This window comes from Caulobacter vibrioides OR37, assembly GCF_000372645.1.
GTDB lineage: Bacteria > Pseudomonadota > Alphaproteobacteria > Caulobacterales > Caulobacteraceae > Caulobacter > Caulobacter vibrioides_E.
In genome coordinates this window covers 163613-220636 of the sequence record NZ_APMP01000003.1, presented here as the reverse complement: position 1 = coordinate 220636, position 57024 = coordinate 163613, and the positions used below count along the sequence as shown (strand labels likewise).

Here is a 57024-nt window from a genome sequence, read left to right as displayed (position 1 = left end):
GCGTCGGGGGGCAGGCGCAGGGGCTCGACGATCGGGGCGGCGAACTGTTCGGCGCGAGCGTTCCGGGCGACGGCGAGCGCGTGGTCATAGGTCCGCCGCCAGCCGTCGCCGTCTCCGGCGCGCGGCGTCCGCCCACGCGGACGAACGCGCCGGGCCGCGCGCCAGGCGCCGGCCAGCGGCGACCGCAGCGGTCCCAGAAACCCTTTCAGCGCCTCGAACGCCGGGCCGAGCCGGCCGCGCGGATCGGCGTCGAGCTTGCCCGCGCCGGATACGGCGAAATGCTCCAGGACCAGCTGCCCCGCCTCGCCGTCGAGCGCCAGCCGCAGGCCGCGCAGGCGTCGGCCCCTGGCGGGCAGCACCGTGAACAGGTCTTCGCCGCCCGCCTTCAGGCGCGCGCGCGAGTCCTCGCCATAGCCGCCGCCCCAGTCGGCTTCGACCAGGACGTCCGGCGACTTGCCCTCCGGCGCCGCCAGGCGCAGCTCGATCCGCAAGGTCCTGATCTCGGCCAGGGCGCGCAGCGTCGCGCGGTCCGGGGTCCAGGCGAGAAGCGCGCGGGGCCCCTGCTGGATGAGGACCGGGGCGGCGTCATCCGACGCCCTCCAGACCGCGCCGCTCAGCGGGCGCAGGTCGAGCCGGTCCCGGCTCATGCCGCCGCGGCCGCTCGATAGGCCACCCAGTCCTCGGTCGAGCCCAGGAACGCGATGCGTCCGCCGCTCAGTTCGCAGACCCGGTTGCAGACCCGCTGGACCAGGTCCTCGTCGTGGGTGGCCAGGACGACGATCTTGGCCTCCTCGACCATCCTTTGCATCCGCTCGCCCGCCTTCTGCACGAAGGCCGCGTCGCCGGCGCTGAGCCATTCGTCCAGCACCAGGATGTCGGCGTCGAACTCGGTGGCCACGGCGAACATGAGTCGCGCCTGCATCCCGGCCGAATAGGTGCGCACCGGCAGGTGCAGGAAGTCGCCCAGGCCCGAGAAATCGGCGATGGCGTCGATGCGGCTGTCGATCACCTTGCGCGACAGGCGACGCATCATGCCCAGCTTGTGAATGTTGCGCAGGCCCGTGGCCTCCGGGTCCATGCCCGCGCCGATCGCGATCATCGAGGTGATGTCGCCGTCGATCGACAGCTCGCCGCGGGTCGGATGATAGATGCCGGCGATCACCTTCAGCAGGGTGGTCTTGCCCGAGCCGTTATGGCCGACCAGGGCGATGCGGTCGCCCTCGTTGATCTCGAGATTGATCTCCGACAGCGCCCTGACGGCGGCCACGTCGCCGGCGGCCTTGTACATGCGCCCGCCGACCGCGAGGTTGAACACGGCGCTGCGCAGGGACTGCGAGCGCAGGCTGTAGACATAATAGTCGAGGTCGACGTTCGTCAGCTTGATCTGGTGCGTCATCGCCGCCTCTTACAGCCAGAAGACCACGCGCTTGCGGAACAGGGCCAGCAGCGCGATGGCGATCAGGGCGAAAGCGCCCACGGTTCCCAGCGACCAAAGCCAGTCGATCGCGGCGGGAGCGTGGCCGGTCAGGGGCGCGCGCAGCAGCTCCACCTGGTGCGCCAGGGGGCTGTAGTCGACCACCCAGCGGTACTTCGGGCTCATCTGGGCGCGCGTCCAGAACACCGGGGTCACGTAGAACAGCAGCTGCACCACGTAGCTCATCATGTAGGCGACATCGCGGAACCGGGTCGACGGGATGGCGATGATGAAGCCCAGGAAGCAGACGCTGAGCAGCACCAGGGCGACGGCGGGCAGCAAGGTCCAGTGTGGCGCGGCGAACCGGCCCAGAACCAGCATCATGGCCCAGAAGGCGATCAGCTGGGTCAGGAAGTTGGTCGCCGCCTTCTGGGCGTGCAGAAACACATAGAAGGTCAGCGGCAGGCGTTGGCTCTGCATCAGGCCCGCGTTGTACAGAAAGATCGCCTGGGCCTCGGCGATGGTGGTCCCCACCAGGGACCAGGCCAGCAGGCCGGCCACCACCTGCGGATAGCTCTCGCGCAGGTTCACGCCCATCAGGCCGCCGACGATGAAGGCCAGCGCGAAGGCGACGACCAGCAGATTGCAGGCCATCCAGAAGGGACCCAGGATCGAGCGCTGGAAGCGCGAGGCCGTCTGGTCCAGGCCGAGCCGCCACCAGAGGGGCGCGAGACGGATGGCGTCTCCCACGTCCTTGAACGCGGCCATCAGGGGACTCGACATGCAACCCTTCCTCGGCGCCTCGCGGCGATCGACAAGGGGCCTGCTTATAGAGCGCCGCGCCGCCCGACAACGTTTTGGAGGTCGGTCGAGCCTTGGTTTCTCAACAAGCGCGGGAAGTGTTGCGTAAAAACTTTAGTTGGCGCGGCGCTTCGCCCGGCGCTGTGAGACGCGCCCGCCTCGGCGGACGGGCGCGTCACGGGGCTAGAAGTCGGCGGAGATCGTGAACTGTATCGTCCTCGGCGGCGCCGGGCGGAACGATGCCGGCGTGTTCACCGTGGTGTTGATGGTCCCCAGATAGTCCTTGTCGAAGATGTTATCGATGTTGACCCGGGCCTTGATCTGGCTGAACGGGCCGGCCGCGAAGCCATCGCCGATGTCCACATAGGCGTTGACGATGGTGTAGCCGTCGACCTTCTCGCTGTTGACGAAGTTGGTGAAGCGGCTCTCCAGGTGGCGGGCCGAGACATTGAACAGCAGACCGTCGAACGGCTCGACCGTCACGCCGGTGGTGAACACCCAGTCGGGGAAGTCGGGCACCTTCTTGCCGGCGATGGACAGGGTGACGGGGCTGGCCGTGGTGCTGGCCCGATAGTTCAGGACGTCATCCTGGAACTTGGCGCTGTTGTACGAGACGTTGGCGTTCAGATAGGCCTTGCCGGCGAAGATCTCCGGCTTCCACTGGCCGCTGAGCTCGACGCCCTTGGCCTTCACCGCCCCGACGTTCTGGTAATAGGTCTCGGTGATCCCGCCGCCGCCGGGCACCGGCGCCGCGAAGGCCTGCAGCCGGTTCTTGAACTGCGTCTGATAGGCCACGATCGAGGCGTTGAACGTCTTGTGGTTGGCGCGATAGCCCAGCTCCCAGTTGGTCGAGGTCTCGGGCGCCGGAGCCGCCACGGTCGGGCTGGCCGCCGAGAAGATATCGTCCGCGCCGCGCGGCAGGGCCATGTTCTCGGAGTAGGAAGCGAACACCTGGTCGCGGCCGGTCAGGCTGTAGACCGCGCCGACCTGCGGCAGGAAGCTGTCCTTCCACTTGGCCTTCAAGGTCGGCTGGCGGCTGTTGATGTAGTCGTTCGGATTGCGATAGCCGGATATCTTGTAGTCGATGTCGGTGGCCTTGAAGCCGACCTCGACCTTCAGCTTGGCTTCCAGCAGGGTCAGGGTGTCCTTCAGGAAGAACTGCTGGGTCTGGCGCACGGACTTGTAGTCTCGTTGGGCGTGGACCCGCTCGCTGAACAGGGGCGCGCCGTCGGGATTGCCGTCCTGCACGTTGTAGCGGTTCTGCGTGCGGTGATAGTCGTCGTCCTCCAGCCAGAGGCCGGTTTCGATCTTGTTGAAGCCAACATGCCAGGCCAGCTTGGCGGTGACGCCCTTGCGCAGGCCGTCGATGCCGGAGAGCCCGTACTGAATGCCTCTGGGCGCGACGATCCCCGCGACGATGCCCTTCTCGGCCGTGTAGCTGGCCAGCGAGGTCGAATAGGCCTCGGGCGAGACGCCATAGCCGCCCTTGTCCTCGTAATAGGCGGTGGTGGTCAGGTCCAGGTCGTCGACGATCGGCGTGTTCAGCGTCAGGCCGTACAGGTGGTCCTTCCGGCTGTTGACCGCGAACTTGTAGTACTGGGCGTAGTTGGCGTTCGAATAGACCGGGCCGCCGGCCACCGCCGGCAGGTTGGTGGCGCTCAGGGGCGTGCCCGCCGCGCCCGGCGTGGGAACGATGCCCAGATAGGCGAAATACCGTCCCGAGCGCCCGAACACGTCGCCGGCCGTCCCGTTGTACTGGGCCAGGGTGATCGACGGGCTGTCGTAGTCGTAATAGTCGTTGTGGACGGTCTGGAAAGTGATGTCGCCGCCCTTGGGCAGGGCGTACTTCAGCTTGCCCTCGTAGTGCTTGCGATCGATCGTGCCCGGGCCGCGCCACAGGTCGCCCTTGATCCACGAGCCGCTGACATAGCCCGAGAAACCGCCGTGCTCGCCCAGTTCCAGGCGCAGGAACCCGCGGCGCAGGTGGTCGCTGCCCAGGGTGCCGCTGAACGCGCCGCCGGCCGTCTTGGCGGGGGCCTGGGTGAAGTAGTCGACGATCGGGCCCAGCGAAGCGTAGCTGGGCAGGGCGACATCGCCGGCCCCCGCCGAGGCGGTGACCCGCATCAGGTTCTCGTTGTCGACATAGCGATAGATCGGGCTGCCGCCGAACTGGTCGCTTCGGCCCATCGGAATATTGTCCAGCAGGAAGCCGATCTGCTGGAAGTTGAAGGCCCGCACCGAGACCGAGTTGCCGAACTCGTACATGCCCAGGGCGTCGTTGGCCTGGACGTTAAAGCCCGGCAGGGACTCCAGCATCTTCAGGCCAGTGATCCCCGCCGGCGCCGAGAGCAGGGCCTCGCGGGTGATCGAGACGGTGGCGGTCGCGTGGTCGGTGCCGATGGCCACGCTGGCTTCCGACAGTCGCTTGCCGGTGACGACCAAGGTGTCGAGCTCGGCGGTCTTGTCGGCCTGCTGGGCCAGGGCCGAGGTCGCGCTTCCCAGCAGGGTCGCGGTGAGCAGAAGCGCGCGAAGACGCGAGGTCGCGAGCGAGCGAGTTCGAATGGTCATGCATACCCCCAATCAATCACTGATAGGGGGAGCGTCGCCGTGGAGGCGGTTCAGGTAAATTTAGATTTTCTCAGGACTGTAACATATATTTCAGATTGATCATTTCGATGGCGTCAATGCCTAATAATTGCAAATATGAATTATTAGTTCGCGAAATGTATTTGAGTATTCCGGCGCTTGGTGGCGCGGATTGATTTGGGCGTTGCTGGGGCCCCGGAGGCTCGCTCGCTCGTCCGTCTGGGTCAGCCTGACAAACGGCCGCGCCGCCAATTTCGAGATCCCCAGGAGCCGAGGTTCGCCCCGTCCTGGCAAGGCGTCGCGGGCGCGCGCGGCCTCAATGAAGGTCGATGGCCCGCCGGATGGGCACGCACCTACCCCGCGAGCGCGCGAAATCATCAGCGGAGGAGGGGGCGGCCGCCGACCGCCGCCTCAAGCGGCGAACCTAATGTCAAGAAATATCAAGCTATGAGTGTGTGGGATTGTCTCGGCGCCTTTGGATTGTGATAGTGAGTGCGCTCGCGCCTGCCTGGCGGGCGCGTGGACGCGGAGGAGCCGTTGACGACGATCGAGATCGCGGCCAGCGCGTGGCCCGCCGCCGCCGAACCGCCGCCGGCCCAGCCCATGCTGATCGGCATCTCGGGTAAGCGCGATCTCCGGGGCGCGGAGGCGGCGGTGCGCGCCGCGCTGGACGCCGTGTTCGAGATGATCGACGGGCTCTGGCCCCTTGCGGCCCCAAGGCTGCTCAGCGCCCTGGCGGCGGGGGCCGACACCGTCGCGGCCGAGGCCGCCCTGGCGCGGGGCTGGCCGGTTCTGGCGCCTTTGCCCTTTCCGCTCGCGGTCTATGAGCAAGACTTCGCCGCCGCGCCTGACGACCTGGCGCGATTGCGCGGCCTGTTGGCGCATCCGAACGTCTCGGCCTTTCCGCTGGCCGCGCTTAAACGCCCTGGCGATCGGGCTTTCGAGGGCGTCGAGCGCTGCCTTCACTACGAACAGGTCGGCCTGTTCATCGCCGAGCGGGCGACGCTGATGGTCGGCGTCATCGGCCCCGAGGAAGTCCCCGATCGCATCGGCGGGGCGGCGCGGATCCTGGACTTTCCCCTGACCGGCGATGACCCGATCGCCCGGGAAACGCGCGCCCGCAGCGTCGAACTGCTGCCCGGGCGGGCGCCGCCGGCGCCGCGTCCGGTCTGGCGCGTGCTGCTGGAGCCCGAGCGCGCGGCGCGCGGCGAGCCGCTGCGCCTGACGGCTCAGAAGACCGCCGGGGCGCCCTCGACGCCGCTGAAGCCGGGCCCGGATCTCGATGCCAGCCCGCCGTCGAAGGCGGGGCGGGCCTCGGAAATCCTCGAGGCCCTGGTCCTTCGGGTCGAAGCCGCCCGAACGCGCCAAGCCTAATCTCTAACGCGGCTTCTTGCTCGAGGCCTTGGCTTCTTCGGGGGACAGCTTGCGGATGTCGCTGACCTGATAGCGTTGCACGCCCATGGGGCCCGGAACGATCACGACGGCGTCCAGTCCCGAGCAGATCCAGGAGCCGCCGCGCGATTCCAGCCCGATCCGCTGGGTCCAGTCGATGTCGGGCGAGGGCGAGAACAGCTTCAGCTGATAGACGTCACGCACGCCGACCGTGACATTGACCGTATCGCTGTCGATAGCCTGGAAGCCGTCGACATCGGCGTTGCGAAAGCACGAGCGTTTGGCCGCGTCCGCCGCGTGGGCGGTGGAAGACATCGCGAGGGCGGCCAGCAGGGCCGGTAAGAGAAAACGCATCATTTCCTGCTCCAACGACGCCCCCGCGACATCCTCGCGCCGAACCCGCTGTTCGCCAAGGGCGTCCGATGACAGGGATTTGGACCCTGCGTCAAAACGTCACACTTTCGCCACCTTGGCTGGTTGGCGCCCGCCGATGTGATCCGAGGTAGCGCGCGTTCCCGAGCGCCGTCGGCGCGAGATCAATCTTGGCCATTTCCGCCGCGCCATTGAACCCTTAGGTCGATCCAGGCGGCCGCCGCGGGGTGGTGATGGCGAGATAGCCCGCTCGTCGTCCGACCCAGGGCGGGATGCTGGCGCGTCGTCGACGTGGCCTCGCTGGCGCCTGAAGCGCGCCGCCTTACCCCCGCGATTAAGGGATTATTCACGGCGTCGCCGCCTAATGGATTTACTCAGTTGTTTGGCCGCCGGAAGAAATATTCGTGTGACAAATTGACCGAGTATCTTCGGCGTCTCACGCCGAGATGAAACATAGTTCGGTGAATTTGGAGCGCGATATGGCGACTTCTCGCGAAGTTGACTTCCGTGTTGAGCTGTGCGGCGATTTGTCGCTCCCCTCTATCGGAGAGGCGCACGACAAGATCTTGGCCGCGTTCGATCAGGATCTACCGATTGTGATCGATCTGGAGCGCGTCGAAGACGCCGACCTGACCCTCGTCCAACTGGTGGAAGCGGCGCGCAAGTCGGCCGATCGCCGGGGGCGTTCCCTTTCCCTCTCCGCGCCGGCCTCGGGCCCGACGCGCGCCGTGCTCGAGCGCGGCGGTTTCCTCGGCGCGCCCGACCGCGCCGCCTTCTGGCTCCAAGACACGGTGACCCCATGAGCGCCTCGATTTTGACGGTGGATGACTCGGCCAGTCTGCGACAGGCCATCAAGATCGCCCTGACGGGCGAAGGCTACGCCGTGAGCGAGGCTCCGGACGGCCAGGCCGGCGTCAGCGCCGCCGACGCGGGCGACTTCCAGCTGATCATCACCGATCTGAACATGCCGGTGATGGACGGTCTGACCATGATCCGCACCCTGCGCGGCAAGCCCAAGCACGCCGGCGTGCCGATCATCTTCCTGACCACCGAGTCCGACGCCGACATCAAGGCCCAGGCCAAGGCGGCGGGCGCGACGGGCTGGCTGACCAAGCCCTTCAACCCCGACCAGCTGATCACCGTCGTCAAGAAGGTTCTCGCCAAATGAGCGGGCAAGACCCCGTCGCCATCTTCAGGATCGAGGCGCGCGACCTGCTGGAGCAGGTCGAGCTGGATCTCCTGACCTTGGCCGAGCGGCAGGACGATCGCGAGACGATCGACGCCGTCTTCCGCAGCCTGCACACGCTGAAGGGCTCGGGCGCGATGTTCGGCTTCGACGCCCTGGCCGCCTTCACGCACCACTGCGAGACCGCCTTTGACCGCGTGCGCAAGGGCGAGGTCGCCGCTTCGCCGGCGCTGATCTCGGCCGTGCTGGCCGCGCGCGACCACATGCGCGCCCTGGCCGAGGGCGAGCCCACCGAGCCGGGCGTCGAGGAAGCCCTGCTGGACGATCTGCGCCGCGCCGTCGACGGCGCCGGCGCCGCGCCCGTTTCCACCCCGCCCAGCGCCAAGACCTGGCGCGTGCGCTTCTCGCTGCCGCCCGAGACCTTCGTCAACGGCGGCCGCCCGTTGCCGCTGCTCGACGAGCTGCGGGACCTGGGTCCCTGCGAGGTCACCGCCGTCACCGACGGCGTGCCGGCCGTCGAGGATCTGAACCCCACCGACTGCCGCCTGGCCTGGGACGTGGTCGTCACCACCGAACAGCCGCGCTCGGCGATCGAGGATGTCTTCATCTTCGTCATCGACGACATGACCCTGGACATCACTGAGGTGGTCGACGAACCGGCGGCCCAGGCGGTCGCCGAGGTCGTTCCGGACGCCAAGGTCGCGGCGATCGAGCCGCCCAAGGCCGCCAACAGCGACGCGCCGCCCGCCGAGGGCCGCCCGCGCGTCGCCGAGATGCTCCGCGTTCCGGCCGAGCGCCTCGACGAGCTGATGGACCGCGTCGGCGAACTGGTCATCGCCCAGTCGCGCCTGAAGCAGGTCGCCGCCTCCAGCAGCGACCAGAACCTGATGACCGTCTCCGAGCAGATCGAGCAACTGGCTTCCGAGCTGCGCGAGATCATGATGGTCGTGCGCATGGTGCCGGTCGGCCAGCTGTTCGGCCGCTTCCGCCGACTGATCCACGACCTGGCCATCGAGACCGGCAAGACGATCAACTTCGCCACCGACGGCGAGACCACCGAACTGGACAAGACGATCATCGAGCGTCTGGCCGATCCGCTGGTCCACCTGATCCGCAACGCCGCCGACCACGGGCTGGAGACGCCCGAGCAGCGCAAGGCCTCTGGCAAGCCCGAGACCGGCCATATTCTGCTGGCCGCCCGCCAGTCCGGCGCCGAGGTGGTGATCACCATCACCGACGACGGCCGCGGCGTCGATCGCGCCCGGGTTCGCGCCAAGGCCGAGGAGAACGGCCTGATCCAGCCCGGCCAGGTCCTGACGGACAACGAGCTGCTGCAGCTGATCTTCGCGCCGGGCTTCTCGACGGCCACCGCCGTGACCAACCTGTCCGGCCGCGGCGTCGGTATGGACGTGGTCAAGAAGACCATCGAGGGCCTGCGCGGCGCGATCGAGATCACCAGCACGCCCGGCCAAGGTTCGGTCGTTTCGCTGCGTATCCCGCTGACCCTCGCGATCATCGACGGCCTGCTCGTGCGGGTCGGCGCCAGCCGCTACGTCATCCCACTGTCCTCGGTCGAGGAGTGCGTCGAACTGCCTGTCGAGCAGGACCTGCGCTCGGCCGGCCGCAGCTTGGTCACCCTGCGCGACCAGCTGGTGCCCTTCATCCGGCTACGGCAGATGTTCAATACCGGCCAAGAGCCCGACCCGCACCAGAAGATCGTCGTGGTCTCCACGGGCCAGGAGCGCGTGGGCTTGGTCGTCGACCAGATCCTCGGCGACCATCAGACCGTCATCAAGCCGCTGTCGCCGTTCCATGCCGCCGTGGGCGCCTTCTCGGGCGCGACCATCCTGGGCGATGGCGGCGTGGCGCTGATCCTCGACATCGGCTGCCTGGTGGCGGCGGGCCAACGCCCCGACGCGCAACTGCGCGCCGCCGGCTGACGGAGACAGACATGATCGCCGACAACGCCAATGACCCCATCGAGGCCCTGACCTTCGACCTGCACGGCGAGACCTTCGCCCTGGAGGCTGGTCTGGTGCGCGAGGTGCTCGACCTGCTGCCCGAGACGGCCGTGCCCGGCGCGCCGCCGTTCGTCGGCGCCGTGATCAACTTCCGCGGTCGGGTCATCCCGCTGGTCGATCTGCGGGTGGCCTTCGAACTGGACGCCCCGCCGCCCACCATCGACAGCCGCATCGTCGTCATCGAGCACCCGCTGGACGGCGAGCCGACCCTGATCGGCCTGCGCGCCGACAAGGTGCACGAGGTTACCGCCATCGACCGCGCCGTCACCGAGGACGCGCCCCGCGTCGGCCTCAAGTGGCGCGCCGATTTCATCCGCTTTCTAGCCCGCCGGAACGGGGACGTCATCGTCATCCCCGATCTGGAGCAGATCTTCGCCGCGCGCGGCCAGACGGCCGTCGTCACACCTCTTCACCCTTCGCAATCCTGAGTCGGGGGACTCCCAAATGCGCTTCACGATCAAAGCCAAGCTGATAGCGACCTTCGCCGTGCTCATCGCGATGATGGGCCTCGTGGTGTTCATGGGCGTCTCGCGCATGAGCCAGCTCAACAGCGCAATCTCGGACGTCATTTCTGGTCCCGCCGCGCGTCTTTCCGGCGCGCAGGAGGTCGATGGCCATATCGGTCGGTTGCTGCGTTTCGAAAAGAACATGGCGCTGACTGATGATCAGGAGCTGAAGCGGAAGTTCGACGCGCAGTCGGTCGAGATGATCGCCAAGCTCGATCCGCTAATCCAGCAGCGTGTCGCCTCGGCCAGCACGCAGGGCAAGCCGATGTGGGACCGCGTGGCGCAGGCCTGGGGCGAGTACAAGGCCGTCAACGCCGAGGTCCGCGCTCTGGCGCTGGCCAATCGCAACGCGGAAGCGGGCGCGATGTCGATCAACAAGTCGCGCGCCATCGCCAACGGTCTGACCGAGGACGTCAACAAGATCGTCGACCTGAACAAGGCCGCGATGGCCCAGGCCGACAAGGACACCGACACGCTTTATGCGGCCGCCCGCACGACGTTGCTGATCACCGCTGTCGCCGCCCTGCTGGTCGCCGTCGCCGGCGCCTTCTGGATCTCGATGATCATCACCCAGGGCTTCAAGCAGATCACCGAGGCGCTGGACGCCGTGGCGATCGGCGATCTGAGCAAGGAAGTGACCGTCAAGGCCGACGACGAGATCAAGGACCTGGTCGCCACGGTCAATCGCATGACCGCCAACCTGCGAGACACCGCGGCCCTGGCCGACCAGGTGGCCGACGGCGACCTGACGGTCCAGCCGCAGCCGCTGTCGGACAAGGACACCCTGGGCCTGGCCCTGGAGCGCATGGTCGAGCGCCTGCGCGGCGTCGTCGCCGACGCCATCACCGCCTCGAACAACGTCTCGGCCGGCAGCCAGGAACTGTCGGCGGCCTCCGAGCAGATCAGCCAGGGCGCGACCGAGCAGGCCGCCTCGGCCGAAGAGGCTTCGGCCTCGATGGAAGAGATGGCCGCCAACATCAAGCAGAACGCCGACAACGCCGCCCAGACCGAGAAGATCGCCCGCCAGTCGTCGGCCGACGCCGAGGTCTCGGGCCAGGCGGTCTCGCAAGCGGTCGAAGCGATGCGGACCATCGCCGAGAAGATCACCATCGTTCAGGAGATCGCGCGTCAGACCGACCTGCTGGCCCTGAACGCGGCCGTCGAGGCCGCCCGGGCCGGCGAGCACGGCCGCGGCTTCGCGGTCGTCGCCTCCGAGGTGCGCAAGCTGGCCGAACGCAGCCAGACCGCCGCCGCCGAGATCAGCTCGGTCTCGTCCGACACGGTCAAGGCCGCCCAGTCGGCCGGCGAGATGCTGACCTCGCTGGTGCCCAACATCCGCAAGACCGCCGAGCTGGTCGCCGAGATCAGCGCCGCCTGCCGCGAACAGGATGTCGGCGCCAGCCAGATCAACGAAGCCCTGCAGCAGCTGGACAAGGTGACCCAGCAGAACGCCGACGCGTCCGACAAGATGTCGGCGACCTCGGAAGAACTGGCCGCCCAGGCCGAGGAGCTGCAGGCCTCGATCGCCTACTTCCGGATCGAGGACGGCGGTTCGAGCCGCAGGGCCGCGCCGGTCCGCCCGGCCGCGCGCAAGCCGGCCAAGGCCCCGGTCGCCAAGGCGAGCGGCGGCAAGGCCCCGGCCGCGCGCAAGCCCGCCGCCAACGCGGTGCAGCAGCAACAGAGCCGAGCCCGCGGCTTCGCGCTCGACCTGGCCAGCGGTGGTCCGGACGAGGACGACCGCGACTTCCGGGAGTATGCCTGAGATGTCTCGCCCGGCTTCCGAACAGCAGTTCGTAACCCTGAGCCTGGGCGATGAGGTCTTCGCCATTCCGGTGGCCTACGTCCGCGAAATCCTCGAATTCCGCGCGCCGTTCGCCATCCCGGAAGGCCCGGCCTTCATGCTGGGACTGACCGATGTGCGGGGCCAGGGTGTTCCCACCCTGGACCTGCGGCGAAAGCTGGGTCTGGCGCCGGTGGCGCCGGGCCCCAGCACCCGGATCCTGGTCCTGGACGTGCCGCTGGGCGATCGGGTTCTGTCGCTGGGCCTGGTGGCCGATCGGGTGATCGAGGTGATCACCGTGTCGACCGACCAGGTCGAGCCGGCCCCCGACATCGGCGTGCCCTGGCGTTCCGACTACATCCAGGGCGTCGTTCGCCGCGAGGCGAGCGGAAACTCAGGCTTCGTCGTCCTGTTCGAAATGACCCGCCTGCTCACCGCCCAGGATGCTGAAACGATCCGTCAAGCGGCTTGAGGCTAACTATCCACCTTGTCGCCAGAATGGCGATCGGAGTCCCGACTTGTCGAACCTCGCCGTCCAGACCGCGCCGGAGTCCGGAACCTCGACCGAGGCCCTGAGCCTCCGCAACTTCAATCGGTTGGGGCAGTTTATCCACGACTACAGCGGCATCCGGATGCCGCCCAGCAAACGCACGATGCTGGAAGGCCGCCTGCGCCGGTGCATGCGCGAAAGCGGCCACGTCTCGATCAACGACTACTGCGCCTATCTCTTCGACGGCGGCGGCCTGGATCGCGAGCGGGTGCGCCTGCTCGACGCGGTCACGACCAACAAGACCGACTTCTTTCGCGAGCCTCAGCACTTCGAATTCCTCACCGAGGTCGGGTTGCCCGCCATCGCCAAGCGTCGCGGCGGCAAGGTCAAGATCTGGAGCGCGGCCTGCTCGATCGGCGCCGAGGCCTACACCACGGCCATGGTGATCGAGGAGTTCGGCCGCCAGTCCAAGCGCCTGGACTACTCGATCCTGGGCACCGACCTTTCCACCCAGGTGCTCAGCCAGGCGGTGGCCGGCCGCTATTCCGAACAGATGATCGCGCCGGTGCCGCGCGACCTGCGGGCCCGCTACCTGATGAGGTCGCGCGATCCCAAGCGCGGCGAGGTCCGCATTGTCCCGGCGCTGCGCGCCCGGCTGTCGGTGGCCCGCATGAACCTGATGGACGAGCAGTATCCCGTCGACAACGACTTCGACGTGATCTTTCTGCGCAACGTCCTGATCTATTTCGACAAGCCGACCCAGGCCAAGGTGCTCAAGAACCTCTGCGAGCACCTCGCGCCGGGCGGCTATCTGATCCTGGGGCATTCGGAGTCGATCGTCGGCGTCGATCTGCCCGTGCGGCCCGCCGCCCATACGGTGTTCCAACGGCCATGAATCCCAAGATCCGCGTTCTGATCGTCGACGACTCCGCGGTGGTTCGCCAGACCCTGACCGCGGTTCTGGAGAGCGATCCCGAGATCGAGGTGATGGGCTCGGCCTCCGACCCCTTCGTCGCCGCCAAGCGCATCGCCGAGGAAGTGCCCGACGTCATCACCCTGGACGTCGAGATGCCCCGCATGGACGGCGTCACCTTCCTGCGCCGCCTGATGGCTCAGCATCCGGTGCCGGTGGTGATGTGCTCGTCCCTGGTCGAGGGCGGCTCCGAGACCCTGCATCAGGCCCTCGAGGCCGGGGCGGTCGACGTGATCCTCAAGCCGCGTGTCGGCGTGGCCGAGCACCTGGCCGAGGCGCGCATCCTGATCTGCGACACGGTCAAGGCCGCGGCCAAGGCCAAGCGCCTCGGCCGCTTCGACCGGACGCCGCGCGCCGCGATGATGACGGCGCAGCGCCGGGCCGGGCCCGAGAAGAAGCTGACCGCCGACGCCATGCTGCCGCCGCCGACCAGCCGGGCCATGGCCAAGACGACCGAGATGATCGTCTGCATCGGCGCCTCCACCGGCGGCACCGAGGCCCTGCGCGAGGTGCTGGAGGTTCTGCCGGCCGCCGCGCCGGGCATCGTCGTCGTGCAGCACATGCCCGAGCGCTTCACCACGTCGTTCGCCAAGCGGTTGGACAGCCTCTGCGCCATGGAGGTCAAGGAGGCCCAGGACGGCGACGCCGTGCTGCGCGGCCGCGTCCTGATCGCGCCCGGCAACTTCCACACCATGATCGAGCGCAGCGGGGCCCGCTATCACGTCTCGGTCAAGGAAGGGCCGCTGGTCTCGCGCCATCGTCCGTCCGTGGACGTTCTTTTCCGCTCGGCCGCGCGCAATGTCGGCCCCAACGCCGTGGGCGTGATCATGACCGGCATGGGCGACGACGGCGCGCGCGGTCTGGAGGAGATGAAGAGCGCGGGGGCCTTCACCGTCGCGCAGGACGAGGCGACCTCCGTCGTCTTCGGGATGCCCAAGGAAGCGATCGCCCGGGGCTGCGTCGATCGCGTGCTGCCGCTGCAGCGCATCGCGGCCGAGATCCTAAGGGCCACGGAGCGGTAGATGGGGCGGGGCTGCTCGGACATCGACGGCTCGGGCGGCGCTTCGTCGTTTCGCCAATGGGTGCTGACCCTGGACGGACGGGTCGAGGTCATGAACGCGGCCGCGCGCGTCTACGCCGAGCGACTGGGTCCCCGCGACGCCCTTCACCCGCTGATCGAGATCTGGCCCGAGGCCAGCCGCTTTTCGCTGGAACGCGCCCTCCGCACGGCCGCCGCCGGTCAGATCGCCAGTTTCCGCACGTTCGACGCCGGCGAGGGCGGTTCGCGCACCTATTGGGAGACGCTGGTGTCCCCCGTGCCCGACGCGAACGGCGACCCCGTCTCCCTGATGGCCGTGTCGCGGGACGTCACCGAAGAGGTCGAGGGCGCGGCGCTGCTGGAGGCCGTGGTGCAGTCCCTGCCGTCGCCCCTGATCGTCCACGCCAGCGATACGGGCCGTTACGTCCTGTGGAATCGCGCCGCCGAGGCGGCTTTCGGCGTCGAGGCCGAGTTGGCGATCGGACAGGACCGCCGGGTCCTGTTCGGCGACACCATGGGCGCGTTCCTCGATCAGACCGAACCTTCCACCCTGAAGATTGGCGAGACGCGGACCATCCCGGGCGTGCGCGCCTCCGAGGCCCGGGGCGGCGGGATCTACGACTTCAAGGTGCTGGCGACCTTCGACGACATGGGCGCCCGCCACGTCATCAGCCTGGGCGAGGACGTTCGGGAGCATCGCCGGCAGGCCGAGGCCCTGGGCGCGGCGCTGCGCGAGGCCAAGAACGCGAGCGAGGCCAAGAGCATCTTCCTCGCCAATATGAGCCACGAGGTCCGCACGCCCCTGAACGGGATCGTCGCGTCGGCCCATATGCTGGCGCGGGGCGATCTGCCGTCTGGCGCGCGTGAGCTGGTCGACATCATCCGCGACTCCAGCGCTCAGCTGGAACGGCTGCTGGGCGACGTCCTGGACCTGACCAATATCGAGGCGGGACGGGTCGCCATCGACGAAAAGCCGTTCCATCTGGGCGAGCTTCTGCGCGGGGTCGAGGAGTCCTCGCGCCTGACGCTGGGCGACGCGCCGGTGACGTTCTCGATGACCGTCTCGCCGGACCTGGCGACGAGCGTGGTCGGCGACAGCGCGCGTCTTCGGCAGGTGCTGGTCAACCTGATCAGCAACGCCACCAAGTTCACCGAGCGAGGCTCGGTTTCGGTGTCGGCCTGCCGCGACGTCGGCGGCTGGGCGCGGTTCACCGTCTCGGACACCGGCATCGGCTTCGATCCCGCGGACAAGGAGCGGATCTTCGAGCGCTTCCAGCAGGCGGACGTGTCGATCACCCGCCGGTTCGGCGGCTCGGGCCTGGGGCTGTCGATCGCACGCGAGCTCGTCGCCCTGATGGGCGGATTCCTGGATTGCGAGAGTCAGCCGGGCGAAGGCGCGCGGTTCTGGTTCTGCCTGCCGCTGCCGGCTCACGAGGCGAGCGCGCTCGAAACGACTGAGGCCGACGCGCTGGAAGGCGAGCGGGCGGTCCGCATCCTGCTGGCCGACGATCATCCGACCAACCGCCGCGTGGTCGAGCTGATGCTGGCCGACGCCGCCGAGCTGGTCTGTGTCGAGAACGGCCGCGAGGCGGTTCGCGCCTTCAGCGACGCCCCCGTCGACGTCGTGCTGATGGACGTTCAGATGCCGGTGATGGATGGCCTTTCGGCGGTTCGAGAGATCCGCCGCCTGGAACGGGAGCGCGGCGACGCCCGCGCGCCGATCATCATGCTGACCGCCAACGCCGGCGAGGAGCACGCCGCCGCCAGTCGCGCGGTCGGCGCCGACCTGCACCTCGAAAAGCCGATCACGGCGACAATCCTGTTCACGGCGCTCAACCAGGTGCTGACCCACGCTCAGCGAGGCGAAACCGGCCATGGCTAATCCGCAGAGAACCATCCTCGCCGCTGACGGCGCCGAGCGGTCCGAGGGCCTGATCGTCGCCCAGCGCCTGGGCGCGACGGCCAAGGCCATCGAGGGCCAGTTCCTGAAGACCGGCGATGTGCTGGCCGGCGCGGTCGATGGCGTCGGCGAGCTGATCAACGCGCTGGACAAGCTGGCCAAGGCCATGGACCAGTCGATGGTCGACGCCACGACCCGCGACCTTGGCGTCGCCGCCGCCGGTCTGCGCGTCCTGCCCGAAGGCCTGGCGGGCCGTTCGGTGGCGCTGGAGCGCCTGGAAACGCTGAGCCGCGAGCTGTCGGCGCATATCGGCGACATGCACCAGAATCTGGCCTATCTGCGGGTGGTGTCGCTGTACATCAAGATCGCGGCCGGCGGGGTCGAGGGCGATAACGGCGACTTCGCTCTGTTCGCCCAGGAGATCGCCGATTGCCTGGTGGTGGGCCGCGATCACCTGGAGTCGTTCGACGCCGACCTGCGCCTTCTGGACCATGATCTGCGCTCGGCCCTGATCTACGAAGCCAATCTTCGGACCCACTGCGCCGAACTGGCCGCCGACGCGCCGGACGCCATCGAGGCGAACGCGCGCCAGCTGGCGACCCAGCGCGTGCGGGTGGCCGGGGTGGCCGCCGATGTCGCGGCCCTGGCCCGCGAGGTCCGCAAGAAGGTGGGCGGCGTGCTGGTCGCCCTGCAGATTGGCGACATCACCCGCCAGCGCGCCGAGCACGTTCAGTTCGGCCTGGAGCTTCTGGAGGGGCTCGAGGGCGACCTCGTGGGCGAGCGTCGCGAGCGGGTCCGCGCCGCGATGCTGGCCCTGCTGCGCGCCCAGCTGTCGGCGACCATCGACGACTTCCGCGGCGAGATGGCCCAGATCGAGCGCAACATGGTCGGCATCGCCGCCGACACGCGCGAGATCATGAAACTGCAGGACCTGGCCTATGGCCGTGTCGGCCGCGACGAGGGCGGCGACTTCCTGGCCCGCATCGAGGCCCATGTCGGCAAGGCCCTGACCCTGGTCGAGGAGATGGCGGCCGCCGACCAGGCGGCGCTGGAGGTCGGCCAGTCGGTGGTCGCGGCGGCCGCGCGGCTGTCCGAGCGCATCGACGGCATTCTCCGGATGCAGGCCAATGTCCACCAGATGGCTTTGAACGCCACCCTGCGCTGCGCGCGCATCGGCGAGGCCGGCAAGCCGATCACCGTCATCGCCGTCGAGCTTCGCGGCCACGCCGCCAAGCTTGAGGAGTCGGCCGACCGCACCCTGGCCGGGGTCGAGAGCCTGATGAGCGGCGCGGCCCAGGTCGGCGGCGAGGGCGCGACCGGGACGGCCGCGATCTCGGACGTGTTGCAGACCGCCCTGTCGCGGATCCGCCAGGCGGGCGGCGCGGCCGACGCCGACATCGTCGACCTGGCCCGGCAGGGCGGGGCGGTGGTCGAGGCGATGAACCAGGCCTCGGCCCGCATGGACTGCCGGCGCGAGATCGGCCAGGCCCTGGACGAGGCCGCCGCGGCCCTGGACGCCCTGCCGTCGGCGCCGTTCGATCCGTCCATGGAGGCGGACGAAGCGCTGCGGGCTTGTCTCAAGGTCCTCTACGCTCGCTACAGCATGGCCCAGGAACGCGACGTGCACCGTGCGGTGCTCGGCGACCTGGACGCGGAGCCTGACACGCCCGCCGAGGTTCAGGCGCCCGCCGCCGAACCGGATCTCGACGACGTCCTTTTCTGAGAGCGCGGTCCGCGCGTCAGTCCTTCTAGTTCAAGTGATTCCATTTGAAGCGGACAGACTCTAGCGCTCCGTTTCGGCGATCCACTTGAAGGCCAGGATGCCCGCGCAGGCCACGACACCGACCAGGGCGGTGGTCGCCAGGGCGTGCTGGGCGCACCAAGGCACGCGAGTCGTCAGGGCGCGGACGATCACCACATAGGCGGCCGCCACCAGGATCCATGAGGTCGATTTTCCCCCCATCGGGAACGGCGGCGGCGGAGGCTGACGGTCAATCGGCATGGGCTTTGGCGGTCCGCAGGATGAGCAGGCCCAGCAGGGCCGAGATCAGCGAGCCGGCCAGGACGCCGATCTTGGTCTCTTCGATCAGCCGCGCGTCGCTGAAGGCCAGGGCGCCGATGAAAAGGCTCATGGTGAAGCCGACGCCGCACAGCACCGCGACGCCATAGAGCTGGACCAGGCTGGCGCCGCGCGGCGGGCGCGCCAGGCCCGACTTGATCAGCGCCAGGGAGACGCCGAACACGCCGCACTGCTTGCCGAGGAACAGGCCCAGGGCCACGCCCAGCGGCGCGGGGTCCAGCAGGGCCGAAAAGCCGACAGCGGCGAAGGACAGGCCAGCGTTGGCGAAGCCGAACAGGGGCGTGATGACGAAGGCCACCGGCTTGTGCAGGGCGTGTTCCAGCCGCTCCAGCGGCGGGTGTTCGCCGCCGCGCTGCGGAATGGTCAGGGCCAGGGCGACGCCGGCCAGGGTGGCGTGGATTCCGGACTTCAGCACCAGGAACCACAAGACCACGCCCAGGAGCAGGTAGGGCCAGAGCCGGGCCACCTTGAAGCGGTTCAGGGCGATCAAGGCCAGCAGCACGGCGCCGGCTCCGGCCAGATAGGCCAGATGCAGCTGGGCGGTGTAGAAGAGGGCGATGATCACGATGGCCGCCAGGTCGTCCATGATGGCGATGGCGGTCAGGAACACCTTCAGCGAGGCGGGGACGCGCGAGCCCAGCAAGGCCAGGACGCCCAGCGCGAAGGCGATGTCGGTGGCCGAGGGGATCGCCCATCCGCCCAGGCTGTCCGGCCGGCCCCGGTTGAGGGCCAGATAGATCAGGGCGGGCAGGGCCACGCCGCCGAGGGCCGCCGCGCCGGGCAGCAACACGGCGGACGGACGCGACAGCTGGCCGTCCAGGACCTCGCGCTTGATCTCCAGGCCCACCAGCAGGAAGAACAGCGCCATCAGGCCGTCGTTGATCCAGTGCAGGACGGTCTCTCGCAGGTGCACGGGCCCCAGTACGAAGCCAAGGTGTGTGTCCAGCGTCCGGAAATAGGCCGGCGCCAGCGGTGAGTTCGCGATCGCCAGGGCCAGGGCGGCGGCGGCCATCAGGACGTAGCCGCCCGAGGCCTCCTGCCTCAGGAACCCGACCAGGGCGCGCCGCGCGCGTCGGCTGACCGCTCGCAAGGCCATGTCAGGACTCTCGCCCGCCGAATCCACGTCGCGCCGTCATGCTGTCCCTCGCTTGCTCATGGGTGGGCTCCAGTTCGGACGGCTCCGACAAGGGCGGCGTCGCCCGCTATTCGAGACGCGCCAGACGCGGCGCCGGGGCCTTCGGCCATTCCGGTCGGATCTTGGGACTTGTTTAGCCCGGTTCGCGGGAGGGCGGCAATCAAAGTCGTCCTCCGGCGAGTCTCTTCGGGTGCTGCCATGTATTTGCGGATCAAGATCAGGAGTGGCGCGACCTATTGTCGCTAGATTGAAGTATAGTCAGGTCGTTTGGAGATATCGGATATTGATCTGGCTATGCCGGACCAAAATCTGAAAGACATGGACGCCTTAAGGTCGAGTGAGGCCTTTTTCCGTCTTCTGGCCGAGCGCGCCGGGGACGTCATCAGTCGTCACCGCTTCGCCGATCGCGGCGACACCTATCTTTCGCCGGCGGTGGAGCGGCTGCTGGGCTGGACGGCGGCCGAGGTCATCGAGTCCGGCTTCAAGGCCTTCTACCATCCCGACGATCGCCAGGCGGTCAGCGCCGCCGTCGCGGCGATGTTGTCCGGGCCTCCGGAGCTCAGCGTGCAGTACCGAGGCCGCGCCAAGGACGGCCGCTACGTCTGGCTGGAGAGCCATCTGCGCCTCGTGCGCGACGAGGCCGGCGAGCCGCTGGAGGTGGTGGCGGTGACGCGCGACATCGACGCGCGGCTGCGCCTGGAGGAAGAGGCGCGCCAGGCCCGAGAGGCGGCGCGCGAGACCGAGTCGCGTTTCCAGAGTCTGGCGACGACGACGCGCGACATCGTGATCGAGGTCGATCGCCGGGGCCGTATCCTCTTCGTCAGCGCCGCCGTCGAGCCCGTCCTCGGCTACGCCCCGAGCGAGCTGCTGGGCCGGAAGGCGGCGCATCTGACGCATCCGGAGGATCTGCCCGGCCTGGTCGGCGGCTTCGGACGCGGGCTGCGGGACCGCGCGGCCGCGCCCGAGGTCCTGGAGGCCCGCGCCCTGCACAAGGACGGACGGTGGATCTGGCTGCAGGGCCGCCCTGTCATCGACCGCGAGGCGGGCCGCATCCATGGGGTGGTGCGCGACATCACCGACTACAAGCAGTCTCAGGACCGATTGGCCGCCGAGCGCGATCGGGCGGAGAAGGCCTTGGAGGCGCGGTCCGCCTTCCTGGCCAATATGAGCCACGAACTGCGCACGCCCCTGACCGCCGTCATCGGCTTCGCGGCCCTGGTCGAGGGCGTCGCCGGCCTGCCGGACGAGGCGCGGGACTATGTCGCGCGCATCTCGACGGCCGGGAAGTCGCTGCTGTCGGTGATCAACGACGTCCTGGAGCTGTCCAAGCTGGAGACCGGCCAGGTCGAGACCCACCTGGCGCCGTGCGCGCTGGCGCCCCTGATCGACGATACGGTCAAGATGTTCGCCCTGCACGCGGCCGAGAAGAGTCTCGACCTGCGCATCCGCATGATCGAGGCCCCGCCCAGGGTGCTGATGATCGACCCCGACCGGGTGCGGCAGGTCCTGATCAACCTGATCGGCAACGCCATCCGCTATACCGACGTCGGCTCGGTGACGGTCGAGGTCATCTGGCGGGCCGAGCTGGCCGAGCTTTTCGTCGCGGTGAAGGACACCGGCATCGGCATCGATCCGGAGGGGCAGGCGCACCTGTTCAAGCGGTTCTCGCAGGTCGAGGCGTCTCGCTCGCGATCGCGCGGCGGCGCGGGCCTGGGCCTGGTCATCAGCAAGGGACTGGTGGAAGCCATGGGCGGCCGCATCGGGGCCAGCAGCCGTCCGGGCGAGGGCAGCAGCTTCTGGTTCGCGATCCCCGCCCAGGCGCCGCTGCGCGAAGAACAGTCCGATGGCGAGGCCGCGCCGGTGTTCGAACCGGTTCGGGCCGGCGGGCGGATCCTGGTGGTCGACGACAATGCTCTCAATCGCGAGATGACCCGGGCGATCCTGGGGGTCTTCGACGCCGAGGTGGCCGAGGCCCGCGACGGACGCGAGGCCGTGGACGCGGCGATGGTCCAGCCGTTCGACCTGATCCTGATGGACATCCGCATGCCGGTCATGGATGGCCTGGAGGCCGCGCGCGCGATCCGGGATCGCGTGGGGCCCAACCAGGGCGCGCCGATCCTGGCCTTCTCGGCGGATATGGACTTCCAGCTGTCTGAAGCCTTCGACGGTCTGGTCCGCAAGCCCGTCACGGCCGCTCAGCTGATCCAGGCGGTGGCCGGCGCCGCGCGCGCCGCGCGGACGGCCGCGTGACGGATCGCGCCGATTCCGCGACCCCAAAAACAAAAACGCCCCCCGCGAGGCGGAGGGCGTCTTGGTTTCTTCGACTGGCCGGTTTTAGGCGGCCTTGACCAGCGACTTGGTCAGGATGCCGATGGCGGCCTCGCGGTCGATGCGCTCGATGGCGGCCACTTCGCGCGCCATGCGATCGAGGGCCGATTCATACAGCTGGCGCTCCGAGTAGGATTGCTCCGGCTGGTTCTCGGCGCGGTGCAGGTCGCGGACGACCTCGGCGATCGAGATCAGGTCGCCCGAATTGATCTTGGCTTCGTATTCCTGGGCGCGGCGCGACCACATGGTGCGCTTCACGCGGGCGCGGCCCTTCAGGGTGGTCAGGGCCTGGGAGACGGTGCCGCCCTCGGCCAGCGGGCGCAGGCCCGCCGTCTTGGCCTTCTTGGTCGGAACGCGCAGGGTCATCTTCTCGTGGTCAAAGGTGATGACATAAACTTCGAGCGACATGCCGGCCACTTCCTGGGTCTCGATCGCCTGGATGGTGCCCACGCCGTGCGCGGGATAAACGACGTGATCGTCGACCGAGAATTCCAGACCAGTCTTGCTCATGTTCGTCCTCATCAATACGGACCTGCCAGGTCCGAACGCCGCGTTCCATTGCCAAACCAAAAGCGACAGCGCCCCGCTCCGCGAAAGGGATTGCGCGGGGCCAAGCCTGTCAGGATTTGGAATAGATCTCTAAGACACCCTTCGCCTTCGATCGGGCGAGCCGGCTGAAATTGGCTTCTCGAACCGGCTTCTTCGACAAGACGGACCGTCGCGAAAAACCGCAACCGTCACGTCGTCGGAGACATTAGCATAAAATTCAGCGCGATGAAAGGGTTGCGGCCCGACGTGCGCGAGGGCGCCGCCAAGCTTTCGCGCGTTGGCGGCGGGTTACGCTTGAGAAATCGAGTGTGGGATCAGGAACCCTTGCCCGGCTTTTCGCTGAAGTACTTCTCGAACTTGCCGGTCTCGCGCTCGAAATCGGCGCGGTCGGCGGGGGGCTCGCCCTTGACCGTGATGTTCGGCCAGACCTTGGCGTACTCGGCGTTGATCCGCAGCCACTTGCCGTCGGCCTCGTCCTCGGTGTCCGGCTTGATGGCGTCGATCGGGCACTCGGGCTCGCAGACCCCGCAGTCGATGCATTCGTCGGGATTGATGACGAGGAAGTTCTCGCCCTCGTAGAAGCAGTCGACCGGACAAACCTCCACGCAGTCCATGAACTTGCAGCGAACGCAGGCGTCGGTGACGATATAGGTCATCGAAAACTCGGATGAGGGCGGACGGATCAGGGCGCGGGCGTTTTCGAAGCCCAAGGCCCGCTTGTCAATGCGGCATGGCCGCTTAGGGGCGCAGGAATTCTCAAGGCGCGGACAGACCCGGTCGCTTCGGCGGCGGCCATCCGACGCTCAAGCCTCCACGGCCTCGTAGAGTCCGCGCGCCTCGCTGGCGGGGCCGCGCCGTTCGCCGCAATCGAGTATCCGGATCGCCACCAGGCGGCCCGCCAGGCCGAACACCAGCACGTCCCCGGGCTTCACCGTTCGCGAGGGCTTGTCGATCCGGCTCTCGGCCCCGGCCCGGGTCAGGCGGATGCGGCCCTCGTCCACGAACTTGGCGGCCAGGGAGCGGGTCTTGAAGAACCGGGCCCGCCACAGCCAGACATCGGCGCGGGCGGCGTCGGGGGAGGGCGCTGTCTCGGTCAAGAGGCGGCCTTCCGGGCGGCCGGCTTGCGGCGGCGGGGCTTCTTCCGGCGCGGCGGCGGTTCGGTCAGCTTGGCCAGGGCGGCGAACGGCGAGTCGGGCCGCGCCTTGACCGGCTTGTCCTCCAGCCGGGCCGCGCCGCGACGCTTCCAGACGATCGGCTGGTCGGGCTTGGCGCGAATGGCGGGGGTGTAGTCGAGGGCGCGCAGCACCGCGGACGCCTGCTTGGCCGTCCAGCCCAGCGTCTCCAGCGCGGCCTCCGTCAGGACCACGCCGCCCGGCTGCTGGTTGGCGCGCAGCAGGCCGTCGAGGGTTTCCAACGCCTCGACCGGGATCGTGAAGCCGGCCACGGCCCGCAGGCCGCTGGCCGACAGCTCGCGTTCGGACGGCGCGGGCGAGGGCAGGGGCTCCAAGGTGGTCAAGGCCCCGCGCCAGCCGGTCGGGTTCAAGGCCCGCGCGCAGGCGATGGCCTCGGCCTTGATCGCGCCGGGGCAGTAGAGGCTGAAGGCCCCGATCCGAACGCCCAGGCTCTTGAGCGTGCGGCGCTCGCCCTGGCTCAGCGCCTTCAGCTCGGGATCCACCGGCCGCTTGTCCAGCACCCCGCCGGCCTCGAGCAGGCGGTGGGCGATGCCGCGCGGCAGGCCGCGAAGGGCGCCGCCGGCCAGGGCCCGCTCCAGGCCGCGCAATGGCGCCAGGCGCCGGTCGACCTCGCCGGCCAGGAAGGCGTCCAGCCGCCGCTCGGCCCGCTCGCGCACGGCGGCGGGGCCCAGCTCGCCCAACAGGCGGGCGCGGGGCGAGAGCAGGGGCTGGTCGCGGCGCACGGTTCCCGCGATCTCGCCGCGCCACAGGATCGCGCCGTCCGGCGTCAGGGCGAAGGCGTCGTCGGCCTCGCTGGCCAGCACGCCGAGGCGGCGGGCGATCTCGGGGCCGACCGCGCGCTGGGCGGCGTTGCGCAGCGCCTTCTCCTCCAGCGGCGAGGCGCCCTTGGCTGGGGTGAAGGCCACGCCCGACAGGTGACCGACCACGTGGCCCTCGACCGTCACCTCGCCGTCCTGGCCGACGCCGGCATAGAGCGTCTCGCGCTCGCCCAGCTGTTTCAGCAGCACGCTGGTGCGGCGGTCGATGAACCGCGCCATCAGCTTCTCGTGCAGGGTGTCGCTGATCCGGTCCTCGAGCTGGCGGGTCAGGCCCTGCCAGTGGGCGGGGTTGGCCACCCAGTCGGGGCGGTTGGCGATGTAGCTGAGCGTGCGCACCCCCGAGAGGCGGGCGGCCAGGCTGTCGATCTCGCCGTCCACGCGGTCCAGCGCCTTGAACTGGCTGTTGACCCAGTCCTCGGGCAGGCGCTTGCGGCCGGTGGTCAGGTCGTCGAACAGGGTGCGCGCCATGCGCTGGTGGTCGTCGTCGGTGGTCTTGCGGAAGTCCGGCGTCTGGCAGACGTCCCACAGCCGGATCAGGGCCGAGCGGTCGGCCTTGCAGCGCTTGATCACGTCCTCCTGCTGGGCCAGCGCCCGCAGGGTGCGCTCGTCCAGCGCCTCGTCGGACAGCTTTAGCCCGCCGCGCTGGGGCGTCTCGGCCAGCGAGCGCAGCAGGCCGGGCAGCGAGCCGAAGTCCAGCCGCCCGTTGCGCCACTCGGCGGCGGTGATCGGCTCGAACGTGTGGCTCTCGACGGCGGCGACCAGGTCTTCGTCGATCTCCTCGCAGTCGCCGGTCACCCCAAACGAGCCGTCACGGGTGTAGCGACCCGCCCGGCCGGCGATCTGGCCGACCTCCTGCGGATAGAGCCAGCGGGTGCGCTTGCCGTCGAACTTGCGCAGGCCCGCGAAAGCCACGTGGTCGACGTCCATGTTCAGGCCCATGCCGATGGCGTCGGTGGCCACCAGGAAGTCGACCTCGCCGGACTGATACAGAGCCACCTGGGCGTTGCGTGTGCGGGGGCTCAAGCTCCCCATCACCACGGCCGCGCCGCCGCGCTGCCGGCGGATCAACTCGGCGATCGCGTAGACCGCGTCGGTGGAGAACGCGACGATCGCCGTGCGCCGGGGCAGACGGGTCAGCTTCTTGGAGCCGGCGTAGGACAGGTTGCTGAACCGCTCGCGCCCGATGATCTCGGCGTCCGGCAGCAGGCGGCGCACCAGTGGCGCCATGGTCCCCGCGCCCAGGAACATGGTCTCGAACTTGCCGCGCGCGTGCAGCAGGCGGTGGGTGAAGATGTGACCGCGCTCGGGATCGGCGCACAGCTGGATCTCGTCGACGGCCAGGAACTCGACCTCGCGGGCCAGCGGCATGGCCTCGACCGTGCAGACGAAATAGGCCGCCCGCGCCGGGACGATCTTCTCCTCGCCGGTGATCAGCGCCACCGACGCCTTGCCGCGCAGTTTGACGATGCGGTCGTAGATCTCGCGCGCCAAGAGGCGCAGCGGCAGGCCGATCATGCCGGAGGCATGGGCCAGCATCCGCTCGACGGCCAGGTGCGTCTTGCCGGTATTGGTCGGCCCCAGGACCGCCGTCAGCTTCGAGGGGGCCAGGCCGGTCGAACGGTCGCTCATGACCCCAAGGTGGGACGGGAATCGAACGGGGGCAAGCGGGGGCGCGCCTGACCTTCCAGCGTGTGACGCCCTTCTGAGAAGAGGTATGGATAAGCGCCTCGCTCTCAGGTAGCAGGGCTGTCGATTTCCTAGGGGCGGTTGGGGGCGGTCGGTGAAGCGTCAGGTGTATTGGCAGTCGGGACTGGTTCTCGCGGCGATCATGCTGTTCCAAATCGTGATGGGGTTGCCGTTGCTGTCCGCCAACGACCCCTACTGGATCGAACCAAGGGGCGACATGGCGACGATGATGGCGGGTCACTACGCCATCATTGATCATCCTTGGCGCTTTCCGCCGGTCGAAACCACGGCCTTGCGCGGCGAGGCCTTGCCAACCTCGATCGTCTACACGGACAGCTTGCCCTGGGTGACGATCCTGACGAAGGCGCTTGGTCTGGGGCGCATCGTCAATCCCTTGGCCCTCTTTCTGTTGATTTCGTACATCGCCCAGCCGTTGGCGATGGTCGCGCTATTGCGGGCGTGCGGCGTAAAGCGGACCTCGTCCTTGGTGCTTGGAGCGTTGATCGCGCTTTTCTATCCGGCTTGGTTCGTTCGCCAATTCGGCCACATCGCGCTGGCTGGCCACTGGCTGCTGATCCTGAGCCTGGCTTGGAGCGTCCAAGTCGCGCGCTTTGGTCTTTCCCGGCGACGGATTCTGGAGATCACCGTCCTGGGCGTCGCGACGCTCGGCATTCACCCCTATCATGTGGTCCCGTTCGCTGCTTGCCTCGGCTCGGGCCTGCTCTCCGAACTATTGCAGAAACGGGACCAGGCGCCGAGATCGGTCCTGCTGACGATCGTGTCTGTCGGCCTGGCCATGGGGCTATCGGCCTGGGTGCTGGGTTACGGCGCGAATGGCGGCCAGTCAGGCGGCGGCGCGGCCATGGGCGCGTACTCGATGAACGTTCTGGGGCCCTTTTTGCCGCAAGCATCGGCGGCCTTCGGTCAGATCTGGGACGGACGTTGGTTCACCGGCACGCTCGACGCCAACGGCGCGCAGACCTTCGAAGGTTACGCCTATCTGGGCGCTGGCCTGTTGCTGCTGGCGTTCGCGGCCGCTGCGCGGGCGGTTTGGGGAATGGCGCGAGGCGGCGTCGGTCGGCACAAGATGGCCTGGTCGCGCTTTTGCCCTCTGCTGATCGCGTTGGTCATCCTGACCCTATGGGCCATTGGTCCGCGTCCGTATCTTGGCATGAAACTGCTGTTCGATCTCCCTCGGCCGACCGGCAAGCTGGGGGACCTGATTGGTCTGTTCCGGGCGCACGGGCGATTCTTTTGGATCGTTGGCTACGCGATTTTGGCGCTGGCCATCACCAGGATCGACAAGCTGGAGTCCGCACGCCTCCGCGGAGGGCTGCTGGCGCTGGCGGCTCTTCTGCAGGTCTTCGACATGACCCAGATGATCCGAGGCGTACGCACGACCTACAAGCCGGTAGCCCCGCTGTACGACGCGGTCGTTCGCACCGACCCGGCCTTCGAGCACCGACCCTGGCGGTTCCAGCCTCTGGTCGAGTGCGTCGGCGCCGACGATGGCTGGGTTATCGTTCAGCTGTCCGGCCAGGCATTGCGCCGCCACGGCGTTTCCAACTCTGGTCCCAGCGCGCGCGCCTTCAATGTAAGCTGTGAGATCGACGCGGCGGCCACCGTGAACGCCGGCCCTGGTGATCGGACCATCACGGCGGTCATCGGCGATCGAAGCAAGCAGACGACGCTCTTCGACAGGTTCAAGGAGCGCTCGGACTGCTATGCGTTCACACGCGGCCTGCTGTGCGGTCGCGATCTCGCCCAGACCGGTCTTGAACCTTACATTCCGCTGTCGAGCGAGGCGATCGCCGCCGCGCCGATTATCCGGACGGCTGCGGTGCGCCCCGCGGCCCTCGGCGACGGATGGGCGCCGCCCGAACCTCACGGAACCTGGACCAGCGCCAAGACCGCCTGGCTGACCGTGGATAACGTCACACCAGACTTTGTCCTGTTGATAAATTTGGTCAGCGTGGCCCCCACGGGTCCGCAGCGGGTCGAGTTCTTCGTGGACGGCCGGCTCATGAGTCGCGCCCGCGTCACGACGCCAGGACTTCTTACAGCGAGGATCAGCAGCGGCCACGAACGGGGGCCGACCCGGATCGAGATCCGCCTGCCCGACGCGGCCTTCCCGAGCCCTGTCGATCCGCGTCGGCTTGGCATTGGCGTCGACGAAATCCGCGTGGTTCCGCTCCGCCGTTAGGCTACATCGGCGTCGCCGTCCGGAACGCTCGCTCGAACTGGGCGAGGTCGTCGGGCTCGATGTCCGAGACGGCCCGGAACTCCAGCCCGCCGGCGCGCCAGCCGCGCAGGGCGTAACCGGACTGGCTGGCGTTCGCAGCGAGCAGGGGCGTGGCTCCCGCCGGCCGGATGAACAGGTTGATCGCGTGCAGGCGGCGACGCCCGTCACGGGATTTGCTCATGGATCTCTCTCTCTCTCCGGTGTTGTCACGGATAGAGACCGACGAGCGGCCCGGTTTATTCCCGCTTGCTCACGCTACTTCCTAAACACCACCTTCCCATCCACCACGGTCAGCATCGCCTTCGCCGTCAGGATGTCCTTGGGTTCGACGGTCATCAGGTCGCGATCGAAGGCGGTCACGTCGGCCTTCTTGCCGGCTTCCAGCGTGCCCAGCTCGTGTTCGCGGAACACCGCGTAGGCTGGGGCCCAGGTCAGCATCCGCAGGGCCTGGGCGCGGCTGACGGCCTCTTCCAGATGCCAGTCGGCGTTGGCGAAGCCGTCCAGGCCGTGACGATAGACGGCGGCGTAGAACTCGATGCGCGGGTCGCCGACCTCGACCGGGGCGTCCGAGCCGGCGGCGACCACCACGCCCGCGTCCAGGAAGTCCTTCCAGCGATAGCCCTCGTGCAGGCGGGCCTGGCCCAGGCGCGCGGGGGCGAAATAGAGGTCGCCGATCGCGTGGCTGGGCTGCATCGAGGCGATGACGCCCAGCTTGGCGAAGCGCGGCACGTCGGCGTCGGCGACGATCTGGGCGTGCTCGATCCGCCAGCGGGCCTTGGCGTCGCCGGCCAGCGCCGTCTCGAACCAGTCCAGCGCCATGCGGTTGCCGCGGTCGCCGATGGCGTGCATGGCCACCTGGGCCCCGACCGCCTTGGCCCGCTTCATCAGCGCCTCGCCGGTGTCGCGCGGCGTCAGCTGCAGGCCCAGCCCCTCGGCGTCGCTATAGGGCTCCAGCAGCGCCGCCCCGCGCGAGCCCAGGGCGCCGTCCATATAGAGCTTGATCCCGCGCGTGCGGATCAGGCCGGTCGCGTCGGCCTCCGGCCCCTTGGCCAGCACCTCGGCCGCGCCGCTGGGATCCATGTAGTTATCGACCCGCAGCTGGAAACGCCCCTTGGCCGCTTCGTCGCGCAGCAGGGCCAGGTCGGGCGCCGTCACGCTCATATTGTCCAGGCCTGTCCAGCCGCGCGAGGCGTAGAGCGCGCCGGCCGCGTCCAGGGCCTTGCGGATCGTCGCCTCGCCCGGCGGCGGGATGACGGCCTGGACCAGGCCCTGGGCGTGGTCGATCAACATGCCGTCCGGCTGGCCGTCGGCGCCCTTCAGGATCTTGCCGCCCTCGGGATCGGGCGTCGCCGCCGTGACCCCGGCCTTGGCGAGGGCCGCGCTGGAGGCGACGCTGGCGTGGCCGTCCGAGCGGCCCAGCACCACGATGCGCCCCGGCGCGGCGGCGTCCAGGTCGGCCCTGTTCGGGAAGCGCTTCTCGGGCCAGTGGGTCTCGATCCAGCCGCGACCGTAGATCGGGCCGTCGGGATGGGCGGCGGCGTAGGCTTTCACCGTGGCGACCAGGTCGGCGACCGAGGCGGTCTTGTCCAGGTTCAGGGTCAGCTCGCGCAGGCCGATCCCGGTCAGGTGCGCGTGGGCGTCGACAAAGCCCGGATAGGCCGCCGCGCCCTTCAGGTCGAGGTCGCGGACGCCCTTGGCCGCCTTGGCCCGCGCGGTCTTCAGGTCGCCGACGAACAGGATCCGGTCGTCGCGGATCAGCACGGCCTGCGCGGTCGGGGCGGCCTCGACGCCGGTGTGGATCAGGCCGCCATGGATCAGCAGATCCCCGGCGCGCGCGGTGGTCATTGACGTGGCGGCCAGCAGGGCCGCGAGCAGGATCCGACGCAAGACAAGGCCCCCAACATGGCAAGATCCGGAAATCGTTAGGGCCGCCCCTGCCAAGGCGCAACAGGCCTGCTATTTTCCGCCCATGGTCACCCAGGGTTTCGCCCTCTTCGACACCCTCATCGGGCGCTGCGGCCTCGCCTGGGGCGCGCGCGGCCTGATCGGCGTGCAGCTGCCGGAAAGCGCGCCGGGCGCGGCGTGGGCGCGGCTGCGGCGGCGTTTCCCCGACGCGGTCGAGACCGAGCCGACGCCGGAGGCCGAGGCCGTCATCGCCCGCGTCCGCGAGCTGCTGGCCGGCGCCCGCGACGACCTTTCCGACATCCGGCTGGACGTCGAGGGCCAGCCCGCCTTCAACCTGCGGGTCTATGCGATCGCCCGGGCCATCGCGCCGGGCGAGGTCTCGACCTATGGCGAGGTGGCGCGGGCCCTCGGCCAGCCCGGCGCGGCGCGCGCGGTGGGCAAGGCCCTGGGCGACAATCCCTGGCCGATCGTGGTGCCCTGCCACCGCGTGCTGGCGGCCTCGGGGGGCATGGGCGGCTTCTCGGCCTCGGGCGGGGCGGAGACCAAGGCCCGACTCCTGACCCTGGAAAAGGCGCGGACCAGCCCCGCGCCCACCCTGTTCGACCTGGAGTTCTCGGTCGCGCCGTCGCGGACGGGCCAATAGTCGACGCGAACCTCGGTTTGCCCCCTTCCCACCTGATCGTCGATCACATTAAATGGCTGTTTGAAACCCTCCGCCGCCGCCCCAACCTAGAAGGGGCCAATCAGAGCGGTCGGCAAAACACCCACGGGCAGGAGAACGTCATGCGCGAATACACCAAGTTCTACATCGACGGCGCCTGGGTCGATCCGGTCGCGCCCAAGCCGCTGGACGTCATCAATCCGGCCACCGAGGACGTCGCCGGCGTGATCTCGCTGGGCTCCGAGGCCGATGTCGACAAGGCCGTCCGCGCCGCCCGCAAGGCGTTCGCGACCTTCTCCCAGACCAGCCGCGAAGAGCGCATCGACATCCTCGAGCGCATCATCGCCGAGTACCAGAAGCGCTTCGAGGACATGGCCAAGGCCATCACCGAGGAGATGGGCGCCCCCGCCTGGCTGGCCCAGCGCGCCCAGGCGGCCATGGGCATCGGCCACGTCCAGACCGCCGTCGCCGTGCTGAAGGACTACAAGTTCGAGGAAGATCGCGGCACGACCCGCATCGTCAAGGAGCCGATCGGCGTCTGCGCCTTCATCACGCCGTGGAACTGGCCGGTGAACCAGATCGCCTGCAAGGTCGGTCCCGCCCTGGCCACCGGCTGCACCATGGTGCTGAAGCCGTCGGAAATCGCGCCGTTCTCGGGCTATATCTGGACCGAGATCCTGCACGCCGCCGGCGTTCCGGCCGGTGTCTTCAATCTGGTCAATGGCGACGGCCCGACCGTGGGCGCGGCGCTCAGCAGCCATCCCGAAGTCGACATGGTGTCGTTCACCGGCTCGACCCGCGCCGGCATCGAGGTGGCCAAGAACGCCGCCCCGACCGTGAAGCGCGTGCACCAGGAGCTGGGCGGCAAGAGCCCGAACATCATCCTCGAGGACGCCGACTTCCAGCGCGCCGTCACCGGCGGCGTGGCCTCGGTGATGATGAACTCGGGCCAGTCGTGCAACGCCCCGACCCGGATGCTGGTGCCCGGCCAGCGCATGGACGAGGTGATCGCCATCGCCAAGGCCGCCGCCGAGAGCCACACGGTCGGCGACCCGAACGGCAACCACAAGATGGGCCCGGTGGTCAGCGAGACCCAGTGGAACAAGATCCAGGGCCTGATCCAGAAGGGCATCGACGAGGGCGCGACACTGGTCACCGGCGGCGTCGGCCGCCCGGAAGGCCTGGACAAGGGCTACTACGTCAAGCCGACCGTCTTCGCCAACGTCACCAACGACATGACCATCGCCAAGGAAGAGATCTTCGGCCCGGTGGTCTCGATCCTGGGCTACGACAATGTCGAGCAGGCGATCGAGGTCGGCAACGACACCGAATACGGCCTGGCGGCCTATGTCTCGGGCGGCGACCAGGCCGAGGTCCGCAAGGTGGCGGCCAAGCTCCGCGCCGGCCAGGTCAACCTGAACGGCGCCAGCACCGACCTGATGGCCCCGTTCGGCGGCTACAAGATGAGCGGCAACGGCCGCGAGTGGGGCGACCACGCCTTCGGCGAGTTCCTGGAGACCAAGGCGATCCTCGGCTACTCGGCGAAGGTGGCGGCGGAGTAGGGGGCTGGCCGCTGAGCTAGCTGGATTTAGAGAGGGCGGGGCCGGAAGGCTCCGCCTTTTTTGTGATTATATTGGAGAGGTTTTGCTGGAGCCTAAAATGGTTAGAGCACCTATTCCTGACAGCACAAATGAGGCCATTCTCGTCAAATCACGCAGAAGGTGTTGCATCTGTTTTGGATTAAAGCGGGATCTTGGCGTGAAAAGCGGTCAGATCGCTCATCTCGACAGGAATAACAAAAATCCTTCTGAAGATAACTTGGCGTTTTTATGTTTCGATCATCACGATGAATACGACAGCAAGACGAGCCAGCGGAAAGGGTTTCTAATCGGCGAGGTGAAGACTTACCGAGAGCAACTTTACAATTACAATTCGAGTTGCTCACCAACCCCAGAGTTAACGCACTTGGAGATTTCGCAGGCTCTTGCAGAAGGCGGTCGTGGAGGAAGTGGCGAAATTTTCGGCGACGGAACTGTAGTTGGCGGCCGCGGTGGCCGAGTAGGTGCCGGCGGTCGAGGACGCGGTGGAGATGGTGGTGGCGGCATCGTCCACGGCAGCGGAATGGTGATTGGTGGGGATGGCGGTTCCGTAGATGGAACTGCCATTTGGTATCCGCCTGCGCGCTCCGGCTACGACCTCTTTCTAGCTGAACAAGGTCAAGTACCAGACTGGGGCGTAGTGTATCCAGGATACGGCGGCATGTCCGGTGGATACTTAGAGCGGCATAAATTGGTTGCGAGTATTCGAGAGAAATTTTTCCTGAGTCAGGGTCTTCCAGAAAAATTGTTTGCTAGCAAGATCGACGATGTGCCGATCTCATACATAAACTCCGAGTTGGAGGCTTTAGGTTTAGCGTGGCGGGCTGAGAAGGAAGGTCACTGGTACGTTTATTATATACCATAGATCCTAGGCAACCGCCCCTCAGGGTCGGACCCAACCTTACATCTCTTGGAGGCAGCAGCGTGCCGAACTGATCAGGTCAGTCAAGGCTCGCCTCCGGCGACCGCGTCGCGGCGACGCGCAGCGTCGGCCTTGAGTGACCTGGACAGCCCGGCGATCGTCTCGCCGTGAGATGTAAGGATGGCTCCCTTCCCGGGGGCGGGAAGGGGCCCTCCACAAAGCCCCAAACACCACCGTCATCCCGCGCTTCATGCGCGGGACCCATCCGTCCGCCGCACGTGCGGAGAAAGCTCACGCGCTCACGTGGAAGCTCAACCATGGGTCCCGCGCACAAGGCGCGGGATGACGGGTTCATAGCTGTGAGTGAACTGGGTCCGGCGATCGTCTCGCCGTGAGAGGTACGGACGGCTCCCTTCCCGGCCAGGAACGGTCCTCAACACCCAAACACACCCATCATCCCGCGCTCCAGCCGCGCGCCAAAAACCCTCTCCTCGGGGAGAGGGGCGGATGGCTACCCCGCCGCCGCTTCGAACACCGCGCGCTGGGCGGCGAAGGCGCGCTGGAAGGCGGGGCGGGCCTCGGCGCGGGCGATGTAGGCGGTGAGGGTCGGATAGGCGTCCAGCACGCCCGAGGCGCCCAGCCGGCGCAGCACCGTGACCATGACGAGGTCGCCGGCGCTGAACGGACCGTCCAGCCAGTCCGCCTCGCCCAGGCGGGCCGACAGCTGGTCGAGGCGGACGCGGGCGGCTTGTTCCAGAAGGGGCTGGCGGGCCTCGAACCAGGGCTTGTCGCGCTCGACCAGGGCGGCCATGCCGAGCTCGACGATCGGCGGCTGCATGGTCGCCACGGCGGCGAACATCCAGGCGATGGCGCGGGCGCGGGCGTCGGGCTCGACCGGCAGCAGGACCCCCGGATGGCGCTCGGCGACATGCAGCACGATGGCGGCGGACTCGAACAGCACGAGGTCGCCGTCCTGATAGGTCGGGATCTGGCCGAACGGCTGCAACGCCAGGTGCGCCGGCGCCTTCATCTCCGCGAAGGTGACCAGGCGCGTGTCATAGGGCTGGCCGACCTCTTCGAGGGCCCAGCGCACGGCCATGTCGCGGGCCAGGCCCCGGCCGCGATCGGGCGAGGTCTTGAAGGCGGTGATGGTCGGGCGCATGGCGGAGCTCCTGGCGGCGGCGGGACAGGCCCAAGGACGCGCGGCGGGACCGTCAGCCGACACCGCCGCATGATCCTTTCCCGGCGGTCGAGCGGCCGCAAGAGGAGCGCGCGGGAGGACAACACGCCGCATGGCCGCGCCGTGATTGCGCCTGTCATCGTTTCCACCGTCTCCTCCTGAGTCGGAGACGGAATCGGCGGAGCGACCGGCATGGCGGGCGTGGACGTTGGCGGCGTGGAGCTGGAGTTTCCGTGCCCGCGATGCGGCGGCCCGACGCGCGCCGCCATCCAGGCCGTGCGGATGCTGCCGGTGCTGGACTGCCCCGCCTGCGGCGAGCGCTTCGGCGTCGATCTGGACGCGTTCAGCGCCCAGGTCGACGCGGCCGAGACGGCGGCCAAGGCGGCGCGCAAGCGGCGCAAGGGCTGACGTCTCCTCCCCGAACGTCAACCTTGCCGCGCGCGGGCTTTCCGCTACCGTCAAGGCCCACAGAACAACGATAATCCAGGGAGTGAGACCATGACGCCGCCGGATGGCGCGTCGCCGTCGCGCGACGCCAGCACGGTCGCCTTCAAGCCCCTGCCGATGAAGGGTCCCGACGTCAGCGTCGAGCGGCGCGCCGACGGGACGATCGTGATCACCTCGAACCACGCGCCCGGGGAGGGGCCGCGCTCGATCGCCCACCTGATCGCGGAGAAGGCCGCCGCGCATCCGGATCGCCCCTACATCAAGCAGCGCGAGCCGAACCACGGTCCCTGGCGCGAAGTCACCTACGGCCAGGCCCATCGCGCGGTCGAGGGCCTGGCCCAATGGCTGCTGGACCAGGGCCTGACGGACGCCGACAGCGTCATGATCCTGTCGGGCAATTCGATCGAGCACGCGCTGATGACGCTGGGCGCCTATGCCGCCGGGGTCCCGGCCGCGCCGATCAGCCCGGCCTACAGCCTGATCTCGACCGACCACGCCAAGCTCCGGCACTGTTTCGAGAAGGTCGCGCCGCGCGTCGTCTTCGCCCAGAGCGGCGCGCTGTTCGCCAAGGCCCTGGAGACGCTGAAAGCCATCGACCCGACCCTCGTCCTGGTGACGGTCGACGGGACCGGCGAGGGCGCGATCCCGTTCGCCGAGGTCGCCGCGACGCCGCCGACGCCGGCCGTCGCGGCGGCGCGCGAGACGGTCGGCCCGGCCACCGTGGCCAAGTTCCTGTTCACCTCCGGCTCGACCGGCCTGCCCAAGGCCGTGCCGCAGACCCACGGCATGATGGCGGGGGTCATCGCCGGCCAGGAGGGCCTGAGGCTGGCCGAGCCCGAGACCGGAGAGGTCCCCCAGAGCCTGGAATGGATGCCCTGGAGCCATATCTCGGCCGGCAATATCGGCTTCAACGCGGTGATCTGGGCCGGCGGCACGCTGCATATCGACGAGGGCAAGCCGCTGCCGGGCCTGTTCGAAACGACGATCAAGAACCTTTACGAGGTCTCGCCGGCCGTGTTCGGCTCGGCGCCGATCGCCTTTTCGATGCTGGCCGAGGCCATGGAGAACGATCCCGTCCTGCGGCGCGCGTTCTTCAAGAACCTGCGCTACATGGGCTATGGCGGCGCGACGCTGTCCAACGACGTCTATGAGCGGATCCAGGCGCTCGCCGTGGCCGAGACCGGCCAGCGCATCCCGCTGACGACGATGTACGGCGCGACCGAGACGCAAGGCGTCACCGTCACCCACTGGGTCACCGAGCGGGTCGGGCTGGTGGGCCTGCCGCTGCCGGGCATCCAGCTGAAGCTGGCGCCCAGCGGCTCGAAGTACGAGGTGCGGGTCAAGGGACCGACCGTGGCGGCCGGCTACCACAAGGACCCGGAAAGGACGGCGGCGGCCTTCGACGAGGAGGGCTTCTACAAGCTGGGTGACGCGGCGCGGTTCGTCGATCCCGAGGACCCGGCCAAGGGCCTGGTGTTCGACGGCCGGGTGACCGAGGACTTCAAGCTGGACAGCGGCACCTGGGTCAGCGTCGGCGTGCTGCGGCCCGACATCGTCGCCGCCTGCAGCCCCTACATCCACGACGCGGTGATCACCGGGCAGGACAAGCCGTTCATCGGCGCGATGCTGTGGCCCTCGCCGGCCGGACTGGCGGCGCTGGTCGCCGATCCGGGGCCGGGGACGCCGCTGGAGAAGCTGGTCGCCATCGTCCGCGAGCGGCTCTCGGCCTTCAACGACGCCGCCGGCGGTTCGTCGCGGCGGATCGGGCGCTTCACCCTGCTGACCGAGCCGCCCTCGATCGACGCGGGCGAGATCACCGACAAGGGCTATGTGAACCAGCGCGCGACGCTGGAGCGGCGGGCCGATCGGGTCGAGGCGCTTTACGCCAAGACGCCGGGCGACGGCGTCTTCGCCGTCTGACGCCTCACCAGCTCATCCCGGCGCGCACCAGCACCGCGGTCTTGTCCGACTGGCCGATGGCCATCAGGCCGGGCGGCTTGGCCGGCGGGGCCTTGGCGGTCGCGGGCCAGCCGTCGTGATATTCCAGGGCCGCGACCTCGATCTTGCCGGGCGCCGAGGCCGTGAAGCTGAGCGTCACGCCGTTTGGGTCGGGCGCGTAATAGGTCAGGCTGGACCAGGCGCCGGGGGCGGTCGCCAGCGTGACCGGACGGCCGTTCAGGCGCGGCTGGGTGAGCTGGCCGCTGGGACGCAGACGCAGGCTGACAAGCTCCGCGCCGGGGGCGGGGATCAGGCGGATCAGCAGGCGGTCGTCGCTGCGGTCCACGGTCAGCTGCGGCGGGGCGACCGGGGCGGGGCGGCTCTCGGAAATCCAGACCGGATGCGGCCAGAACGGCGGCAGTGCCTGCTTCTTCGGATCCGAACCGCCGTCGTCGGGCAGGGCCGCCTTGGTCCAGGCGTCCAGCTTGGCGGCCTCGGTCAGCCGCCAGGCCTTGCCGGTCGAGAGGTCGGCGACCTGAATGGCGTGGGTCACGGCCGGTCGCGCGGCGTCGCCGCCCACGCGATCGGCGTTGGCGATCAGGCCCAGTCCCGCCACGACCAGCGCACCGGCGGCGCGCCAGGCCCAGCGGGTCGCGGCGAAGTCATGGACCAGGGGCGACAGGGCCGGGGCGGCCAGCATGGCGAACAGGGCCAGGATCGCCGGCTCCATCAGGCCGACGCCGGCGAAGGTCCACGCGCCCCAGGCGGTCAGCTGGGCGGTCGAGAGGATGGCCAGCAGGCCGACGACGACGGTCAGGGCCAGGGCCGCCCGCTTGTCGCGCGTGCCGCCGACGCCGATGACCAGGGCCGCGCCCAGGGCGGCGACCAGCAGCGGCCAGACCAGCATCACCGTCGCGCCCGGGGCCAGAACCTGGGCCGCGATCGACAGGGCCAGCAGCACGATCATCCCGCCGATCCAGGCGCCCAGGGCGCCGGTTCTTTGCCCCAACGCCGCCAGGCCGAACACGCAGGTCGCGACGCCAAGGCCCAGGCCGACCGCGTCGAAGCCGCCGGCCAGGCTGCAGGCGCCGCCGAGAGCCAGGGCGACGACGCAGGGGATGATCCGGCTGGCCCCCCGCGCCTGGGCCGTGGCGACCGCCAGGCCGGCGGCGACCGCGATGCTCGCCGCGCCCCAGAGCAGCGGATCGAAGCGCGTCAGCAGGCGATAGAGCGTCTGGGCGTCCTGGATGGCCAAGGCGCGCCCGACCAGGTGCAGCGCCAGAGCGGCGCTGGAGCCGATCAGTAGCAGGCCCGCCGCGCCTCGGCCGATTTCCCAGCCGCTGGCGGCGCCGGCGGCCAGGGTGCGTGAGGCTGTGAAGCCGATCAGGAAGGCGATCACGCCCAGCAGCACCCAGCCGACCACCGGCGGATAGCTGATCAGCACCAGGCCCAGCAGGTCGGAATAGATGGCGTCGGGCGCCTTGGCCGGCAGCGCGGCGGCGTCGGCCAGGGCGCGCACGGTCGGCAGGGTCTGGTCGCCGATATGCTGCAGGCTGCCCTTCTCCAGGTGGGCGGGCGTGGCCAGCGGCGTGTGATAGGCCAGCTGGTCGTCGATGAAGGCCAGGTTCAGGCCCGGCAGGCCCTTGCGCACCGCGTGGGTGAAGTCGGTGTCATTGGGCATCTTGCCATACACCGTCGAGGCCAGCGAATTGGCCGACGGCGCCTTGGCGGCGCTGGCGAAGACCCGCATCAGCGACCCGTTGTCCGGACCGGTCTGGAACATCGCCGCCCGACCGGCGTCGCCGCGCGCCTCCATGTTCACCACCAGGCCCACATGGTTCAGCAGCGGGTCGCGGCCGAAGAAGGCGTCGGCGCCCAGCAGGCCCGGCTCCTCGGCGTCGGTGAACAGGAAGATGACGTCGCGGAGCGGCTGGGCGCCGGCCTTCAGGGCGCGGGCGATCTCCAGGGCGGCGGCCACGCCGGCCGTGTCGTCGGCGGCGCCGGGGGAGTTGGGGGCCGAGTCGTAATGGCTCATCACCAGGATCGCCGGCAGGTCGCGGTCCTTGCCGGGCAATACGCCGACCAGGTTCTGAACCGCCGCCACGGTCAGGGCGCGCGGAGGCTGGCCGTCGGGGCCATTGCGCGACAGGAAGCCCTCGCCGGGATGGACCGAGACCTCCAGCCCCACCGCGGCGATGCGGGCCAGCAGATGGTCGCGGACCTTGGCGATCTCGGCCGAGCCGGCGGGGTGGGGCTTCTGGGCGATGGCGGCGACGTCGACGAACGCGCGCTCGGCGGAGAACGCGGTCTCGGGCGCGCTGGCGGCGACCGGCGCCGGCGGCCGCTGGCTCCAGCTCCCCAGGGCCAGGCCCAGGACGAGGCAGATCCAGAACCCCAGAAAGCGGATCGTCTTCATGGGCGCGGCTCCGACGCTTCGAACGATTCCCCCGCGCCCATGCTGATGTGATGCGGCCCGATCGCAAACCCCGCGTCGACGACGCGTCGCGAATTTTCAGGGGACGGAGCCTGTTCGCTAGAGCCTTTAGCCTGAAATCGGAATCGATTTCAGGCGTCAAAAAGGCTCTAAATCAGATGTTTAGAGCGTGAGATAAGCTGAAACCGGTTCCCACTTTCAGCCTCACGCTCTAGGGGACCGCGCACGGAAAAGGGCGACCCGGTCCCCCGGATCGCCCTTCCCGCTCCCGAAAGCCGACGGGCCCTGTTCCCAGTCGCCCGCCGGTGTCCCCCTCCCGGTTAGAACTTCGAGCGCAGGGTCACGCCGTAGGTGCGCGGCGCGCCGAGGAACGCATCGTAGGTGACGGTGTCCAGCGCCGGGTTGTAGGTGTTCTGCGTGGCGCTGAGCCCCGAGGAGCCTTGCAGGGTGCCGTTGAAGGCGACCTGCATGTACTTCTCGTTGAACAGGTTCTGAGCCCACAGTTCGACGGTCCAGTGGTCGTCGGCCGAGCCGAGCCCGATGCGGCCGTTCACGACCGTGTAGGCCTTCTGCATCTTGGGCGGGAACAGGTCCGAGCCGGTGTTGTACGAACTGGAGTACTTGGCGCCGATGTTGAAGCGGGCCTTCAGGTTGTCGCCGACCGGGGTCTCGTAGGTCAGCGAGCCCGAGGCCGAGTACTTCGGAGCCAGCGACAGGTTGCTGCCGGGCAGCAGCGCCAGGGCGTTGCCCGGATCGTTCGGGATCGGCTGCTTGCCGTACTTGGTGTCGGCGTAGGTGAAGCCGCTTTGGACCGTCAGGCCGTGGATCGGGGTGAACCACAGGAAGTCGGCGTCGACGCCCTTGGAGGTGACCTCGGGAATCGAGCGAACCACGAACGAGGTGCCCAGGAACGTGTTGAGCTGGAAGTCGGTGAACTTCTGATAGAAGCCGCTGACATTGAACAGCACGGTGCGGTGGAACAGCGTGTTCTTCAGGCCGATTTCGTAGCTGTCGACGAACTCGCCCGGGAACGAGGTGTCGTAGATCGGCGCCACGCCGGCCGCGCCCGAGGGCAGACCGTTCGACGACTGGGTGCGGTCCAGGTTGTAGCCGCCGCCCTTGTAGCCGCGCGCGTAGGAGGCGTAGGTGAAGACCTCCGGCGAGATGCGGTACGAGGCCTTGATCGTCCCGCTCCACTCCTTCTCGGTGCGGGTCTGGACGGTGCCGCGGCCGTTGAACAGCGGGTTGGCCCAGGGCAGGCAGAGGTTGCCGATCACCACGCCGGCGTTGGCCGCGCCGACGATGCCGGCGATGCGGGCCTGGCCGGCCGGCGACAGCGCCGTGCCGCAGCCGACGCCGCCGTCGCTGTTGGTCTGGTAGGTGTTGAGCTTCTTGTCTTCCGAGGTGTAGCGCAGGCCGCCCGTGATCTCGAACGCGTCGGTCACGTGCCAGGTGTCGTTGGTGAACAGGGCGATCGAACGGGCGCGCTGGTCGTAGCGGTCATAGATGCCCTGGCCGGCGGGGAACGAGGTGTTCGGCGCGCGGTTCAGCAGAAGAGCGATGAAGTTGGCGATGCCGGCCGGATTGGCCGCCGAGCGCGACAGCAGGCGGCCCAGGTATTGCTCGTAGTCATTGCCGTAGAGGAAGTTGGTGCGGTTCTCCAGGCGCTCGTCCGCCAGGAAGGTCCCGACCATCCAGTCGAACTTGTCGGTCTTGCCGGCCAGGCGCAGTTCCTGGCTGTAGGTGGTGAACTTCGAGTAGTTGGTGCCGTCCTTGTTGCGATAGGCCAGGTCGGCGAGGCTGAAGTCGGAGTCCTGGCCGTTGTCGGTTCGCCACTGACGAATGGCCGAGACGCTGGTCAGCGTGCCGATCGGCAGCTCGATGTCGCCTTGCAGCGACACGCCCTTGTCCGTGATCGTGGCCGGAGCGCCGCGGTTCGAATAGGCGATCCGGGCGTAGGGGTTGGCGGTCGTGGCCACCGGCGTGGCCTGACCCGAGACCAGGGCCAGGATGCCGGCGGTCGGGCCTGTGCGGATCTGCACCGCGCCGCAGCAGTTCTCGTTGCGCTTGGTGTAGTCGCCGATCACGCGGAACGTGGCCTTGTCATCCGGGATGAACAGCAACTGGCCGCGCACGGTGTAGAAGTTGGAATCGGCGTCCTGGTCGCGCTTGGAGGGCCCCTGGCCGGTGACCACGTCGTTAAAGCCGTCGCGCTTGCGACCGGCGACGTAGAGGCGGCCGGCCAGCTTGTCGCCGGCCAGCGGACCGGTGACCGACAGGGCCACGCCCTTGGCGTTGTAGTTGCCGAAGGTCAGCTCGCCATTGGCGCCGAAATTGAACTCGGGCTGCTTGGTGACGACGTTGATGACGCCGGCCGAGGTGTTCTTGCCGAACAGGGTGCCTTGCGGCCCCTTCAGGACTTCGATCCGCTCCATCTCGCCCAGGTCGCCGAAGCCGACGCCGTTGCGGGGACGATAGACGCCATCGATCACCACGCCGACCGAGCTTTCCAGACCGGGGTTGTCGCCGACGGTGCCGACGCCGCGCACGCGGGCCGTGGTCGAGGCTTCCGACGAGGTCGAGGTGACCGTCAGGCCGGGGGTCAGGATCGTCAGATCCTTGATGTCCTTGACGCCGGTGTCTTGCAGCAGCTTGGCGCCGACGGCGGTCACGACGACCGGCACGTCCTGCAGGTTCTGTTCCCGCTTCTGGGCGGTGACGACGATGCTGTCGACGGTTTGGACGTCGCTCGCGGCTTGTTGGGCCTGCGCGGCGCTGGCGGCGCCAAGACCGGCGAGGACGACAGCGGACGCAGTGCCGCAAAGCACCTGGGTGAAGCGCATTTCCTACCTCGGTTGTTTGGCCAAGAGCGCTTGCCCGCTCCCGGCTCGTTTTTCGTTGCTCCGCCCGAACGATTGTTCGAATGGATAGCAAAGGGTTAGGCGCCGCTCCCGGCCTCGGCAAGCAAAATTCCCTTTTTTCCTAAGGTTCCGTGACAGTCTGTTGCCGGGAAGCGACAATGTTCCCGTGGCGTCATCGAAATTCGAAACGGCCTTGCGCGAGGGGCGAGCCGGCCTCATCTGGCGACCATGAGCTTCACGCCCGCCTACCGTCCTGACCCGCGTTTCCAGGCCTTGGGAGGCGACTTCGCCGATCCGGTCCAGCCGGCCGATTTCCCGGAGACCGCCCTGCGCTTCCGCAACGATCGAGCGGCCGCGACCGTGGGGCTGGAGGCGCTGGATGACGCCGCCTGGATCCGTCACTTCGGCCGCTTCGATCCCCTGCCGGACAACCAGTCGGTCCCGCTGGCCATGCGCTATCACGGCCACCAGTTCCGCGTTTACAACCCCGACCTCGGCGACGGACGGGGCTTCCTGTTCGCCCAGGCCCGGGAGCGCGGGACAGACCGCCTGCTGGACCTGGCGACCAAGGGTTCTGGCCAGACGCCGTGGTCGCGGGCCGGCGATGGTCGCCTGACCCTGAAGGGCGGGGTGCGCGAGATCCTGGCCGCCACGCTGCTGGAGGCGCTGGGCGCGCCGACGTCGCGGGCCTTTTCGCTGATCGAGACCGGCGAGGCGCTGACGCGCGGGGACGAGCCCAGTCCGACGCGCTCGGCTGTCCTGACTCGGTTGTCGCACAGCCATATCCGGTTCGGGACGTTCCAGCGCCTGGCCTATTTCGAGCGGCGCGACCTGATCGTCCGGCTGATCGACCATGTGGTCGAGCTCTACTATCCGGAGCTGGCGGACGCGCCGGATCGGCCGGCGGCGCTGATGGAGGCGGTGGTCGCCGCCAGCGCGCGCCTGCTGGCCCGCTGGATGGCGGCGGGCTTCGTGCACGGGGTGCTCAACACCGACAACATGGTGGTGACCGGCGAAAGCTTCGACTACGGGCCCTGGCGCTTCCTGCCGCGCAACGATCCGAACTTCACGGCCGCCTATTTCGACCACCAGGGCCTCTATAGCTTCGGCCGCCAGCCCGAGGCGGTGTTCTGGAACCTTCAGCAACTGGCGGCCTGCCTGACCCTGGTCACCGATCAGCAAGGCTTGCTCGCGGCCCTGAACGGCTTTTCCGACGCCTATCGGACCGCCCTGCGCGCCGCGATCCTGGATCGGCTGGGCGTCCGGAGCCGAGGGGCCGAGGCCGATATAGAGCTGGTCAACAGCGCCTTCCGGGCCCTGGCCGAGGGCGGGGAAGGGCTGCGGTGGGAGCCGTTCTTCTTTGACTGGTTCGGCGGCGAGGCCTCGACCGGCCGGGCGATGGACGGCCCGCGCGCCGAGCTCTACCGCACGGAAAACTTCGAGATCTTCCGTCGACGGCTGGCGGCGTTCGATCCCGACTGGCCCGAGCGTCTGGCCGATCCGGTCTTCCAGCGTCCCGAGCCCGAGGAGTTGATTATCGAGGAGGTCGAATCACTCTGGGCCCCGATCGCCGCGGAAGACGATTGGGGGCCGCTTCACGCCAAGCTGGACCGGATCGAGTCGGCGAGAAGGGCCTACGACCTGGGGGCGGCCGGCGACAAAAAAGCCGCGAGCTGAATTTTTTCGTGCGCATCCGGAACAATCGTCAAGGTTCCGTCTTACAACTTCGGCAGAGTGGCCTGATGAACGCTGCATGGAGAGACCAGATGCGCTTCTTCCAACCGATCATGCTGGTCTGCGCCGTGGCCATGTCGTTCGTCGGCGCCCTGGGCATCCCGGGTTGCGCCCGCGCCATCGGCGAATGCCTGCGCGACCGCCCCGAGCCGGCCTGAGCCTAACGTTCTAAGCGCAGAGCGCCGTCGGCTCGGCGAGGGTCTGGAGCTGCAGGCACCGACGCGCCTCCACGCGGAACGCGCCCAGGAAGCTGTCCAGGAAGCGCCAAGCGTCTTCGTCATGGTCCAGATGATGGGTCAATAGACCGATCGGCTGACCCCATTGGCCGGTGACGCGACGCTGGGCCAGCAGCTTGCGCATCCGCGCCAGAAAGCGCCAGGTCCCGCGAAACCGCGCGCCGCCCTTCCAGCGCAGCACGTCCAAATGGGCGTCGAGGCGCGAGACGCCGTCCGCTTCGCTGACGCCTTGCGCGAAGCCCGAGACCGCGCGGATGGGCGTATCGGACAGGGCGGTGATCAGCTGCGGCTTCAGATTATTCCATGGCGGCACGAACAAGGTCGGCGTGGCGCCCGCGTCGTGGAACCGGGTCACCGTGGCCCGCAGCTGGGCGAGGACCCAGTCCACGCTGTCGCTGTCGATGATCTCGCCGAATCCTTGCCCTTCCGGCTGGCGATTGACGTGCTGGAAGCCGTGGACGGCGATCTCGATATCGGGCTGGTCTTGGCACCGACGCACCAGGGAGGCCAGGTTCGGCCCGGCGACGGCCGCGACCGTCAACGGGGCGTCATGCCGCCGCGACAGGTCCAGAAGCCTCTCCAGCGCGGGTGTCGGCTCGCGTGCGTCGTCGTCCCGCCACCAAAGCACGGGCGTCCGGCCTGCCTTGGCCCAGAGATGGAGTTCCGGTCCCAGCGCCAGGCGGAAGACCAGGGGCGAACGCGCCAGCATGGGCGGGTCTATTGTCCGACGACCTCGACGCGGCGCAGCGGCAGGCGGGTTGGGGCCGGGGCGGGGCGCGTCTCGGCCAGGCTGGCCTTGGCGCGCGTGCGCAGAATTTCACGGGCCCGGAGGTTCGACAGGATCGGATAGAGGGCGGCCATCAGCGCGATCAGGAAGCCCAGCTCGCCTTCCTTGTAGCCCTTGCGCGACACGTAGCACTTGAAGAACCGGCGCACGCCCCGGAAGGCGTCGTCGCCCACGCTCTTGATCTTGCCGCTGTCGGCCAGATCCTGGGCCTTCAGGGCGGTGTAGCGGCCCAGGCGAGCGAACATGTCGGCGATATCCTCGTCGACCATGTGCCGCAGCGGTTGGGTCAGGCGACCGCCTGACACGCCGTCCAGCTTGGCGCCCGGATGGACGCGCTCGGCCTTCCACGACTTCATGCCGCGACGGAACAGGCGCGCGGCCGACGCGGTGCCGAACGAGCCGCCCCAACCGTGGCGAACCAGTTGGTCGCCGACATAGTTGTCGATCGGGATCTGGTACCAGTCGGCGGCGTCGGCGCGCTCGACGGTGTCGCGGATTTCCTGGGCGAAGGCGGGGGTCACGCCTTCGTCGGCGTCCAGCTCCAGAATCCAGTCGCCGGTGCAACGGGCGATGCCGGCGTGCTTGCGCGGGCCTTCGATCGGGAAGATGCCCGATACGACGACGGCGCCGTACTGGCGGGCGATGGCTTCGGTGCCGTCGCTGCAACGGTCGGCGACCACGACGATCTCATCGCAGAACGACAGAGCCGCCAGGCAGGCGGGCAGGCGCTGCTCTTCGTTGTGGACGCAAATGAGCGCCGAAAGCTTGGCCATCACGGTTCCTCGTCTGAGCGATCACGCCCCCGCGATCACCCTCGATGTGATGACGCCGCGAGGTCGGGCCGCCCCCCAAGGCGCGCTTTAAGAATCTCGTAAGCTTCGTGACAGCGTCCCCAATCCGGGTTTTCGTGATTAGAAATTGGCCGTCAGCGAAAAGCTCCACGTGCGCGGGCGTTGCGGCGTGACCTGGCGCACCTGGCCGAAGCTGAAGGGGTTGCCATAGGCGAAGGTGTCGCTGGAGCTGTTCCAGGGATTGCTGACGAACAGCGCCGCGCGCCACCGGTCGGTCATCACCTGGGCTGACAGCTTGCCGGTGTAGTAGCCGGCCATCGACGGCGAGTAGCGCGGATCGAAGGTCAGGCGCGACTTGCCGATATAGCCGGTCTCGGCGGTCAGCATCAGGGTGGCGTGCGTCAGGATCGCGCGCTGGTAGGTAATCAAACTGCCGAACGAGACGTCGGGAACGCCGGGCAGGCTGGCCGTGTTGGCGATGCCATAGCCCGGCGCGATGTTGGTCAGCTTGGGGCGGTTGAACAGGGCGTTGCCCGAAATCGTCAGATGCCGCGTGGCGCGCCAGGCGGCCTCCAGCTCGAGGCCCTTGTTGCGTCCATTGCCGATATTGGCCGTGTAGGACAGGCCCGAGCTGAAATACTGGTCGGTCTGAATGTCGCGCCAGTCGTCGTAGAACAAGGCCGTGCGCAGGTTGACCCGTCCATTCCAGGGGTTGAGCGTCGCGCCGATTTCGTAGTTGCGCAGATGGTCGGGGCTGAAGACCCGCAGGCTGGCGCTGGGCTTGGCCAGTCCCCCGGAGTTGAAGCCCCCGGCGCGATAGCCTTCCGAGGTCAGGATGTAGATCAGGCCGCCGCCGGCCAGGTCGCGCTGCAGCGACAGCTTGGGCGAGAAGCCAGTGAAGGTGGCCTTGCGATCCAGGTCCCGCGACTGGCCGGGCGAAGGGGCCAGCACATAGGATCGGGTGTGCACCGTCGTCTTGAACGACCGCCCGCCCGCCGCGATCTTCCAGCCGCCGCCCAGGTCGTAGGTCGCTTCGCCATAGAGGGCGTATTCGTTCAGCCGGTCCTTGCGGTCCTCGTCATAGACGCTGCGGGTCACGCCGCTGGAGCGGGCCCGCAGCTCGGCGTCGCCCTGCTCGATGCTGGTCGCCGTGAAGGCGCCGATCATCCAGCGGAAGCGGCCGACCGCGGGACCGGTATAGAGGGCGTCCTCGACGGCCATGCGCACATGGGCCAGCTCATCATAGAGGCCTAGCTCCACGGCGCGTCCGTCGAACTGGGTGACGGCCAGGGTGGCGTCGTAGCGACTGGCGTACTGGTGATCGACATAGCCGGTCACCGAGACGAAACGGCCCCAGTCGCCCGACCCGCTGATCCGCAGCGAGGTCTCGGCGAGGCGGTTGTAGTGGGTTTCGCGCACCTGGTTCGCGCGGCGGGGGCCGCCGGGCGCCAGGGTCACGTACTGGGTGTCGTTGGACGAGACCTTCTGGCCGGCGGCGGCGAGCTTGACTTCCCATTGGCCAAGCTCCGCGCGCCACGCCAGGCGACCGCCCCGGCGCGTGGTCTTGTCGACGTTGGACAGGCGGAGATTGACGTCGTCCAGATAGCCGCCGTCGACGTCGTAGTAGTAGGCGCCGCGCAGGGCCGACTTCTGGCCGATGGGCACGTTGGCCACGCCTTCCAGACGGTGGCTGGGCGAGCCGGATTCGGTGAAGGCGTAGGCGGCCGTGACCGAGGCCGAATAGGCGCCAAGCTCGGGCGCTCGGGTGACGATCCGATAGATGCCGCTCAGCGAGCCGCCGCCATAAAGCGCCCCCTGCGGGCCGCGCAGCACCTCGACGCGGTCGACGTCGATCAGGCGCAGGTCTGGATCGGGCGCGTTATAGTTGACCGGGACATCGTCGAGATAGGTGCCGACCGTCGATTGGGTTCGCCCCGTGAACGTGCCGTCCGACAGGCCGCGCAGCAGGATCTTGTTGCGCGCCGCGCCGAGGTTGGTGGTGATGAAGCCGGCCGTCTGGCGCGCCACCGAGCCGGTCTCGTCGACACCGGTGTCTTGCAACTGAGGAGACCCGATCACGCTGACGCCGCCCGGCAGGCTGCCCAGGCGCGCCGGACGCTTGCCGGCGCTGATGATCAGCGGCGCCAGGGGGGCGATCGGTTCGGCCGTCGAGGGCGCGCGCACGGCGATCACCGCGCGCTCGGGGGCGGCGGGACGCGCGGCGGTGAAGCGGATCGTGCGGCTGTCGACAAAGGCGTAGGCGCAGCCCCGGTCGCGGATGACGCGGTCAAGCGCCTCGCGCAGGGTGAACTGGCCCGACAACGGCGTGGCCTTGCCCTTGCAGGCCTCGACGCCGCCCATGGACACGCCCATGCGCGCGCCAAGGTCGATCAAGGTTTCGGCGACGGTGGCCTTGCGGATGTCCAGACGCACGCGCGCGTCGGCGGCGACCGCGTTGCGACCGCTGACGCCCAGGCCCAGAATGCTGGCGGCGACGAGGAGCAGGGCCCGGCTCAGGGGCGGACCCGCTCAAGAACGTCAATTCGGGGCGGACGGCCTTCCGCGCAGGACAATCGCATCATCGGTCGGCGTCGCCGAAATCGGCATCAGGCTGGTCAAGCGACGGACCATCGCATCCTGACCATCCACGATCAATACGCCAGAGAAGCGGAGCGCGGCGGTGTTTTCACCCTCGAGGCGAACGGGGCGGTCGAAATAGTGATTCATGTCCGCGACGATCCGGCTGAGCGGCTGGTCGCGATAGATCAGGCGGCCCGAGCGCCAGCCGACCTGGTCATCGGCCGAAACATTGGTGACGGTGACGCCCGAGGCGCCTTCCACATGTTCCAGCATCTGGCCCGGGCGCAGACGAACGGGGGTGTCGTCGCCGTCGGTCGAGACCTCGACCAAGCCGCGCAGCACGGTGACGCTGAGTTGGCCGTCGCGACGACGGACGTCGAACTTGGTGCCGACCACGCGCACGGTTTCGTCGCCGGCGCTGATCAGGAAGGGACGGGCCTTATCGTGGGCCACGTCGAAAAGGGCCTGGCCGTCATGAACCGTGACGCGGCGGGCGTCCTTTTCGAGACGCACCGAAATGCGGGAGTCGGTGTTCAGGTCGATGTGGCTGCCGTCGGCCAACTGGACGGCGCGGCTTTCGCCCCGGGCCGTGGAATACAGCGTGTCGGCCTGCGGCAGCATCTCGCCCCAGGGCGCGATGGCCAGGGCGACGGCCGCCGCGGCCCCCGCGACGCCCAGACCGCCCAGCCAACGCCAGTCGATCGAAAAGGCCCGCTTGGCCGCGGCGCGCCTCGGTTCGGCCAATTCCCCCCGGAGGGCCGAACCGCGCTGAAAGATTTCCTCGTCGATGGCCTGGACGGCGTCATACGCCGCCTTAGCGCCCGGCTCGATCAGCCAGGCGTCGAACGCCAGCCAGTCGGTCTCTTCGACCTCCGGCCGCTGCAGTCGGGTCAGCCACTCGGCCGCCTCTTGCAGATGTTGCGCTGACCGGCTCATCCGGCGTTGCTCCGACGAGGATCCATCATCCCCAAGACCGTAGACGTCGCCGCGAAGCATCGTCCCCCATGTGCGTCCGCATAATTCATCGCAGCCGCCTCGTGAGCGTCTTCAGAGCGGAGCTGATATGTTTTTCCACCGTGCTGACGCTGATTCCCATGCGACGCGCTGTCTCGGCGTGGCTGTGGCCGTCCAGCTTGTGCAGCTGAAAGGCCTGGCGGGTCTTTTCCGGCAGCTCCTGAACCGCTTCGACCAAGGCGCGCAGCCGCTGGCGTCCAGCCACCACCTCGTCGGCGGGGGGCTCGTCGGTCACTTCATGTCCGGCGATGGTCGAGGTGTTGACGGCGCGCCAATCGTTGTCGCGCGCCCCGGCGCGCTTCTGGCTGCGCATCCGGTCCAGCATCAGGTTCGAGCCGATCCTGTGCAGCAGCGCCGAGGGATTATCGACGGGACCGAGATTCTCCATGCCGCTGATGCGGATATAGAGATCCTGGACGAGATCCTCGGCCTCGGCGCGAGAGCCCAGGCGCGCGGCGAAGAAGCGCACCAGATTGGCGCGCTTTTCCTCGTACAGGCCCAGCAGAACGGCCTTGTCCGAGTCCGTCACGCTCAAAAGGTCACCACCCGCGTCAGCCAATCGCCGCCCCTTTTCCCGGGGCGGCACTATCCATCTTTTTTACGGAAAGACGATCGCTTAGTTGCGAAGACGCCTTTCCCGCCTCGCGGCGCAAATAAGCCGATCAGCATGGCGGAAAAAGGCCCATGGCGACGCTTGGGTTCCCGCGCGAGAGATTTCGCGCGGGAAGAGAGCCCAATTCGGGTTTGCCAAGTCGGACCCGTGACGAAATGTCGCGGCGGGCGCTTGCCGCGCGCGCGGGGGAAGAGGTCGGCCTGGCGACAATGTAATCCATTGTAACGGCGGGGCGATCGCGCCTTGGCGCGGCGGCCGTCTTGCTTTTAGTCCTCTTCTTCATCGAGCGAGGGGAGTTTAGGTCGAGCCATGACCCAGTACGGCGCGACACGGCCGGGCGTTTCCGCCACCGGCGTTGCGAAGCCGCGACGCGTCTGGTCTCCGGCTCCCCTGGTCGTCGCCGCGGCGGCCTTGATCTGGGCGCTGCTGTTCGTGGCGGCGGCGGTCATTCACGCCTGGCTGGCCTGAGCCGGCGGCGCTATCGTTCCGACATTGAAGACACCTGGGGGCGATTGATCATGCGCGGACGCGTTCTTGTTCTGGCCGGCGCGTGCCTGGCGATGCTGAGCGCGTGCGCCGCGCCGCGCGCGGTGGGACAGGGCGACCTTTCCGCGCTGCGGGGCGTCAGCCTCGCCCCTTTCGCCAGCCAGGCCGACGGCGCCGACGCGGCCTTCGCCAAGGCCGTGCAGGCTCGCGCCGTCGAGCGGCTGAGCGCGGCGGCGGGGGCCGCGAACGGCGGCGGCAAGGCCGGGTCCGCCTATCTGGTCCAGGTCGGCGTGGCGACCGCGCCGTCCAGTCTGGGCGTTTCCAGCGCCTCGGGTTCCCTGGACGCCTCGGCCTGGCGCAGCGCGCCCCCCAAGGCTCGGCCCTGGAGCCGTAAGGGCCCCGTCCGCGTCGTCACCCTGGCCGTCGTCGACCCCGCCACGGGCAAGACGGTGGCCTGGTCGTCGATCCGGCAGCGCAAGGGCGAGCCGGCGGCGACGGCCGACCAACTGGTTCAGGCGCTGCAGGCGCCGAGCAAACGCTGAACGCGCCTCAGGGGCGGCCGGCGACCAGGCGCGGGAGGCGCACGGTGAACTCGGCCCCGACTCCCGCCGTGCTGCGACACGACACCTCGCCGCCGTGGCGGGCCACGGCCGCGTGCACGAAGGCCAGGCCCAGGCCCGCGCCCCCCGCGCCCGCGACGGAACCGGGGCGCTCGAAACGCTGAAACGGTAGGAAGGCCGCCGCGGCCTCCTCGCGCGAGAAACCAGGCCCTTGGTCGGCGATGGCGACGTGGGCCATCGGACCGTTCGGCGACGACTGCTCCGACAGCGTGACGGTGATCCTCGAGCCCTCGGGGCTGTATTTGACCGCGTTGCCCAGCAGATTGATCAGGGTGCGCGACAGCACCCCTCGATCGCCCAGCACGACGAGCGGCGTTTCGCCGCCGATCTGCTGGATCTCAATCCGTCGCTGGGCGGACTGCGGCCACAGCTCGTCGATCGCCTCAACGGTGATGTCGGCCAGATCCACCGGCTCCAACGACACCGGCGTGACCTCGGCCCGCGCCAGCTGCACGAAACCGTCGGCCAGGGCCAAGGTGCGGCGGGCATAGGCCGCGATGCGGTCGGCGGTCTCGGTCGGCAGGTCCGGGGTCGTCGCCAGCAGGGCCAGGATCGAGGTCTGGGGCGAGCGCATGTCGTGGGTCAGCAACTGCAGCGCCTGTTCGCGCTGGCGCATGGCGGCGGTGAGGATCGAGATGTCGGCCAGGCGCACGATCCAGCCCGCCGGGGCGCCGGTCTCGTCCCGCCGGAACACGGTCTGCAGCTGGAAGACCCGGCCATCGACCAGATGAAGATCGATGGGCTCATGCTCGTCGGCGGGCGGGGGCCAGTCCAGCTCGAAGCGCTTGCCTAGCGGCTCCAGGGCGTTAACGAGATCGGCCAGCGACGCGCCCAGCACGGTGAGCTGGGTCGGGCGGAACAGCGCGTTGGCGGCGGCGTTGGCGGCGATGGCCCGGCCGTGGGCGTCGGCGACCAGGGTGGCGTCGGGCAGGCTGAACAGGGCGTCGGCCGAGAAGCGGCGGAGATCGTCCATCCGGGTGATCGCCTCGCCCAGGCTCGAGGCCTGGCGGGCGACCACGTCGCTTTCAAAATCCATCGGCTGGACGCGGCGGCCGCGCACGATCGACCGGATACGGGCCAGTTCCCGGCTCAAAAGATCATTCACCCGCGCCAACTGCATCCATCCCCAGATCAGGGCCACCAGCGTCATGCCCAGCACCGCGGCGATGGGCGAGAGCCAAAGGTGGGCCAGCCAGAACATCGCCGCCGAATAGGCGAGGCCTACCGCGCAGAGCGCCGCTAGCAAGACGAGATTGGCGCGCGGCGGCAAGACCAGAAAGCCGGCCAGCAGCAGCCACAACAGCGTCAGGGCGAAGGCCGCGCGGCCCTCCGGTCCGGCCTCCCGGATCATCAAGCCGCTACGCAGGCCGTCCAGCACGCTGGCCTGTAGCTGCACCCCGGTCATGCTGGACGCGTCGGGCGTGACGGGCGTCGGAAAGGCGGGGCCCAGGCCAGGGGCGGTCAGTCCAACGAACACCGTGCGGCCGCTGATCAGCGAGGCCGGCGCTTCGCCGTTCAGCACGCTGGAGAAGCTGATGTGGCGATAGATCGACGGCGGGCCGGCGAACGGGATCAACAGGGTCTCGTCGAAGCCTCGGGTCATGTCGCGCGCCCCGACCGGATGGGTGGCGCGATGAACGACGGTCATCAGATCGGGGGCGAGGTTCGCGCCGTCGGTCTCGAACGGCGCCATGCGGCGCACGACGCCGTCGTCGTCGAACCGGACGTGGGCCAGGCCGGCGCCCGCCGCGCCCTTGGCGATGGCCGGGATCGATCCGACCACTCGCCGAGGCGCGTCCGCCCCGGCGCTGGTCAGGAACTGCGGCAGATAGACCTTGCCCGATCGTTCGATGGCCTGGCCCAGCGCCTGGTCCTGGGCCGGATCGCCAGGCTCGCTGAACAGCACGTCGTAGACGATGGTCTTGGCGCCGGCCTGGCCCAGGCGATCGATCATCCGCGCGTGCAGGTCCCGCGGCCATGGCCACGCGCCCAGTTCGGCCAGGCTGCGGTCGTCGATATCGACCATCAGGATGTTGGTATCGGCCGGTCGGGCGCTGACCCGCGCCAGCACGTCGTACAGCACGTTGTCGATCCGCGTGGGCGGAAACCACGCGAAAAGCGCGAAGCAAATGCTGGCCAGGCCCGACAACAGCAGCCACGACGGCAAACGTCCTGTCGGCTTCTGCGGGCGAGCCCCCGCGCGGGTCATCCGCCGATCCGCAGCGTCTGGGGCGGCCCAAGCTTTTCGGTCACCGTCCCGTCCTTGAAGCGCACGACGGCGACGCGCCAGGCGTACTCGCCGGGCGGCAGGTCGGTCAGCGTCAGCTGTGGTTCCGAAAGACCCGGCTGGTCGACCAGCGGCCGATTGGGATCCTTGGCGGCGAACAGCTGGAACCGATAGTTGCGCGTCCCGTCGCCGGCCGAACTCCAGCGGAACAGGAACTTGCGGTGCTTGCCCTCGCGGCTGTCGCGAGGCGCGCCGGCGTCCAGGGTGTCGAGATCGCGGTCGAAGCTGTAGTCGGCGGGGAAGCCTTCCAGCCCCTGCGCGTCCAGCGCCGTCAGGCGCACGAAATAGGTGCCGTTGCTCACCGCGCCGAATTCGGCGGCGCTGGGCGGCTGGGTGGCGGCCTTTGTCACCGTCTCGGCGAAGATGTCGATGAAGCCGGCGTCGCGGGCCAATTGCAGCCGGTAGGCGGCCGCGCCCTCGAGGGGCTGGACCGTGAAGCGGACGACCTTGTCGCTCTGGGTCTGGCCGCCCGGGCCAAGCTTGGGCGCGGGCAGCAGCTTGACCGGTTCGCTGACCCCCGCGGCCGAGACCCCGACGCCGAAGCCGGCCGGGATCGGCGCGCCGCCGGTGGCGACCGCGCCGGCGTCCACGCCGACGGCGCCCTTCAGCACCTCGGTCTGGGCCTTGTCGCCGTCCGCGCCGACGCGGAACTCGGTGCCGCGCACGGCCGAGACCGAGACCGGCGTGCGCACCTCGAACCGGGCGCCGGGCGTCTGGTTCGGCGTGGCAGAGATCGTTCCCCGACCCTGGTCCAGCTGGAATACCCGTTGGGGGGCGTTGTTGATCAGCACCTGGCGCAGCTTGGCGATGCGAACGCGGGTGTTCGAGGGCAGGGTGACGCGCGAGCCGTCCTCCAGCTCGAAGGTGGCGAAAGCGCCGGGACCGGTCACCACGCCCTGGCCTTCCCGCAGCGGCATCCCCACCCGGGCAGGCGTGCTCTGGCCGCCCGTCTCGATCAGCACGGGACCGGAAAAGGCCGACAACGAGGCGACGATCGGCGTCGCCTTCAGCAGGTTTGGATCGATATTGAGTTGCGAGCCGCTGCGCAGGCGCGTGGGGCGGGCCACGCCATTGGCCTTCTGCACGGCGCGGTAGTCGCTAGGGCGGTTCATGTAGCGCGCGGCGATCCCGATCAGGGTGTCGCCCGGCTTGACCATATAGGCCACCGGCGGTTCGGCCGAGGCGCTGGTCTGGGCGCGCGCCGCGCTCGTCGCCAGCGCCGCCGCCAGAAGGAGGCTCGCCCCCGCGGCCCTGTTCATAACTCTACTCTCCCCCGCCCGTCTCGGGATCACACGCTTCCAAACGATACCCGAAACCGTAGACGGTGCTGAGTCGGAAACCGTTATTCGGCCGCAGGTGCAGCTTCGCCCGCAAACGCGACACGTGCGCGTCCAGGGTGCGGGTTTCGAGATCCGGCCGCTGGCCCCAGATCCGGCGCAGCAGGTACTCGCGCGACAAAGGCCGCGACAGATTGTTGAACAGCAGGGACGCCAGCTGGAACTCCTTGGGCGTCAAGGCCTCGACGTGACCTTTCCAGGACGCGGTCTGGGCGCCGGGATCCAGCCGATACGGGCCGTGCTGTTCGATCTGAGGCGTGACCGGCGGACGGTGGATGCGGCGGACCACGGCGTTGACGCGCGCCAGCAGCACCTGCGGCTGCAACGGCTTGACGATGTAGTCGTCGGCGCCGGCGTTCAGGCCCTCCACCAGGTCGGCCTCGACCGAGCGGCTGGTCAGAAGCAGCACCGGCGGCGCCGTCGCCGGATCCTCGCGCAGCAGTTTCAGGGTTTCGATGCCCGACAGCTCGGGCATGTTCCAGTCAAGGATGATCAGGTCGAAGGTCTGCTTGCGCAGTTCCGCCAGAAGCCGCGAGGGCTGAGTAAAGCTGGTGCAGACGAAACCGCTTGGGGTCAGCACCGAGGCGACGAGCGCGTTGTGGCTGGGGTCGTCGTCGAGCAGCGCGACTTTCATGCAATCACTTAAGCTGGGAAGTGGCGCGCCTCGCGGGGGAGCGAGGCGCGCCTCGGTCATCTCGCTGTCGGTGGGGCGACGAGCAGGAGACCTGCAACTCATGTTTACCTCGCACCGCCTGGGCTTGCTCGTATTTGTCAGACATTTTTACAATACTTTACAGTCGAGGCGAGCGATGTATCGCGCTTAGGTAGCTTTCAAACTCAGTTTGGGTGAGAGTTCGCCCACGGAGCGAACCTCGATCCCCTCCAGGCCCAGCCAGGCCGCTATTCGCGTGAGTTCACGCCACAGTCGAGGGGCGGTTTCCGCGTTCGCGGCGGGCTCGGCATGGGCGGCCTGGACCAGCAGTCTGCCCGCCTTGCGGTCGGCCTTCAGATCGACTCGGGCGGTGATCGTCTCGTCCTGAAGGAACGGCAGGACGTAGTAGCCGTGGGTGCGCTTGTGGGCCGGCGTGTAGATCTCCAGCCGCACGCGCACGCCGAAAAGGCGCTCGGTCCGCTCGCGGAACCAGATCAGGTTGTCGAACGGCGAAAGCAGGGCGTCGGCCTTGATGGCGCGGGGACGGCGGGTTGCTGGCCATAGAAAGGCCGGTTGATCCCATCCTTCGACCTGAACCGTCGTCAGGATTCCGTCTTCGACGAGTTTGGCCAGCGCCTTACGGGTGTCGGCTGGGCCAAGGCGGAAATAGTCTCGCAGGTCTCGCTCCGTGGCCACGCCCATCGCCCTGCCAGCGGTCGCCAGCAAGACGCGATGGGCCTCGTCGCGGTCGGGCGTCGGCGTCTGGCTGATCGATCGCAAAGCCCTTTCCGGCAGATCATACACCCGCTCGAAGCTGGCGCGGCGGGTGGCGGTGGTCAGGCGGCCGGTCCAGAACAGGCACTCCATCGCCCGCTTGCCTTCGCTCCAGCCCCACCAGCCGCCCTCGCCCTTGGCGCCCAGGTTCAGCTCGGAGGCGGTCAGCGGCCCGCGCTCGGCGACGGCCGCCAGGGCCTGGTCGATGAAGTCGGGGTGGTCGCGGAGAAAGGCGGCGACATGCTTCCAGACCCCGACGCCCGCGGCCGCGTCCGCCATCCGCCAACGCAGCATCGGATGCAGCGCCAGCGGCGTCAGAGAGGCCTCGTGCGCCCAGTATTCGGCCAGGGCGCGCGTCTTGCCCCAGGCCAGGTCGTCGAGCAGCGTCCGGTCATACGCGCCCAGCCGCGAGAAGATCGGCAGATAGTGTGAGCGCGACAGGACGTTGACCGAGTCGATCTGGACGACGCCCAGCGCCTCGATCGTCGACAGCAGGTGACGTTTGGCGGGCGCGGCGGGACGCGGGCGGCCAAAGCCCTGCGCGGCCAGAGCGATGCGCCGCGCGTCCTTCGCGGAAAGGGTTTCGACCATGGCGGCAGTTGAGCTCGCGTCGCCAAGGCGCGCAAGGCTTGGCCCGACGATCGAACGGCCATACCGATGCGCCGCGTCCGCTGTTTGGGAGTCCGCCGCATGACCGTCCTCGAAAAAGGGTCCGCCCGCCTGATCCTCGCGCCCG

General features: G+C 68.6%; 48 protein-coding genes (2 of these 48 only partly in view). 23 read left to right on the top strand and 25 right to left on the bottom strand.

Translation table 11 applies throughout. The annotated features are described in order from the left end of the window. From OR37_RS05005 to OR37_RS04990, 4 genes are all read right to left on the bottom strand, one after another. Window positions 1-647: the start of a glycoside hydrolase family 99-like domain-containing protein gene (locus tag OR37_RS05005; protein ID WP_004616537.1), read on the bottom strand. It extends 1801 nt beyond the left edge of the window; 647 of the gene's 2448 nt are visible here — the first part of the coding sequence; its start codon is at window positions 645-647; the stop codon falls past the left edge of the window. Further along, window positions 644-1396 (bottom strand): ABC transporter ATP-binding protein, encoded by a 753-nt coding sequence (locus OR37_RS05000; protein WP_004616536.1) that lies wholly within the window; start codon window positions 1394-1396, stop codon window positions 644-646. The genes OR37_RS05005 and OR37_RS05000 overlap by 4 nt, the downstream gene beginning before the upstream one ends. A 9-nt stretch (window positions 1397-1405) precedes the next feature. Then, the gene (locus OR37_RS04995) at window positions 1406-2197 is read right to left on the bottom strand and encodes an ABC transporter permease (protein WP_004616533.1); all 792 of its coding nucleotides are present in this window, start codon (window positions 2195-2197) and stop codon (window positions 1406-1408) included. Between the two features lie 201 nt (window positions 2198-2398). After that, window positions 2399-4795: a TonB-dependent receptor gene (locus OR37_RS04990; RefSeq protein ID WP_035016959.1), complete on the bottom strand. Its 2397-nt coding sequence runs from the start codon at window positions 4793-4795 to the stop codon at window positions 2399-2401. 543 nt (window positions 4796-5338) lie between these two features. Here OR37_RS04990 and OR37_RS04985 point away from each other — a divergent pair. Beyond that, window positions 5339-6175 carry a hypothetical protein gene (locus tag OR37_RS04985; protein WP_004616529.1) on the top strand — a complete coding sequence of 279 codons (837 nt, stop codon included), beginning with the start codon at window positions 5339-5341 and terminating at the stop codon, window positions 6173-6175. A 3-nt stretch (window positions 6176-6178) separates the two neighbouring features. On the opposite strand, the gene OR37_RS04980 is transcribed toward OR37_RS04985, so the two are convergent. Further along, window positions 6179-6547 (bottom strand): DUF6491 family protein, encoded by a 369-nt coding sequence (locus OR37_RS04980; RefSeq protein ID WP_004616527.1) that lies wholly within the window; start codon window positions 6545-6547, stop codon window positions 6179-6181. Window positions 6548-7044: 497 nt separating this feature from the next. Between OR37_RS04980 and OR37_RS20630 the strand changes: the two genes are divergently transcribed. The 10 genes from OR37_RS20630 to OR37_RS04930 are packed head-to-tail and all read left to right on the top strand — an operon-like array spanning window position 7045 to window position 18183. Beyond that, the gene (locus OR37_RS20630) at window positions 7045-7368 is read left to right on the top strand and encodes an STAS domain-containing protein (protein WP_004616525.1); all 324 of its coding nucleotides are present in this window, start codon (window positions 7045-7047) and stop codon (window positions 7366-7368) included. Further along, window positions 7365-7733, top strand: a complete 369-nt coding sequence (locus OR37_RS04970) for a response regulator (RefSeq protein WP_004616523.1) — start codon at window positions 7365-7367, stop codon at window positions 7731-7733. Before OR37_RS20630 ends, OR37_RS04970 begins: the two co-directional genes overlap by 4 nt. Beyond that, complete coding sequence (locus OR37_RS04965) at window positions 7730-9691, top strand: chemotaxis protein CheA (RefSeq protein WP_004616521.1); 1962 nt, start codon at window positions 7730-7732, stop codon at window positions 9689-9691. Before OR37_RS04970 ends, OR37_RS04965 begins: the two co-directional genes overlap by 4 nt. An 11-nt stretch (window positions 9692-9702) precedes the next feature. Next, window positions 9703-10200, top strand: coding sequence for a chemotaxis protein CheW (locus OR37_RS04960; protein ID WP_004616519.1), 498 nt, complete (start codon window positions 9703-9705; stop codon window positions 10198-10200). Between the two features lie 16 nt (window positions 10201-10216). After that, entirely contained in the window at window positions 10217-12040 is a 1824-nt protein-coding gene (locus OR37_RS04955; RefSeq protein WP_004616517.1) for a methyl-accepting chemotaxis protein, read from the top strand. 1 nt (window position 12041) lies between these two features. Beyond that, window positions 12042-12530, top strand: a complete 489-nt coding sequence (locus tag OR37_RS04950) for a chemotaxis protein CheW (RefSeq protein ID WP_004616515.1) — start codon at window positions 12042-12044, stop codon at window positions 12528-12530. Window positions 12531-12576: 46 nt separating this feature from the next. Continuing rightward, window positions 12577-13443 (top strand): CheR family methyltransferase, encoded by an 867-nt coding sequence (locus OR37_RS04945; protein ID WP_004616513.1) that lies wholly within the window; start codon window positions 12577-12579, stop codon window positions 13441-13443. Beyond that, complete coding sequence (locus OR37_RS04940; RefSeq protein ID WP_004616511.1) at window positions 13440-14543, top strand: protein-glutamate methylesterase/protein-glutamine glutaminase; 1104 nt, start codon at window positions 13440-13442, stop codon at window positions 14541-14543. The genes OR37_RS04945 and OR37_RS04940 overlap by 4 nt, the downstream gene beginning before the upstream one ends. After that, entirely contained in the window at window positions 14544-16442 is a 1899-nt protein-coding gene (locus OR37_RS04935) for a PAS domain-containing hybrid sensor histidine kinase/response regulator (protein ID WP_004616510.1), read from the top strand. Further along, window positions 16435-18183 carry a methyl-accepting chemotaxis protein gene (locus tag OR37_RS04930; RefSeq protein WP_004616509.1) on the top strand — a complete coding sequence of 583 codons (1749 nt, stop codon included), beginning with the start codon at window positions 16435-16437 and terminating at the stop codon, window positions 18181-18183. The genes OR37_RS04935 and OR37_RS04930 overlap by 8 nt, the downstream gene beginning before the upstream one ends. A 60-nt stretch (window positions 18184-18243) precedes the next feature. Here OR37_RS04930 and OR37_RS21630 read toward each other — a convergent pair whose 3' ends face one another. Both OR37_RS21630 and nhaA read right to left on the bottom strand, forming a co-directional pair. After that, entirely contained in the window at window positions 18244-18462 is a 219-nt protein-coding gene (locus tag OR37_RS21630; protein ID WP_004616507.1) for a hypothetical protein, read from the bottom strand. After that, entirely contained in the window at window positions 18452-19636 is a 1185-nt protein-coding gene (gene nhaA / locus OR37_RS04925) for a Na+/H+ antiporter NhaA (RefSeq protein ID WP_004616499.1), read from the bottom strand. The genes OR37_RS21630 and nhaA overlap by 11 nt, the downstream gene beginning before the upstream one ends. 333 nt (window positions 19637-19969) lie before the next feature. Between nhaA and OR37_RS04920 the strand changes: the two genes are divergently transcribed. Next, window positions 19970-21925 (top strand): PAS domain-containing hybrid sensor histidine kinase/response regulator, encoded by a 1956-nt coding sequence (locus OR37_RS04920; RefSeq protein WP_004616496.1) that lies wholly within the window; start codon window positions 19970-19972, stop codon window positions 21923-21925. An 84-nt stretch (window positions 21926-22009) separates the two neighbouring features. Here the strand turns inward: OR37_RS04920 and OR37_RS04915 are convergent, their stop codons facing one another. From OR37_RS04915 to OR37_RS04900, 4 genes are all read right to left on the bottom strand, one after another. Next, the gene (locus OR37_RS04915; protein WP_004616494.1) at window positions 22010-22513 is read right to left on the bottom strand and encodes a CarD family transcriptional regulator; all 504 of its coding nucleotides are present in this window, start codon (window positions 22511-22513) and stop codon (window positions 22010-22012) included. Window positions 22514-22866: 353 nt separating this feature from the next. Beyond that, complete coding sequence (fdxA, locus tag OR37_RS04910) at window positions 22867-23208, bottom strand: ferredoxin FdxA (protein WP_004616492.1); 342 nt, start codon at window positions 23206-23208, stop codon at window positions 22867-22869. A gap of 147 nt (window positions 23209-23355) precedes the next feature. Then, a complete protein-coding gene (locus tag OR37_RS04905) occupies window positions 23356-23649 on the bottom strand; it encodes an RNA-binding S4 domain-containing protein (RefSeq protein WP_004616489.1) in 294 nt (97 codons plus the stop codon). Then, window positions 23646-26192, bottom strand: a complete 2547-nt coding sequence (locus OR37_RS04900) for a helicase-related protein (RefSeq protein ID WP_004616487.1) — start codon at window positions 26190-26192, stop codon at window positions 23646-23648. Before OR37_RS04900 ends, OR37_RS04905 begins: the two co-directional genes overlap by 4 nt. A 151-nt stretch (window positions 26193-26343) precedes the next feature. Here OR37_RS04900 and OR37_RS04895 point away from each other — a divergent pair, with 151 nt between their 5' ends. Then, window positions 26344-28452, top strand: a complete 2109-nt coding sequence (locus tag OR37_RS04895; protein ID WP_004616476.1) for a hypothetical protein — start codon at window positions 26344-26346, stop codon at window positions 28450-28452. A 1-nt stretch (window position 28453) separates the two neighbouring features. On the opposite strand, the gene OR37_RS04890 is transcribed toward OR37_RS04895, so the two are convergent. After that, the gene (locus OR37_RS04890; protein WP_004616474.1) at window positions 28454-28672 is read right to left on the bottom strand and encodes a hypothetical protein; all 219 of its coding nucleotides are present in this window, start codon (window positions 28670-28672) and stop codon (window positions 28454-28456) included. A 74-nt stretch (window positions 28673-28746) separates the two neighbouring features. Then, window positions 28747-30378 carry an amidohydrolase gene (locus tag OR37_RS04885; RefSeq protein ID WP_004616472.1) on the bottom strand — a complete coding sequence of 544 codons (1632 nt, stop codon included), beginning with the start codon at window positions 30376-30378 and terminating at the stop codon, window positions 28747-28749. Window positions 30379-30460: 82 nt separating this feature from the next. On the opposite strand from OR37_RS04885, the gene OR37_RS04880 reads away from it, so the two are divergent. From OR37_RS04880 to OR37_RS21625, 3 genes are all read left to right on the top strand, one after another. Continuing rightward, window positions 30461-31039 carry a methylated-DNA--[protein]-cysteine S-methyltransferase gene (locus OR37_RS04880; RefSeq protein WP_004616470.1) on the top strand — a complete coding sequence of 193 codons (579 nt, stop codon included), beginning with the start codon at window positions 30461-30463 and terminating at the stop codon, window positions 31037-31039. A 140-nt stretch (window positions 31040-31179) separates the two neighbouring features. Continuing rightward, window positions 31180-32619: an aldehyde dehydrogenase family protein gene (locus OR37_RS04875; protein WP_004616468.1), complete on the top strand. Its 1440-nt coding sequence runs from the start codon at window positions 31180-31182 to the stop codon at window positions 32617-32619. Between the two features lie 196 nt (window positions 32620-32815). Next, on the top strand, window positions 32816-33520 hold the full coding sequence (locus tag OR37_RS21625) for a hypothetical protein (protein WP_131368809.1): 705 nt from the start codon (window positions 32816-32818) through the stop codon (window positions 33518-33520). Between the two features lie 508 nt (window positions 33521-34028). On the opposite strand, the gene OR37_RS04870 is transcribed toward OR37_RS21625, so the two are convergent. After that, window positions 34029-34679 carry a glutathione S-transferase family protein gene (locus tag OR37_RS04870; RefSeq protein ID WP_004616464.1) on the bottom strand — a complete coding sequence of 217 codons (651 nt, stop codon included), beginning with the start codon at window positions 34677-34679 and terminating at the stop codon, window positions 34029-34031. A 210-nt stretch (window positions 34680-34889) separates the two neighbouring features. On the opposite strand from OR37_RS04870, the gene OR37_RS04865 reads away from it, so the two are divergent. Both OR37_RS04865 and OR37_RS04860 read left to right on the top strand, forming a co-directional pair. Next, window positions 34890-35105: a hypothetical protein gene (locus OR37_RS04865; RefSeq protein WP_004616462.1), complete on the top strand. Its 216-nt coding sequence runs from the start codon at window positions 34890-34892 to the stop codon at window positions 35103-35105. A 90-nt stretch (window positions 35106-35195) separates the two neighbouring features. Beyond that, the gene (locus OR37_RS04860) at window positions 35196-37064 is read left to right on the top strand and encodes an AMP-binding protein (protein ID WP_004616460.1); all 1869 of its coding nucleotides are present in this window, start codon (window positions 35196-35198) and stop codon (window positions 37062-37064) included. Between the two features lie 4 nt (window positions 37065-37068). Here OR37_RS04860 and OR37_RS04855 read toward each other — a convergent pair whose 3' ends face one another. Together OR37_RS04855 and OR37_RS04850 are read right to left on the bottom strand one after the other, a co-directional pair. Further along, window positions 37069-39498, bottom strand: coding sequence for a M20/M25/M40 family metallo-hydrolase (locus OR37_RS04855; RefSeq protein WP_004616458.1), 2430 nt, complete (start codon window positions 39496-39498; stop codon window positions 37069-37071). Window positions 39499-39836: 338 nt separating this feature from the next. Further along, complete coding sequence (locus OR37_RS04850; RefSeq protein WP_004616456.1) at window positions 39837-42359, bottom strand: TonB-dependent receptor; 2523 nt, start codon at window positions 42357-42359, stop codon at window positions 39837-39839. A 246-nt stretch (window positions 42360-42605) separates the two neighbouring features. On the opposite strand from OR37_RS04850, the gene OR37_RS04845 reads away from it, so the two are divergent. Further along, entirely contained in the window at window positions 42606-44054 is a 1449-nt protein-coding gene (locus OR37_RS04845) for a protein adenylyltransferase SelO (RefSeq protein WP_004616455.1), read from the top strand. A gap of 89 nt (window positions 44055-44143) precedes the next feature. Then, the gene (locus OR37_RS04840) at window positions 44144-44269 is read left to right on the top strand and encodes a hypothetical protein (protein WP_004616452.1); all 126 of its coding nucleotides are present in this window, start codon (window positions 44144-44146) and stop codon (window positions 44267-44269) included. A gap of 10 nt (window positions 44270-44279) precedes the next feature. Here the strand turns inward: OR37_RS04840 and OR37_RS04835 are convergent, their stop codons facing one another. From OR37_RS04835 to OR37_RS04815, 5 genes are all read right to left on the bottom strand, one after another. After that, window positions 44280-45056, bottom strand: a complete 777-nt coding sequence (locus tag OR37_RS04835; RefSeq protein WP_004616450.1) for a polysaccharide deacetylase family protein — start codon at window positions 45054-45056, stop codon at window positions 44280-44282. An 8-nt stretch (window positions 45057-45064) separates the two neighbouring features. Next, a complete protein-coding gene (locus OR37_RS04830) occupies window positions 45065-45907 on the bottom strand; it encodes a glycosyltransferase family 2 protein (RefSeq protein ID WP_004616448.1) in 843 nt (280 codons plus the stop codon). A gap of 138 nt (window positions 45908-46045) precedes the next feature. Next, on the bottom strand, window positions 46046-48358 hold the full coding sequence (locus OR37_RS04825; RefSeq protein ID WP_004616446.1) for a TonB-dependent receptor: 2313 nt from the start codon (window positions 48356-48358) through the stop codon (window positions 46046-46048). A gap of 105 nt (window positions 48359-48463) precedes the next feature. Beyond that, the gene (locus OR37_RS04820) at window positions 48464-49441 is read right to left on the bottom strand and encodes a FecR family protein (RefSeq protein WP_004616444.1); all 978 of its coding nucleotides are present in this window, start codon (window positions 49439-49441) and stop codon (window positions 48464-48466) included. Between the two features lie 85 nt (window positions 49442-49526). Beyond that, on the bottom strand, window positions 49527-50078 hold the full coding sequence (locus OR37_RS04815) for an RNA polymerase sigma factor (protein WP_235046546.1): 552 nt from the start codon (window positions 50076-50078) through the stop codon (window positions 49527-49529). Between the two features lie 363 nt (window positions 50079-50441). Between OR37_RS04815 and OR37_RS21770 the strand changes: the two genes are divergently transcribed. Further along, a complete protein-coding gene (locus tag OR37_RS21770) occupies window positions 50442-50600 on the top strand; it encodes a hypothetical protein (protein WP_004616441.1) in 159 nt (52 codons plus the stop codon). Between the two features lie 50 nt (window positions 50601-50650). Then, window positions 50651-51160: a hypothetical protein gene (locus tag OR37_RS04810; RefSeq protein WP_004616438.1), complete on the top strand. Its 510-nt coding sequence runs from the start codon at window positions 50651-50653 to the stop codon at window positions 51158-51160. A 7-nt stretch (window positions 51161-51167) separates the two neighbouring features. On the opposite strand, the gene OR37_RS04805 is transcribed toward OR37_RS04810, so the two are convergent. From OR37_RS04805 to OR37_RS04790, 4 genes are all read right to left on the bottom strand, one after another. Beyond that, complete coding sequence (locus OR37_RS04805; RefSeq protein ID WP_004616436.1) at window positions 51168-53447, bottom strand: CHASE2 domain-containing protein; 2280 nt, start codon at window positions 53445-53447, stop codon at window positions 51168-51170. After that, the gene (locus tag OR37_RS04800; protein ID WP_004616434.1) at window positions 53444-54784 is read right to left on the bottom strand and encodes a FecR domain-containing protein; all 1341 of its coding nucleotides are present in this window, start codon (window positions 54782-54784) and stop codon (window positions 53444-53446) included. Before OR37_RS04800 ends, OR37_RS04805 begins: the two co-directional genes overlap by 4 nt. Before the next feature lie 4 nt (window positions 54785-54788). After that, complete coding sequence (locus OR37_RS04795; RefSeq protein ID WP_004616433.1) at window positions 54789-55598, bottom strand: response regulator transcription factor; 810 nt, start codon at window positions 55596-55598, stop codon at window positions 54789-54791. A gap of 84 nt (window positions 55599-55682) precedes the next feature. Further along, window positions 55683-56879 carry a winged helix-turn-helix domain-containing protein gene (locus tag OR37_RS04790; RefSeq protein WP_004616431.1) on the bottom strand — a complete coding sequence of 399 codons (1197 nt, stop codon included), beginning with the start codon at window positions 56877-56879 and terminating at the stop codon, window positions 55683-55685. A 99-nt stretch (window positions 56880-56978) separates the two neighbouring features. Between OR37_RS04790 and OR37_RS04785 the strand changes: the two genes are divergently transcribed. Further along, a protein-coding gene (locus OR37_RS04785; protein WP_004616430.1) for an aldose 1-epimerase crosses the window boundary here: on the top strand, window positions 56979-57024 show its 5' end (the start). 800 nt of this gene lie beyond the right edge of the window; only the first 46 of its 846 coding nucleotides appear in the window; its start codon is at window positions 56979-56981; its stop codon lies beyond the right edge, outside the window.

What these genes read in the sequence shown, in the direction of transcription:
- OR37_RS05000 (WP_004616536.1), bottom strand. Translation starts at nt 1,396, where the DNA reads ATGACGCACCAGATCAAGCTGACGAACGTCGACCTCGACTATTATGTC.
- OR37_RS04995 (WP_004616533.1), bottom strand. Translation starts at nt 2,197, where the DNA reads ATGTCGAGTCCCCTGATGGCCGCGTTCAAGGACGTGGGAGACGCCATC.
- OR37_RS04980 (WP_004616527.1), bottom strand. Translation starts at nt 6,547, where the DNA reads ATGCGTTTTCTCTTACCGGCCCTGCTGGCCGCCCTCGCGATGTCTTCC.
- OR37_RS20630 (WP_004616525.1), top strand. Translation starts at nt 7,045, where the DNA reads ATGGCGACTTCTCGCGAAGTTGACTTCCGTGTTGAGCTGTGCGGCGAT.
- OR37_RS04970 (WP_004616523.1), top strand. Translation starts at nt 7,365, where the DNA reads ATGAGCGCCTCGATTTTGACGGTGGATGACTCGGCCAGTCTGCGACAG.
- OR37_RS04965 (WP_004616521.1), top strand. Translation starts at nt 7,730, where the DNA reads ATGAGCGGGCAAGACCCCGTCGCCATCTTCAGGATCGAGGCGCGCGAC.
- OR37_RS04960 (WP_004616519.1), top strand. Translation starts at nt 9,703, where the DNA reads ATGATCGCCGACAACGCCAATGACCCCATCGAGGCCCTGACCTTCGAC.
- OR37_RS04955 (WP_004616517.1), top strand. Translation starts at nt 10,217, where the DNA reads ATGCGCTTCACGATCAAAGCCAAGCTGATAGCGACCTTCGCCGTGCTC.
- OR37_RS04950 (WP_004616515.1), top strand. Translation starts at nt 12,042, where the DNA reads ATGTCTCGCCCGGCTTCCGAACAGCAGTTCGTAACCCTGAGCCTGGGC.
- OR37_RS04940 (WP_004616511.1), top strand. Translation starts at nt 13,440, where the DNA reads ATGAATCCCAAGATCCGCGTTCTGATCGTCGACGACTCCGCGGTGGTT.
- OR37_RS04935 (WP_004616510.1), top strand. Translation starts at nt 14,544, where the DNA reads ATGGGGCGGGGCTGCTCGGACATCGACGGCTCGGGCGGCGCTTCGTCG.
- OR37_RS04930 (WP_004616509.1), top strand. Translation starts at nt 16,435, where the DNA reads ATGGCTAATCCGCAGAGAACCATCCTCGCCGCTGACGGCGCCGAGCGG.
- OR37_RS21630 (WP_004616507.1), bottom strand. Translation starts at nt 18,462, where the DNA reads ATGCCGATTGACCGTCAGCCTCCGCCGCCGCCGTTCCCGATGGGGGGA.
- nhaA (WP_004616499.1), bottom strand. Translation starts at nt 19,636, where the DNA reads ATGGCCTTGCGAGCGGTCAGCCGACGCGCGCGGCGCGCCCTGGTCGGG.
- OR37_RS04920 (WP_004616496.1), top strand. Translation starts at nt 19,970, where the DNA reads ATGCCGGACCAAAATCTGAAAGACATGGACGCCTTAAGGTCGAGTGAG.
- OR37_RS04915 (WP_004616494.1), bottom strand. Translation starts at nt 22,513, where the DNA reads ATGAGCAAGACTGGTCTGGAATTCTCGGTCGACGATCACGTCGTTTAT.
- fdxA (WP_004616492.1), bottom strand. Translation starts at nt 23,208, where the DNA reads ATGACCTATATCGTCACCGACGCCTGCGTTCGCTGCAAGTTCATGGAC.
- OR37_RS04900 (WP_004616487.1), bottom strand. Translation starts at nt 26,192, where the DNA reads ATGAGCGACCGTTCGACCGGCCTGGCCCCCTCGAAGCTGACGGCGGTC.
- OR37_RS04890 (WP_004616474.1), bottom strand. Translation starts at nt 28,672, where the DNA reads ATGAGCAAATCCCGTGACGGGCGTCGCCGCCTGCACGCGATCAACCTG.
- OR37_RS04880 (WP_004616470.1), top strand. Translation starts at nt 30,461, where the DNA reads ATGGTCACCCAGGGTTTCGCCCTCTTCGACACCCTCATCGGGCGCTGC.
- OR37_RS04875 (WP_004616468.1), top strand. Translation starts at nt 31,180, where the DNA reads ATGCGCGAATACACCAAGTTCTACATCGACGGCGCCTGGGTCGATCCG.
- OR37_RS04870 (WP_004616464.1), bottom strand. Translation starts at nt 34,679, where the DNA reads ATGCGCCCGACCATCACCGCCTTCAAGACCTCGCCCGATCGCGGCCGG.
- OR37_RS04865 (WP_004616462.1), top strand. Translation starts at nt 34,890, where the DNA reads ATGGCGGGCGTGGACGTTGGCGGCGTGGAGCTGGAGTTTCCGTGCCCG.
- OR37_RS04860 (WP_004616460.1), top strand. Translation starts at nt 35,196, where the DNA reads ATGACGCCGCCGGATGGCGCGTCGCCGTCGCGCGACGCCAGCACGGTC.
- OR37_RS04855 (WP_004616458.1), bottom strand. Translation starts at nt 39,498, where the DNA reads ATGAAGACGATCCGCTTTCTGGGGTTCTGGATCTGCCTCGTCCTGGGC.
- OR37_RS04850 (WP_004616456.1), bottom strand. Translation starts at nt 42,359, where the DNA reads ATGCGCTTCACCCAGGTGCTTTGCGGCACTGCGTCCGCTGTCGTCCTC.
- OR37_RS04845 (WP_004616455.1), top strand. Translation starts at nt 42,606, where the DNA reads ATGAGCTTCACGCCCGCCTACCGTCCTGACCCGCGTTTCCAGGCCTTG.
- OR37_RS04840 (WP_004616452.1), top strand. Translation starts at nt 44,144, where the DNA reads ATGCGCTTCTTCCAACCGATCATGCTGGTCTGCGCCGTGGCCATGTCG.
- OR37_RS04835 (WP_004616450.1), bottom strand. Translation starts at nt 45,056, where the DNA reads ATGCTGGCGCGTTCGCCCCTGGTCTTCCGCCTGGCGCTGGGACCGGAA.
- OR37_RS04830 (WP_004616448.1), bottom strand. Translation starts at nt 45,907, where the DNA reads ATGGCCAAGCTTTCGGCGCTCATTTGCGTCCACAACGAAGAGCAGCGC.
- OR37_RS04820 (WP_004616444.1), bottom strand. Translation starts at nt 49,441, where the DNA reads ATGAGCCGGTCAGCGCAACATCTGCAAGAGGCGGCCGAGTGGCTGACC.
- OR37_RS21770 (WP_004616441.1), top strand. Translation starts at nt 50,442, where the DNA reads ATGACCCAGTACGGCGCGACACGGCCGGGCGTTTCCGCCACCGGCGTT.
- OR37_RS04810 (WP_004616438.1), top strand. Translation starts at nt 50,651, where the DNA reads ATGCGCGGACGCGTTCTTGTTCTGGCCGGCGCGTGCCTGGCGATGCTG.
- OR37_RS04805 (WP_004616436.1), bottom strand. Translation starts at nt 53,447, where the DNA reads ATGACCCGCGCGGGGGCTCGCCCGCAGAAGCCGACAGGACGTTTGCCG.
- OR37_RS04800 (WP_004616434.1), bottom strand. Translation starts at nt 54,784, where the DNA reads ATGAACAGGGCCGCGGGGGCGAGCCTCCTTCTGGCGGCGGCGCTGGCG.
- OR37_RS04795 (WP_004616433.1), bottom strand. Translation starts at nt 55,598, where the DNA reads ATGAGTTGCAGGTCTCCTGCTCGTCGCCCCACCGACAGCGAGATGACC.
- OR37_RS04790 (WP_004616431.1), bottom strand. Translation starts at nt 56,879, where the DNA reads ATGGTCGAAACCCTTTCCGCGAAGGACGCGCGGCGCATCGCTCTGGCC.